Origin of the sequence: Nocardioides endophyticus (assembly GCF_039543845.1) — a bacterium.
GTDB classification, from domain to species: Bacteria; Actinomycetota; Actinomycetes; order Propionibacteriales; family Nocardioidaceae; genus Nocardioides; species Nocardioides endophyticus.
In genome coordinates, this window is record NZ_BAABKN010000022.1 from 1 (window position 1) to 57671 (window position 57671).

The 57671-nt window shown below is 71.2% G+C and carries 48 protein-coding genes and 1 tRNA gene (1 of these 49 running past the window's edge); 31 read left to right on the forward strand and 18 right to left on the reverse strand.

The features are described 5' to 3' along the window. Positions 1-196: 196 nt before the first annotated feature. Positions 197-1831, reverse strand: coding sequence for a solute symporter family protein (locus ABEA33_RS16795; RefSeq protein ID WP_345528022.1), 1635 nt, complete (start codon positions 1829-1831; stop codon positions 197-199). Between the two features lies 1 nt (position 1832). After that, a complete protein-coding gene (locus tag ABEA33_RS16800; protein ID WP_345528023.1) occupies positions 1833-2198 on the reverse strand; it encodes a DUF485 domain-containing protein in 366 nt (121 codons plus the stop codon). A 320-nt stretch (positions 2199-2518) separates the two neighbouring features. On the opposite strand from ABEA33_RS16800, the gene ABEA33_RS16805 reads away from it, so the two are divergent. The 7 genes from ABEA33_RS16805 (at position 2519) to ABEA33_RS16835 (ending at position 12150) form a co-directional block, all read left to right on the forward strand. Then, complete coding sequence (locus ABEA33_RS16805) at positions 2519-4012, forward strand: MFS transporter (RefSeq protein WP_345528024.1); 1494 nt, start codon at positions 2519-2521, stop codon at positions 4010-4012. Beyond that, positions 4012-6057, forward strand: a complete 2046-nt coding sequence (locus tag ABEA33_RS16810; protein WP_345528025.1) for a molybdopterin oxidoreductase family protein — start codon at positions 4012-4014, stop codon at positions 6055-6057. The genes ABEA33_RS16805 and ABEA33_RS16810 overlap by 1 nt, the downstream gene beginning before the upstream one ends. Positions 6058-6163: 106 nt before the next feature. Beyond that, positions 6164-7564, forward strand: a complete 1401-nt coding sequence (locus tag ABEA33_RS16815) for an FAD-dependent oxidoreductase (protein WP_345528026.1) — start codon at positions 6164-6166, stop codon at positions 7562-7564. Beyond that, complete coding sequence (gene nirB / locus ABEA33_RS16820) at positions 7561-10077, forward strand: nitrite reductase large subunit NirB (protein ID WP_345528027.1); 2517 nt, start codon at positions 7561-7563, stop codon at positions 10075-10077. Before ABEA33_RS16815 ends, nirB begins: the two co-directional genes overlap by 4 nt. Further along, positions 10077-10406, forward strand: coding sequence for a nitrite reductase small subunit NirD (nirD, locus tag ABEA33_RS16825; protein WP_345528104.1), 330 nt, complete (start codon positions 10077-10079; stop codon positions 10404-10406). The genes nirB and nirD overlap by 1 nt, the downstream gene beginning before the upstream one ends. Further along, positions 10403-11521, forward strand: coding sequence for a uroporphyrinogen-III synthase (locus ABEA33_RS16830; RefSeq protein WP_345528028.1), 1119 nt, complete (start codon positions 10403-10405; stop codon positions 11519-11521). Before nirD ends, ABEA33_RS16830 begins: the two co-directional genes overlap by 4 nt. Beyond that, positions 11518-12150, forward strand: coding sequence for a sirohydrochlorin chelatase (locus tag ABEA33_RS16835; protein WP_345528030.1), 633 nt, complete (start codon positions 11518-11520; stop codon positions 12148-12150). The genes ABEA33_RS16830 and ABEA33_RS16835 overlap by 4 nt, the downstream gene beginning before the upstream one ends. A 10-nt stretch (positions 12151-12160) precedes the next feature. On the opposite strand, the gene ABEA33_RS16840 is transcribed toward ABEA33_RS16835, so the two are convergent. The 6 genes from ABEA33_RS16840 to ABEA33_RS16865 all read right to left on the reverse strand — a co-directional run bounded on the left by ABEA33_RS16840 (position 12161) and on the right by ABEA33_RS16865 (position 17469). After that, positions 12161-12811 (reverse strand): histidine phosphatase family protein, encoded by a 651-nt coding sequence (locus ABEA33_RS16840; protein WP_345528032.1) that lies wholly within the window; start codon positions 12809-12811, stop codon positions 12161-12163. A 118-nt stretch (positions 12812-12929) separates the two neighbouring features. Then, a complete protein-coding gene (locus tag ABEA33_RS16845; RefSeq protein ID WP_345528034.1) occupies positions 12930-14435 on the reverse strand; it encodes a sodium/solute symporter in 1506 nt (501 codons plus the stop codon). Beyond that, positions 14432-14806: a DUF485 domain-containing protein gene (locus ABEA33_RS16850; protein ID WP_345528036.1), complete on the reverse strand. Its 375-nt coding sequence runs from the start codon at positions 14804-14806 to the stop codon at positions 14432-14434. Before ABEA33_RS16850 ends, ABEA33_RS16845 begins: the two co-directional genes overlap by 4 nt. Continuing rightward, positions 14803-15537, reverse strand: a complete 735-nt coding sequence (locus ABEA33_RS16855) for a LytR/AlgR family response regulator transcription factor (protein WP_345528037.1) — start codon at positions 15535-15537, stop codon at positions 14803-14805. The genes ABEA33_RS16850 and ABEA33_RS16855 overlap by 4 nt, the downstream gene beginning before the upstream one ends. Beyond that, on the reverse strand, positions 15534-16649 hold the full coding sequence (locus tag ABEA33_RS16860; protein WP_345528039.1) for a sensor histidine kinase: 1116 nt from the start codon (positions 16647-16649) through the stop codon (positions 15534-15536). The genes ABEA33_RS16855 and ABEA33_RS16860 overlap by 4 nt, the downstream gene beginning before the upstream one ends. A gap of 16 nt (positions 16650-16665) precedes the next feature. Next, complete coding sequence (locus tag ABEA33_RS16865; protein WP_345528040.1) at positions 16666-17469, reverse strand: class I SAM-dependent methyltransferase; 804 nt, start codon at positions 17467-17469, stop codon at positions 16666-16668. Between the two features lie 35 nt (positions 17470-17504). On the opposite strand from ABEA33_RS16865, the gene ABEA33_RS16870 reads away from it, so the two are divergent. After that, positions 17505-18230, forward strand: coding sequence for a Fic family protein (locus ABEA33_RS16870; protein ID WP_345528041.1), 726 nt, complete (start codon positions 17505-17507; stop codon positions 18228-18230). Positions 18231-18507: 277 nt separating this feature from the next. Here ABEA33_RS16870 and ABEA33_RS16875 read toward each other — a convergent pair whose 3' ends face one another. Further along, the gene (locus ABEA33_RS16875; protein ID WP_345528043.1) at positions 18508-19302 is read right to left on the reverse strand and encodes an HAD family hydrolase; all 795 of its coding nucleotides are present in this window, start codon (positions 19300-19302) and stop codon (positions 18508-18510) included. A gap of 121 nt (positions 19303-19423) precedes the next feature. On the opposite strand from ABEA33_RS16875, the gene ssd reads away from it, so the two are divergent. The 7 genes from ssd (at position 19424) to ABEA33_RS16910 (ending at position 24362) form a co-directional block, all read left to right on the forward strand. After that, positions 19424-20473, forward strand: coding sequence for a septum site-determining protein Ssd (ssd, locus tag ABEA33_RS16880; RefSeq protein ID WP_345528045.1), 1050 nt, complete (start codon positions 19424-19426; stop codon positions 20471-20473). Further along, positions 20470-21630, forward strand: a complete 1161-nt coding sequence (locus tag ABEA33_RS16885; protein ID WP_345528046.1) for a TadA family conjugal transfer-associated ATPase — start codon at positions 20470-20472, stop codon at positions 21628-21630. The genes ssd and ABEA33_RS16885 overlap by 4 nt, the downstream gene beginning before the upstream one ends. Beyond that, a complete protein-coding gene (locus ABEA33_RS16890) occupies positions 21627-22406 on the forward strand; it encodes a type II secretion system F family protein (protein ID WP_345528047.1) in 780 nt (259 codons plus the stop codon). Before ABEA33_RS16885 ends, ABEA33_RS16890 begins: the two co-directional genes overlap by 4 nt. A 67-nt stretch (positions 22407-22473) precedes the next feature. Then, complete coding sequence (locus ABEA33_RS16895; RefSeq protein ID WP_345528048.1) at positions 22474-23199, forward strand: type II secretion system F family protein; 726 nt, start codon at positions 22474-22476, stop codon at positions 23197-23199. Positions 23200-23347: 148 nt separating this feature from the next. Continuing rightward, a complete protein-coding gene (locus ABEA33_RS16900) occupies positions 23348-23560 on the forward strand; it encodes a DUF4244 domain-containing protein (RefSeq protein ID WP_345528050.1) in 213 nt (70 codons plus the stop codon). Further along, a complete protein-coding gene (locus ABEA33_RS16905; protein WP_425577444.1) occupies positions 23560-23991 on the forward strand; it encodes a TadE family type IV pilus minor pilin in 432 nt (143 codons plus the stop codon). Before ABEA33_RS16900 ends, ABEA33_RS16905 begins: the two co-directional genes overlap by 1 nt. Further along, a complete protein-coding gene (locus ABEA33_RS16910) occupies positions 23988-24362 on the forward strand; it encodes an Rv3654c family TadE-like protein (protein WP_345528052.1) in 375 nt (124 codons plus the stop codon). Before ABEA33_RS16905 ends, ABEA33_RS16910 begins: the two co-directional genes overlap by 4 nt. Here ABEA33_RS16910 and ABEA33_RS16915 read toward each other — a convergent pair. Continuing rightward, on the reverse strand, positions 24356-24661 hold the full coding sequence (locus ABEA33_RS16915) for a hypothetical protein (protein WP_345528054.1): 306 nt from the start codon (positions 24659-24661) through the stop codon (positions 24356-24358). The two genes, ABEA33_RS16910 and ABEA33_RS16915, sit on opposite strands and share 7 nt — an antisense overlap. 9 nt (positions 24662-24670) lie before the next feature. Continuing rightward, a complete protein-coding gene (locus ABEA33_RS16920; protein ID WP_345528056.1) occupies positions 24671-26998 on the reverse strand; it encodes a DEAD/DEAH box helicase in 2328 nt (775 codons plus the stop codon). Between the two features lie 226 nt (positions 26999-27224). Here ABEA33_RS16920 and ABEA33_RS16925 point away from each other — a divergent pair, with 226 nt between their 5' ends. The 3 genes from ABEA33_RS16925 to ABEA33_RS16935 all read left to right on the forward strand — a co-directional run bounded on the left by ABEA33_RS16925 (position 27225) and on the right by ABEA33_RS16935 (position 31678). After that, positions 27225-27563 (forward strand): STAS domain-containing protein, encoded by a 339-nt coding sequence (locus ABEA33_RS16925; RefSeq protein ID WP_345528057.1) that lies wholly within the window; start codon positions 27225-27227, stop codon positions 27561-27563. 190 nt (positions 27564-27753) lie between these two features. Further along, on the forward strand, positions 27754-30141 hold the full coding sequence (locus tag ABEA33_RS16930; RefSeq protein WP_345528058.1) for a sodium-translocating pyrophosphatase: 2388 nt from the start codon (positions 27754-27756) through the stop codon (positions 30139-30141). 70 nt (positions 30142-30211) lie between these two features. Next, positions 30212-31678, forward strand: a complete 1467-nt coding sequence (locus tag ABEA33_RS16935) for a DUF7059 domain-containing protein (RefSeq protein ID WP_345528059.1) — start codon at positions 30212-30214, stop codon at positions 31676-31678. An 8-nt stretch (positions 31679-31686) separates the two neighbouring features. Here ABEA33_RS16935 and ABEA33_RS16940 read toward each other — a convergent pair whose 3' ends face one another. The 3 genes from ABEA33_RS16940 to ABEA33_RS16950 form a co-directional block, all read right to left on the reverse strand. Further along, entirely contained in the window at positions 31687-33285 is a 1599-nt protein-coding gene (locus tag ABEA33_RS16940; protein ID WP_345528060.1) for a carboxypeptidase-like regulatory domain-containing protein, read from the reverse strand. Between the two features lie 70 nt (positions 33286-33355). After that, positions 33356-34051, reverse strand: coding sequence for a hypothetical protein (locus tag ABEA33_RS16945; protein WP_345528061.1), 696 nt, complete (start codon positions 34049-34051; stop codon positions 33356-33358). A gap of 1 nt (position 34052) precedes the next feature. Then, positions 34053-34568 (reverse strand): sigma-70 family RNA polymerase sigma factor, encoded by a 516-nt coding sequence (locus ABEA33_RS16950; RefSeq protein WP_345528062.1) that lies wholly within the window; start codon positions 34566-34568, stop codon positions 34053-34055. 173 nt (positions 34569-34741) lie between these two features. Between ABEA33_RS16950 and topA the strand changes: the two genes are divergently transcribed. From topA to ABEA33_RS16970, 4 genes are all read left to right on the forward strand, one after another. Further along, entirely contained in the window at positions 34742-37444 is a 2703-nt protein-coding gene (gene topA, locus ABEA33_RS16955; protein ID WP_345528063.1) for a type I DNA topoisomerase, read from the forward strand. Positions 37445-37547: 103 nt separating this feature from the next. Further along, positions 37548-38201: a dTMP kinase gene (gene tmk / locus ABEA33_RS16960; protein ID WP_345528064.1), complete on the forward strand. Its 654-nt coding sequence runs from the start codon at positions 37548-37550 to the stop codon at positions 38199-38201. Then, positions 38198-39382 (forward strand): DNA polymerase III subunit delta', encoded by a 1185-nt coding sequence (locus tag ABEA33_RS16965; protein ID WP_345528065.1) that lies wholly within the window; start codon positions 38198-38200, stop codon positions 39380-39382. The genes tmk and ABEA33_RS16965 overlap by 4 nt, the downstream gene beginning before the upstream one ends. Then, positions 39379-40935, forward strand: coding sequence for an alpha/beta hydrolase (locus ABEA33_RS16970; protein WP_345528066.1), 1557 nt, complete (start codon positions 39379-39381; stop codon positions 40933-40935). Before ABEA33_RS16965 ends, ABEA33_RS16970 begins: the two co-directional genes overlap by 4 nt. Before the next feature lie 171 nt (positions 40936-41106). Here ABEA33_RS16970 and ABEA33_RS16975 read toward each other — a convergent pair whose 3' ends face one another. After that, on the reverse strand, positions 41107-42048 hold the full coding sequence (locus tag ABEA33_RS16975) for a TauD/TfdA dioxygenase family protein (protein ID WP_345528067.1): 942 nt from the start codon (positions 42046-42048) through the stop codon (positions 41107-41109). Positions 42049-42227: 179 nt separating this feature from the next. Between ABEA33_RS16975 and ABEA33_RS16980 the strand changes: the two genes are divergently transcribed. From ABEA33_RS16980 to ABEA33_RS17005, 6 genes are read left to right on the forward strand one after another with little or no spacing between them, the layout of a single operon-like run. After that, positions 42228-43409 carry an ROK family protein gene (locus ABEA33_RS16980; protein WP_345528068.1) on the forward strand — a complete coding sequence of 394 codons (1182 nt, stop codon included), beginning with the start codon at positions 42228-42230 and terminating at the stop codon, positions 43407-43409. A gap of 56 nt (positions 43410-43465) precedes the next feature. After that, positions 43466-45046 (forward strand): ABC transporter substrate-binding protein, encoded by a 1581-nt coding sequence (locus ABEA33_RS16985; protein ID WP_345528069.1) that lies wholly within the window; start codon positions 43466-43468, stop codon positions 45044-45046. A gap of 15 nt (positions 45047-45061) precedes the next feature. Continuing rightward, entirely contained in the window at positions 45062-46021 is a 960-nt protein-coding gene (locus ABEA33_RS16990; RefSeq protein WP_345528070.1) for an ABC transporter permease, read from the forward strand. Then, entirely contained in the window at positions 46018-46902 is an 885-nt protein-coding gene (locus ABEA33_RS16995) for an ABC transporter permease (protein WP_345528071.1), read from the forward strand. Before ABEA33_RS16990 ends, ABEA33_RS16995 begins: the two co-directional genes overlap by 4 nt. A gap of 14 nt (positions 46903-46916) precedes the next feature. Then, positions 46917-48593: a dipeptide ABC transporter ATP-binding protein gene (locus ABEA33_RS17000; protein WP_345528072.1), complete on the forward strand. Its 1677-nt coding sequence runs from the start codon at positions 46917-46919 to the stop codon at positions 48591-48593. Between the two features lie 10 nt (positions 48594-48603). Continuing rightward, positions 48604-50934 (forward strand): sulfatase-like hydrolase/transferase, encoded by a 2331-nt coding sequence (locus ABEA33_RS17005; RefSeq protein WP_345528073.1) that lies wholly within the window; start codon positions 48604-48606, stop codon positions 50932-50934. A 99-nt stretch (positions 50935-51033) separates the two neighbouring features. On the opposite strand, the gene ABEA33_RS17010 is transcribed toward ABEA33_RS17005, so the two are convergent. Further along, positions 51034-51951 (reverse strand): LysR family transcriptional regulator, encoded by a 918-nt coding sequence (locus ABEA33_RS17010; RefSeq protein WP_345528074.1) that lies wholly within the window; start codon positions 51949-51951, stop codon positions 51034-51036. A 130-nt stretch (positions 51952-52081) separates the two neighbouring features. On the opposite strand from ABEA33_RS17010, the gene ABEA33_RS17015 reads away from it, so the two are divergent. Together ABEA33_RS17015 and ABEA33_RS17020 are read left to right on the forward strand one after the other, a co-directional pair. Next, the gene (locus tag ABEA33_RS17015; protein ID WP_345528075.1) at positions 52082-52264 is read left to right on the forward strand and encodes a hypothetical protein; all 183 of its coding nucleotides are present in this window, start codon (positions 52082-52084) and stop codon (positions 52262-52264) included. A gap of 216 nt (positions 52265-52480) precedes the next feature. Then, positions 52481-52556: transfer RNA gene (locus ABEA33_RS17020), tRNA-Thr, on the forward strand. Positions 52557-52615: 59 nt separating this feature from the next. On the opposite strand, the gene ABEA33_RS17025 is transcribed toward ABEA33_RS17020, so the two are convergent. Both ABEA33_RS17025 and ABEA33_RS17030 read right to left on the reverse strand, forming a co-directional pair. Beyond that, complete coding sequence (locus ABEA33_RS17025; RefSeq protein ID WP_345528076.1) at positions 52616-53158, reverse strand: GNAT family N-acetyltransferase; 543 nt, start codon at positions 53156-53158, stop codon at positions 52616-52618. Positions 53159-53274: 116 nt separating this feature from the next. After that, a complete protein-coding gene (locus ABEA33_RS17030; RefSeq protein ID WP_345528077.1) occupies positions 53275-55068 on the reverse strand; it encodes a lamin tail domain-containing protein in 1794 nt (597 codons plus the stop codon). 500 nt (positions 55069-55568) lie between these two features. On the opposite strand from ABEA33_RS17030, the gene ABEA33_RS17035 reads away from it, so the two are divergent. Then, positions 55569-57671, forward strand: the beginning of a protein-coding gene (locus ABEA33_RS17035; RefSeq protein ID WP_345528078.1) for a leucine-rich repeat domain-containing protein. It continues 3453 nt past the right edge of the window; the window shows 2103 of its 5556 coding nt (coding positions 1-2103); it begins with the start codon at positions 55569-55571; the stop codon falls past the right edge of the window.

Genomic DNA, 57671 nt, shown 5'->3' on the forward strand with positions numbered 1-57671 from the left:
CCGCCCGCTCGTACGCCTCCTCCTTCAGGTTCGCGTGCTCAGCGATCACCGCCGGCGGCCCGAACCGCCGGTCCTCCTGCAACAGATTCGACAGGGTTTCTTCGCTCACGTCTCGCTCCTGGAGATCAGAACTAGTGGTACCCGCCACATTAGGACGTGGCGGGTACCGACGGGATGGGGGGTCAGCGCTCGGCCATCAGTGCACGACGGCCTTCTCGGACCCGGCGCCGCTGAGCGCGCGGACCTCGAGCTCGGTGTAGCGCTCCACGGCGTCCGGCTCCTTCGACGTCACCGAGCCCAGCCAGCCGAGGAAGAAGGCCAGCGGGATCGACACGATGCCGGGGTTCTCGAGCGGGAACCACGAGATGTCGATGCTGGTCGGCAGCAGGGACAGGTTCTTGCCGCTGACCGGGTCGACGCCCTTGCCCGACATGATCGGGGAGAAGATCACCAGCCCGACCGACGAGATCAGGCCGCCGTAGATGCTCCAGAGCGCGCCCCGCGTGTTGAAGCGCTTCCAGAACATGTTGTAGACGATCGACGGCAGGTTCGCCGAGGCCGCGACGGCGAATGCCAGAGCCACGAGGAAGGCGACGTTGAGCCGCTGCGCCGGGATGGCGAGCAGGATCGCGATCAGCCCGATGATGAGGGCTGCCCACCGCGCCACCTTGAGCTCTTGACCCTCCGATGCCTCGCCGCGACGCAGGACGCCGTTGTAGAGGTCGTGCGCGACGCTGACCGACGACGTCAGGGTGAGGCCAGCGACGACCGCGAGGATCGTGGCGAACGCGACCGCGGAGATCAGTGCCAGCAGTACGGCGCCTCCGGTCGATCCATCTCCGCCGCCGACGTTCTGGGCGAGGAGTGGTGAGGCGAGGTTGCCGCCGGAGGCGACGACCTTGGCCATGTCGCCCTTGTTGAGCAGCGCCGCGGCACCGAAGCCGAGCACCAGCGTGAAGAGGTAGAAGACGCCGATCAGGCCGATCGCCCACAGCACCGACTTCCGAGCGTCCCGCGAGGTCGGCACCGTGTAGAAGCGGATCAGGATGTGCGGCAGGCCCGCGGTGCCGAGCACCAGCGCGATGCCGAGCGACAGGAAGTCGATCTTGCTGGTGTCGCTCACGCCGTACTTCAGGCCGGGCTCGAGGAAGGCCTGGCCCTTGCCGCTGTTGGACGCCGCGGTGCCGAGCAGGTCGGAGAGGTTGAAGCCGAACTCGGCCAGCACCAGGACGACGATCAGCGCGGAGCCGGCCATCAGCAGCACGGCCTTCACGATCTGCACCCAGGTGGTGCCCTTCATGCCGCCGACGGTGACGTAGAAGATCATCAGCGCGCCGACCGCGAAGATCGTGATGTTCTTAGCGGTGTCGCTGCTGACGTCGAGCAGCAGCGCCACCAGTGCGCCGGCGCCGACCATCTGGGCCAGCAGGTAGAAGATCGAGACGACGACGGTCGAGGTGGCGGCCGCCGTGCGGACCGATCGCTGGCGCAACCGGAACGCGAGCTGGTCGGCCATCGTGTAGCGGCCGGCGTTGCGCAGCATCTCGGCGACCAGCAACAGCGCCACGAGCCAGGCGACGAGGAAGCCGATCGAGTAGAGGAAGCCGTCGTACCCGCTCAGGGCGATGGCGCCGGAGATGCCGAGGAACGACGCCGCCGACATGTAGTCGCCGCCGATCGCGAGGCCGTTCTGGACGCCGGAGAAGCCGCGTCCGCCGGCGTAGAAGTCGGTAGCACCGGCGGTCTGGCGGCTGGCCCAGAAGGTGATCCCGACCGTGATCGCGACGACGCCGAGGAACAGTGCGGTGGTGAGGAGCTGGTCGCCATCCATGTCAGCGCCTCCCCTCGAGCTCGGCGATGTACTGCTCGTCGAGCCGGCGCGCCAGCGGGTCGAGCCGACCGGTCGAGTAGCGGCTGTAGACCCACGCGAGCAGGAAGGTCGTGACGAACTGCAGCAGTCCGAACACCAGGGCGACGTTGATGTTGCCCCACAGCTGGTGGCTCATGAAGTCGTGGGCCCAGTTGCTCATCACTACGTAGAGCAGGTACCAGGACAGGAACGCGATCGTCGCCGGGAAGACGAAGGCGCGGTAGGCCCGGCGGAGTTCGACGAAGTCCGGCTCCTGGTGGAGCGTGTCGTAGATCGGGTCGTGGCGGGCCGCGCGTTCGTGCGGCTTCTGAGGATCGGTGTCGGTCACGGGTCGTACCTTCCGCTGGCCTGATGCTCTGCCGGATGTGATCGCCGTCACCATGCCCATCTGCGTGAGGGTCGTGCAGGGGTGCGAGCGAGATCCGCGACCAGTGGCGGTGTCGAAACGACGAGCGGCCCGTCTCGCACGACGAGCGGTTTGCGGTCGTACGGCGTCCGATCACGGTGCGACGAGCGCTGGTGAGGAGCCACGAAACCACCTGCACCGGCGCGTGAGGTTGTGCGGGGTGTGAGGTCGTGAGGACAAGTTGACGTTTCCGGTACGGCGACCTGAGCCGGGCGAAACGTCCGGCGCCGAGCGTGGGACGCATGACGACCACGGACTCCCGGCTCGACGCCCCGCCCGCCACTCGCGCCCGAGCAGGTCGCTGGATCGACGACTGGCGGCCCGAGGACCCCGAGTTCTGGGAGGGCGGTGGCAGGCAGGTCGCCCGGCGCAACCTGATCTGGTCGATCTTCGCCGAGCACCTCGGCTTCTCGGTCTGGCTGATCTGGAGCGTGAGCTCGGCGTTCCTGCTGCAGATGGGCTTCTCGTTCACCCCGCAGCAGCTCTTCGTGCTGGTCGCGCTGCCCAACCTGGTCGGGTCGCTGCTGCGGTTGCCGTACACCTTCGCCGTGCCGAAGTTCGGCGGCCGCAACTGGACGATGATCAGCGCCGCGCTGCTGCTGATCCCGACGCTGCTCTTCGCGATCGCGGTGCAGGACTCCAGCACGCCGTACTGGGTCTTCTGCGTGATCGCCGCGACCGCGGGCTTCGGCGGCGGCAACTTCGCCAGCTCGATGGCGAACATCAACTTCTTCTACCCCGCCGCCAGGAAGGGCGCCGCGCTCGGCCTCAACGCCGCGGGCGGCAACGCGGGCGTCGCGGTCATCCAGCTGCTGCTGCCGGTCATCATCGGCGGCGCCGGTATCTTCGGGCTGGTCAAGGCCAGCGAGGGCGGGCTCCACCTCCAGACCGCCGGCTTCGTGTACGCCGGGCTGGCCGTCCTCGCGACGATCGCGGCGTACCTCTGGATGGACAACCTGACCGGCGCGACGTCCAAGCCGCGCGAGCAGCTGCGGGTCGTGCGCAAGCCGCACACCTGGATCATGGCGTTCCTCTACATCGGCACGTTCGGCTCGTTCATCGGCTACTCCGCCGCGATGCCGCTGCTGATCAAGCTCAACTTCTGGGTGCCCGAGCCGGCGCCGCTGGGCACCGGCATCTACTTCGCCTACTTCGCGTTCCTGGGCGCGGCCATCGGCTCGGTCACCCGGCCGTTCGGCGGCTGGCTCGCCGACAAGTACGGCGGCGCGAAGGTCACCCTCGGCGCCTTCACCGGCATGGTCGTGTTCACGCTCGCGGTGCTCGTGACGCTGATGCAGCTGACCCCGAACCCGACCGCCGACCCGGCCATCGCCAGCGACAACCAGTCGCTCTTCCCTTGGTTCCTCGCGTTCTTCCTCTTCATCTTCGCCTCCACCGGCATCGGCAACGGCTCGACGTACAAGATGATCCCGGCGATCTGGCGGCGCGAGGCCGAGACCACGACCGAGGCAGGGACGCCCGAGCGGGCGGCCGCGATCACGTCGTCGACGAAGCAGGCGAGCGCGGCGCTCGGCGTGATCGGTGCGATCGGCGCGATGGGTGGCTTCCTGATCCCGATCGCGTTCAGCTCGCCGTGGGTCGACAACCCGCTGTCGGCGACCAAGGGCGCGTTCATGGTCTTCACGGCCTACTACGTCGTCTGTGCCCTGGTGACCTACGCGGTCTACCTGCGCCGTCCCGCCGCCGCCGCGAAGCTCGCGATGGCCGGGGTCTGATGACGCAGACCCACTGTCCCTACTGCTCCCTGCAGTGCGGCATGTCCCTCGAGCGGACCGGTCGCACGCTGGAGGTCCAGCCGTGGGCGGAGTTCCCCGTCAACGAGGGGGCCCTGTGCCGCAAGGGCTGGACCGCCACCGGGCTCCGCGGCCACCGCGAGCGGCTGACCACGCCACTGGTGCGCGACCGCTCGACGGGTGAGCTGCGTGCCGCCGGCTGGGACGAGGCGCTCGACCTGGTCGCGGGTCGGCTCCGCGACCTGCGGGCGTCGTACGGCGCGGACGCGGTGGCGGTCTTCGGGGGCGGCGGGCTGACCAACGAGAAGGCCTACCAGCTCGGCAAGTTCGCCCGGGTCGCGCTCGGCACCAGCCAGGTCGACTACAACGGCCGATGGTGCATGTCGTCGGCGGCGTCGGCGGCCAACCGAGCGTTCGGAATCGACCGCGGCCTGCCGTTCCCGCTGGCCGACATCGAGCACACCGAGGTGCTCGTGCTGATCGGCTCCAACCTCGCCGAGACCATGCCGCCCGCCGCGCGCCACCTCGACCGCCTGCGCGACAACGGCGGTCACGTCGTCGTCATCGACCCGCGTCGTACGCCGACCGCCGACCGCGCCGACACGTTCCTCCAGCCGGTGCCCGGCACCGACCTCCCGTTGGCCCTCGGGCTGTTGCACCTGCTCGACGCGATGGGCGCGGTCGACGACTCCTACGTCGCCAGCAGGACGACCGGCTGGGACGACGTACGGCGCTCCGTGGCCGCGTGGTGGCCCGAGCGGGTCGAGCGCGTGACCGGCGTACCTGCGTCATCCCTGCGTGCGCTGGCGACGCTGCTCGCCGAGGCCGACCGCGCCATGGTGCTGACCGCCCGCGGTGCGGAGCAGCACGCGCAGGGCACCGACACGGTGCTCGCGTGGATCGACGTGGCGCTCGCGTTGGGGATGCCCGGCAAGGAGTACGCCGGCTACGGATGCCTGACGGGCCAGGGCAACGGCCAGGGCGGCCGCGAGCACGGGCAGAAGGCCGACCAGCTGCCGGGCTACCGGATGATCGACGACCCGGCGGCACGTGAGCACGTCGCCAGGGTCTGGGGCGTCCCCACCGAGTCGTTGCCGGGCAAGGGGCGCTCGGCGTACGAGCTGCTCGACGCCCTCGGCACCCACGGCGGACCGAAGGCGTTGCTCGTCTTCGGCAGCAACATCGTCGTGTCGGCGCCCAACGCCAACCACGTCGCCTCGCGGCTCGCCGACCTCGACCTGCTCGTCGTCGCCGACATCGTGATGAGCGAGACGGCGGCGCTTGCCGACATCGTCCTGCCGGTCACGCAGTGGGCCGAGGAGAGCGGCACCATGACCAACCTGGAGGGGCGCGTGATCCTGCGGCAGCAGGCCGTGTCGCCGCCCGAGGGAGTGCGCTCCGACCTCGACGTGATCGCGGGTCTGGCCGCGCGGGTCGGCTCTCCGGTTGTCTTCGAGACCGACCCCGAGGAGATCTTCGCCGAGCTGGGCCGGGCGTCCTCGGGTGGCCGCGCCGACTACGCCGGGATCACCTACTCGCGCATCCGGGAGGAGCACGGTGTCTTCTGGCCCTGCCCGGATGCCGATCACCCCGGTACGCCGCGGCTCTTCGAGTCGTCCTTCGCGCACGACGACGGGCTCGCGCGGTTCGTCGCCGTCGAACACCGCGGCCCGGCCGAGCCGGTCGACGCGGCGTACCCCCTCCACCTGACGACGGGCCGGGTGCTCGCGCAGTACCAATCCGGCGCCCAGACCCGGCGGGTGCGCTCGCTCCCGGATGACGGGCCGTTCGTCGAGATGCACCCGATGCTCGCCCGGCGGATCGGTGCGTACGACGGCGAGCCGGTCGTCATCACCACCCGTCGCGGCGAGCTCAAGGCGCCGGCGCGGGTCGTCGACACGATCCGGCCGGACACGGTGTTCGTGCCGTTCCACTGGGTCGGCGCCAACCGGCTGACCAACGACGCCCTCGACCCGGCCAGCCGGATGCCGGAGTTCAAGGTGTGCGCCTGCGCGGTGACCGCATGAGCGACCTGGGCAGCGGTGCGTCAGCAACCGTTCGCGGTCGTCTGGTCGGCGGGAACGGTTGCCTGCTCACCGCAGCCCGGAGCCGCGCCGTAGCCGGGGTCATCCGATGAGCCGGATCGTCATCGTCGGGGCCGGGATGGCGGCGACCCGACTGGCCGAACTGCTCGGGTCGTCCGCCTCACGGGCACCTATAGCTAGCGGAGAGGCGGACGACCCGAACATCACCCTGCTCGGGGACGAGCCGCACCCGCCGTACAACCGGATCCTGCTGTCGGCGGTGCTGGAGGGCAGCCACAGCCCGGATGCGCTGGCGATGCCGGTCCCGGCGTACGCCGACCTGCGACTCGGCACCCGCGTCGTCGAGATCCACCGCGAGGAGCGCGAGGTCGAGCTGGCCGATCGCAGCCGGGTGCCCTACGACCACCTGGTGCTCGCCACCGGCAGCATCCCGACGCTGCCACCGATCCGCGGGCTGGTGCGCGTCGACGGACGACTGCACGAGAAGGTGCACGCCTTCCGGACCCTCGACGACTGCCAGCGACTGGACGCCGCGATCCCGCAGGCCCGCAACGCGGTGGTCGTCGGCGGCGGGCTGCTCGGCCTCCAGGTCGCCCGGGCGCTGAGCGTCCGCGGGCTCGCGACCGAGGTCGTCGAGGGCGGTGAGCACCTGTTGCGCAGCCAGGTCGGCGAGCGAGCCGGTGCGATCCTGGCCCGCGACCTGAAGCGGCTCGGCACGACGGTCTACACCGGCGCCCGCGCCGTACGCCTCGACGACCGCGGTCTCACGCTCGACAACGGCTACACCCTCGACACCGACCTCGTCGTGCTCACCGCCGGCGGCCGCCCGTCCACGGCGCTCGCTCGCCGCGCCGGCCTCGACGTACGGCGGGGCATCGTGGTCGACCACCACCTGCGCACCAGCGACGAGCACATCCACGCGATCGGCGACTGCGCCCAGCACGGTGGCCAGGTCACCGGGTTCGTGCCGCCGGCCTGGGAGCAGGCGGGGCTGCTCGCCCGCCACCTCCGCGGCGAGGACGTGTCGTACGACGGCGCCCGCACCGTCGCCCGGCTGCGCGCCACCGACCTCGACGTCGCGGTCCTCGGCGACCCGGAGAAGGCAGAGGGGCAGGTCGTCGAGGTCTCCAACCCGATCGCCGGCAGCCACCGCAAGCTCGTCGTCCGCGACGGCGTCATCGTCGCCGCCACCCTCGTCGGCGACCTGTCCCGGATCGGGCTGATCACCCAGCACTACGACCGCGCGACGGTCCTCGGCCCGCGGGAGCCCGGCGACCTGCTCATGCCGGAGCGGACGGCACCGCCGCTGGCGCTCCCCGACGACGCCGAGGTCTGCGCCTGCGCCGGAGTCTCCGCCGGCCGGATCCGCGCCTGCTCCTCGCTCGAGGACGTCACGACCTCCACCCGTGCGACCACCGGCTGCGGCGGCTGCGCCGACGCCGTCCGGTCGCTGCTCGCTGCTCGCCCACTGGAAGGAACCCATCGATGAGCCCCCACCTCCGCCGCACGATCGTCGTCGTCGGCCACGGCATGGTCGGTCACCGGTTCGTGCAGGCCGCCGTCGAACGCGGCCTCACCGAGACCCACGACATCGTGGTGATCGGCGAGGAGCCGCGGCCGGCGTACGACCGCGTGGCCCTCACCTCCTTCTTCGAGGTCGGCGCCGAGGCGCTCTCGCTGCTGCCCGAGGGTGAGTACGACGACCCGCGGGTGCGGCTCGTTCTCGGCACCTCTGTCGAGGCGTTCGACCCCGAGACCCGCGCGGTGCTGCTGGAGGGTGGCGAGGTGATCCAGTACGACGAGCTCGTGCTCGCCACCGGCGCGGCTCCGTTCGTGCCGCCGGTGCCCGGGCACGACCTGCCGGGCTGCTTCGTCTACCGCACCATCGAGGACCTCGAGGCGATCCGAGAGGCGGCGCAGGCCGCGAAGGTCGGCGCGGTGATCGGCGGTGGGCTGCTCGGGCTCGAGGCCGCCAACGCGCTGAGCCAGCTGGGCCTGGAGACCCACGTCGTCGAGATGGCGCCCCGGCTGATGGCGGTGCAGATCGACGACGCCGGCGGTGCGACGCTGACCCGGCACATCGAGCAGCTCGGCCTGAGCGTCCATACCGGGGCGACGACCGAGCGGGTGCTGGGCGAGGACCGAGCAACCGGGTTGGCGCTGAAGGGTCGCGACGCGATCGAGGCCGAGATCGTGGTGTTCTCCGCCGGCATCCGCCCGCGCGACGCCCTCGCGCGCGCGGCCGGCCTGGATCTCGCCGACCGCGGCGGCGTGCTGGTCGACGAGCAGTGCCGCTCTTCGGACGGCCACGTCTGGGCGATCGGCGAGTGCGCGGCTCCGGCCGGCCGGATGTACGGCCTGGTCGCGCCCGGCTACGCGATGGCCGAGGTCGTCGTCGATGCACTGCTCGGCGGCGCCGGGAGCTTCACCGGGGCCGACATGTCCACGAAGCTCAAGCTGATGGGCGTCGACGTGGCGAGCTTCGGCGACGCGTTCGCGACGGCCGAGGGCGCCCTCGAGCTCGTCTACTCCGACGCGGTGGCGGGCGTCTACAAGAAGCTCGTCGTCAGCGAGGACGGCAAGCAGCTGCTCGGCGGGGTCCTGGTCGGCGACGCGTCGGCGTACGGCGTGCTCCGGCCGATGGTCGCCTCCGGCATCGAGCTGCCCGAGAACCCGGAGGACCTGATCCTCCCCGCCGGTCGTGGCGTACCCGAGATCGGGCTGCCCGACGCCGCCCAGGTCTGCTCCTGCAACGACGTGTCGAAGGCCGACATCATCGAGGCGGCCGCCTGCGACGAGACGACGCGCGCCGGCTCGACCTGCGGCTCCTGCAAGTCGCTGGTGAAGCGGATCGTCGAGGACTACTTCACCAGTCAGGGCAAGGTCGTCGACAGGAGTCTCTGCGAGCACTTCCCGCTCACCCGGCAGGAGCTCTTCGACGCGGTGGCGGTGCACGGCCACCGGAGCTTCGACCAGATCGTCGAGGCCCACGGCACCGGTCGGGGCTGCGACATCTGCAAGCCGGTGGTGGCCTCGATCCTGGCCAGCCAGCTCAACGGCCACGTCCTCGAGGGCGGCAACCGGACCCTCCAGGACACCAACGACGCCTACCTCGCCAACATCCAGCGCAACGGCACCTACTCCGTCGTGCCACGTATCCCCGGCGGCGAGATCACGCCCGCCAAGCTGATCGTGATCGGCGAGGTCGCCCGGGACTTCGACCTCTACACGAAGATCACCGGCGGCCAGCGGATCGACCTCTTCGGTGCCCGGATGGAGCAGCTGCCCGAGATCTGGCGGCGCCTGGTCGACGCCGGATTCGAGTCCGGTCACGCCTATGGCAAGTCGCTGCGCACGGTGAAGTCCTGCGTCGGCTCGACGTGGTGCCGGTACGGCGTACAGGACTCCGTCCAGCTCGCGATCGACCTCGAGCTGCGCTACCGGGGGCTGCGGTCACCGCACAAGCTCAAGGGCGGCGTCAGCGGTTGCGCCCGCGAGTGCGCCGAGGCGAGGGGCAAGGACTTCGGGGTGATCGCGACCGAGAAGGGCTGGAACCTGTACGTCGGCGGCAACGGCGGAGCCACCCCGGCCCACGCGCAGCTGCTCGCGGGCGACCTCGACCGTGAGACGCTGATCCGCTACCTCGACCGCTACCTCATGTACTACATCCGCACGGCCGACCGGCTGCAGCGCACGGCGCCGTGGATCGAAGCGCTCGAGGGCGGCCTCGACCGGGTGCGGGAGGTCGTCGTCGACGACGCGCTCGGGCTCGGGTCCGAGCTGGAGGCCGCGATGGCGCGGCACGTGGACACCTACTTCGACGAGTGGCAGGCGACCCTCGACGACCCGGACAAGCTGGCCCGGTTCGTCTCCTTCGTCAACGCGCCGGACGTCCCGGACCCGCACATCACGTTCCGCGCCGAGCGCGACCAGGTGGCGCCGGCGGACTCGGCCGGCCCGGTGTCGCTGGGCGCGACCATCCCGGTGGGGGTGCCGCAGTGATGACTCCCGTCTGCCGACTCGACCAGATCGAGGTCGAGGGAGGGGTGGCCGCACTGGTGGATGGCGCCGCAGTCGCAATCTTCCGGACACATGATGGCAACGTGTACGCGATGTCCAACTACGACCCTTGTGCTAGGGCATCGGTGCTGGCTCGGGGCATCGTCGGAACGCGCGGCGACATCCCGTTCGTCGCCTCACCGATGCACAAGCAGGCCTTCGACCTGCGCACCGGGCAGTGCCTCGACGACGCGGCGGTCCGGGTCCCGACGTACGACGTCCGGGTCGACGACGGTCTCGTGCTCATCGGTCCACAGCAGGAGAGTCCATGACCGCATCCCTTCCGTTGAGCGGCTTTCGCGTGGGCGTGACCGCCGCCCGGAAGGTCGACGAGCAGATCAGCCTGCTCGAGCGACGCGGCGCCGAGGTCGAGTGGGCGCCGGCCCTGTCGCTGGACCCCAACCAGATCGACGACGCGCAGCTGCGGGCTTCGACCGAGGAGGTGCTGAGCCGGCCCGTCGACATGTTCTTGGCCACGACCGGCATCGGCATGAAGTCGTGGTTCCGCGCGTCGGAGCGCTGGGGCCTGCTGCCCGATCTGCTGTCGTCGCTGGGCTCGGCCGAGATCCTGGCCCGGGGCCCGAAGAGCGTCGGTGCGCTGCGCCGGCAGGGCCTGCGGGAGCTCTGGGCGCCGGAGTCGGAGTGCTTCGAGGACGTGCTGGAGCACCTGCGCGGGCGGTCGCTCGAGGGCCTGCGCATCGTCGTGCAGGAGCACGGGCAGTCGCTGTCGATGGTGGCGCATGCGCTGCGCCGGCAGGGCGCCGACGTCACGACCGTGACCGTCTACCGGGTGGAGGCGGCCTCCGACCTCGAGCCGATGTTCAAGCTGATCGACCTGGTCGCCGACCGCGCGCTCGATGCGGTCACCTTCACCTCGGCCCCGGCAGTGGCGGCGCTGATGGACGCCGCCGGCCCGACCGGTCGGCGCGAGGAGCTGGTCGGCGCCTTCCAGGCCGACGTCGTGGCGTCCTGCGTCGGGCCGGTGACCGCTGCGGCGTTCGAGATGTGGGGCGTGCCGACGATCTATCCGGACCGGTCCCGGCTCACCGCGATGGTCAAGCAGCTCGAGCTCGAACTCCCGTCGCGGCGCTCGGGGCTGACGCTCGAGCTGGTCGGCGGGCACCAGCTGTTGCTGCACGGCGACGACGTACTGCTCGACGGGCACGAGGTCCGTCTGTCGCCGGCGCCGGCGGCGGTGTTGCACGCGCTCGTCGCCAACCCCGGCAACGTCGTCGCGCGTCCCGCCCTGCTCGCGATGCTGCCGTCGGGCACCGCCGGATCGGAGCACGCGGTCGAGATGGCGGTCGCCCGGCTGCGCGCGGCGCTCGGGACGCGGGCGGTGCAGACCGTGGTCAAGCGCGGCTACCGGCTGGCGGTCGCGCAGTGACCCGTCTCGTCACCGTCGCGCACGGCACCCGGGCGCCTGAGGGCAACGCCGTCGCCCGTGCCCTGACCGGCGCCGCCGGGACCCGCCTCGGGATGCCGTGGGTGGCGTCGTACGTCGAGCTCGCGTCGCCCTTGTTTGCCTCCGTGATGGCGTCGGGGGTGCCGTCGGTGGTCGTGCCGCTGCTGCTGTCGGCGGGCCATCACGTGCGGCACGACATCGGATCGGGGCGTCCCCTCGGGCCTGACCCACTGCTTGCGGTCGCGCAGGTCGCGCGGCTTGTCGCGGCCGGTGCCTCTCCGGGCTCGCCCGTCGTCATGGTCGCCGCCGGCTCCCGCGATCCGCTCGCCACCCGCGACCAGATGCTCGCCGCGGCGTACCTCTCGGAGCAGTGGCGCGGCCCGGTCCGGCTCGCGACGCTGTCCGGCGTCGGCCGCCGGCCGGTCGACGTGGTCACGCCGCACGACGTCGTGTCGCCGTACCTGCTGGCGCCGGGGCACTTCGCCGACCGCTGTCGCGCGGAGTCGTCTGCCGCGGCCGTCGTCGCCGACGTGATCGGTGCGCACTCCGCCGTCGTCGACCTGGTGGTGTCGCGGGCCGTTGAGGAGCTGGCTGGTCGGCGCTCGGCCTGAGACTGCCTCGTCAGGCCGGGTCCGGGTCCCCGGTGACGTCGTGGGCGAGCGGATCGGCGAGGTGGGCGCCACCGAGGGGGTCGCGGGACCAGCGGGTGACGACCCAGCCGCGGTACGGCGAGCCCTCGAGGACGACTGCGCCCGTGTTGAGCAGCCGGGCCTCGGAGGGACCGCCGTGGCGGGCGGCGAAGGTGCGGATCGCGGCGCCGTGGCTGAACGCCACGACCGTGGCGTCGTCGGCATGGTCGCTGGTGATCGCGCCGACAGCGGCGGCGTACCGCTCGAAGAACCCGTGCCCGTCCGAGCCGCCCGGCATCGAGGCCGACAGGTCGCCCGCGATCCAAGCGGCGACGGTGTGGGCGTACGTCGCGACGGAAGCGTGGTCGGTCTTCATCTCCAGCTGGCCGGCGGCGATCTCCTCGAGCCCGTCGCTCACGACCACGTCGAGGCCCCGCGCCGCCGCGAGCGGAGCGGCGGTGAGCTGGGTGCGGATCAGAGGTGAGGCATAGACGGCGGTGATCGGCTCCACGGTCAGCACCGGCGGGATCGCGGCCGCCTGTCGGTGACCGAGCGGCGTCAGCGGCGCGCCGGGGACGGCGGTGTCGAGCGCGCCCGCCACGTTGGACGGGGTCTCGCCGTGGCGGATGAGGATGAGGCGCACGTCGTGAGCCTACGGGCGGGTCCGCACGCAGCTTGTAACGCGGTGTCGTGGGGTCTGGTGACCCTGTTCCAACGGGCTCATAGATCCCACAACACCGCGTTGCATGGGTTGGCGGCCCTCACCCCCGGTCCAGCTCCACCGTCTCCGGCGTGTGCAGCCGCACCAGGAACCGGTCGGTGTGGTCGGGGACCCGCGAGCGGGTCACCAGCGAGACGACGACCATCGTGGCAAGGGCGAGCGGCACGGTCCACGCCGCAGGCTGGCCCATCAGCGCGTCCACCCACCCGGACGGGATGGAGACGTTGACCGTCCACGCGATCGCGACGGCGGAGCTCAACCCACCCACGGCCAGTCCGGCGATGGCGCCGGCGGGGGTGAGCCGCCGCCACCAGATGCCCAGCAACAGCAGCGGGCAGAACGTCGCGGCCGCCATCGCGAAGGCCAGGCCGACCGCGCGGGCGACACCGAGGTTGGGCACCAGCAGCGCGACGACGCAGGGCACGGTCACGGCCACGACCGCCGCCAGGCGGAACGCCGCGACCCCGCCCAGCCGGGACCGCGCGGTGACGTCCTGGCTCAGCACCCCTGCGACGGCGATCGACAGTCCCGACGAGGTCGACAGGAAGGCCGCGAAGGCGCCCGCCGTCACCATCCCGGTCAGCACCTCGCCGAGCAGGCCGTCGACCATGATCCGCGGCAGCTCGAGCACCAGCGCGTCCGAGCTCCCCGAGGTCGCCAGCTCCGGCGCGTAGATCCGGCCGAGCGCGCCGTAGATCGGCGGCAGCAGGTAGAAGAGGCCGAGCAGCACCAACACCACGAGCGTCGTACGGCGGGCCGCTCGCCCGTCGGGGTTGGTGTAGAAGCGCACGACCACGTGCGGCAGGCCCATGGTGCCCAGGAACGTCGCGATGATCAGGGAGTAGGTGACGTAGAGGCCGGACGCACCGCCCGACGCCAACGGCACCGACCAGCCGCCGGCACCGGGCGGGTGGGGCGACGAGTCGCCGGCCCACACCACCAGCAGCACCGCGGCGGGGACGAGCAGGGCGGTCAGCTTGAGCCAGTACTGGAAGGCCTGCACGAAGGTGATGCTGCGCATCCCGCCGGACGTCACGTTGGCGAGCACGACGACGCCGACGATCACCGGGCCGACCCAGGTCGGCGCCCCGACCGCAGAGCGCAGGGTCAGGCCGGCACCCTGGAACTGCGGCAGCAGGTAGAGCCAGCCGATCGCGACGACGAGCACCGAGCAGACGGCCCGTACGCCGCGCGAGCCCAGCCGGGCCTCGGCGAAGTCCGGCAGCGTGTAGGCGCCGGACCGTCGCAGCGGGGCGGCGACGAGCACGAGCAGCACGACGTAGCCGGCGGTCCACCCGACGGGGTACCAGAGCATGTCGGCGCCGTTGAGCAGCACCAGCCCGGCGACGCCGAGGAACGACGCGGCCGACAGGTACTCGCCACCGATCGCGCTCGCGTTGAGCCGCGGGTGCACCGACCGCGAGGCGACGAAGAAGTCACTCGTGGTCCGCGAGAATCTCAGCCCCCACGTGCCGATCGCCAGGGTCGCGATCGTGACCAGGGTGATCGCGACGATCCCGGGGGCCGCGTCGAGGCCGGGATTCACCTGTCGACCTCCGAGAGGAGCTCGGCGAAGTCGCGCTCGTTGCGCTCGGCCCGTCGTACGTAGACCCAGCCGAGCGACACGAGCGCCGGATAGACCGCGACACCGAGCAGCAGCCAGCCGAGCGGCATCCCGAGCAGGCGTACGTCGGACAGGCCCGGCGCCAGGTAGAACGCGAGTGGCAGCAGGCCGATCGACAGCGCCATCACGGTGAGTACGCCGAGGGCGAGCCGCAGCTGTTCGCGCAGCAGTGACCGCATGTAGACGCCTCCGAGCCGGGTGCCGGCGTCGATGTCGGAGGTGCGTCCGGCGGGCGGCCGTCGGCGCGGTGGGCCGGTGACCCGGACCCGCTCCGACGGCACCCCTTCGGTCACGGCCCGACGGTCCGCGAGGCGAGCAACAGCTCGCGCAGCTCGCGGGTGTGCCGGCGGCTCACGACGAGCTCCTCGCCGCGAGGCCCGACGACCACCGTGCAGCGACCCCCGTCCATCCGCACCTCGGTGACGTGGGTGAGCGAGACCAGGAGGGAGCGATGGATCCGGACGAACCCGGCGCTCGCCCACTCCTCCTCGAGCGTGGTCAGCGGACTGCGCAGCAGGTGGGACTCGGCCGCCGTGTGCAGCCGCGCGTAGTCGCCCTGCGCCTCGACGTGGGTGATGTCGCAGCGGTTGATGAAGCGGGTCACGCCGCCGCGCTCGACGGCGACCTGCGCCTCGTCTCGGGCAGGCGCGGACTCGGTCGCGCCGTCGAGGGTGCTGGCGACGCGGCGTACCGCCTCCGCGAGCCGGCTCGCCCCGACCGGCTTGAGCACGTAGTCGACCGCGCGCAGGTCGAAGGCCTCGACCGCGTGCTGCTCGTGTGCAGTGACGAAGACGACCGGCGGTGGGTTCCGGAAGCGGCGGAGCACCTGCGCCAGCTCCAGCCCTGTCAGGCCCGGCATCTGGATGTCGAGGAAGACCGCGTCGACCTCGCCCTCCTGCAGGATCCGCAGCGCCTCGGTCGCCGACGAGCTGGTGACGACGTCGGTGACCCGAGGCTCGGCCGCGAGCAGGTAGGCGAGCTCGTCGAGGGCAGGCTTCTCGTCGTCCACCACCAAGACCCTCATATGTGGACTCCTGGCGCGAACTTCGGCACTCGCACGGTCACCTTGGTGCCGGCGCCCGGTGCGGTCTCCACGACCAGACCGTAGTCGTCGCCGAAGGAGCTGCGCAGCCGGCCGTCCACGTTGCCGAGCCCCACGGAGTCCAGGGTCGCGTCGCCGGCGAGCGCACGCCGTACGACGTCGGGGTCCTCGCCCACTCCGTCGTCCTCCACCTCGATCACGCACTCCTGGTCCTGGTCTCGGGCGATGATGCTGATGGAGCCGCCGTCCTCGGCCGACTCGAGGCCGTGGCGTACGGCGTTCTCGACCAACGGCTGGATGCAGAGGAAGGGTACGGCGACGGGCAGGACCTCCGGCGCGATCCGCAGCGTCACCCGGAGCCGGTCGCCGAACCGCGCCTGCTCCAGCAGCAGGTAGCGCTCGACGGACCGGAGCTCCTCGGCGAGCGTCGTGTACTCCCCGTGGCGCCGGAAGGAGTAGCGGGTGAAGTCGGCGAACTCCGTCAGCAGGTCGCGCGCCCGGTCGGGGTCGGTGCGCACGAAGCTGGCGATCGCGCCGAGGGAGTTGTAGATGAAGTGCGGGCTGATCTGGGCCCGCATGGCGCGCACCTCGGCCTCCATCAACCGGGTGCGCGAGGCGTCGAGCTCGGCGAGCTCGAGCTGCGCGCCCACCCACTGCGCGACCTCGTCGGCGGCCCGGGCGAGCCCCGCGGTCGGCTCGGTGGCGAACACCTGGAGCGTGCCGACGACGCGCTCCTCGGTGACCAGCGGGCTCACCACCGCCGCCCGGATCTCGCAGCCCGCTGTCGTACAGGGGAGGTCGCCACGGTCGAAGACCCGGGTACGCCCGACCTCGACCGTCGTCGCGGCGAGCCGCGCGCACTGCTCCTCGTGGTGCTGGCCGGAGCCGTGCCAGGCGAGCAGGCCCGCGGTGTCGGTCAGTGCCAGGGCCGGGCTGCCGAGCAGGTCGTGCAGATGCCGGATGCTGCGCTCCGCGCTCTCGCCGGTGAGCCCGGCTCGCAGTGGCGGTGCCGCGAGCGAGGCGTTGTGGAGGGTGCGGAAGGTGGCGCGGTCGGCCTCGGTCCCCAGGTGCCGGCGGCGCCACGGGCGAGGCATCGTCGGCGGTCCGCGCTCAGCTGAAGTCGATGAGGAGGACGTCGTCGGCTTCGGCCGGCTTGCCCGACGGCTCCGTCATCGTCGATTCAGGCCGCGCTGCCACCGTCGCGCGGAAGCACGAGGCGACGTACGGCAGCTGCATGCCGTCCATGCCGCGGCCGTAGTCGTCGTACAACGCAAGCACCTCGGCGACCTTGGCCTGTCGTGCGTCGTCGTCGAGCACCGCCACGTTGGACCGTGAGACGACCAGGTCCTGGACCGAGGTCCGGTCGATCGTCTGCCAGTGCCGGAACGACGCGTCCTCGACGTCGTCGAAGTACGCCGAGGCCTGCAGCGGCGCCACGCTCTCCTGCCGGTCCGGGTTGCCGATGATCCGGCCGAGCTTGCGGACCCAGGGGATCTGCTCGTCGCGCTTGTTCCACACCAGTGCGAGCTGGCCGCCGGGCCGCAGCACGCGGGCGATCTCCGGTAGGGCGACGTCGTGGTCGAACCAGTGGAACGCCTGCCCGGCCACCACGACGTCGTACGACGCGTCGGCGGCTGGGAGCTGCTCGGCGGAGGCGACGGAGGTGGGCACGTCGGGGAGCCGGGCCCGGAGCCGCGCGAGCATGGCGTCGTCGGGGTCGGTGGCGTGCACGTCGTGGCCGAGCGCGACGAGCGCCTCGGTCAGCTTGCCGGTGCCGGCGCCGATCTCGAGCACGGTGATCGGCTCGTCGCCGACCAGCCAGGCCGCGGCCTCCGCGGGGTAGCCAGGCCGGCCACGGTCGTAGGCATCGGCGACGGAGCCGAAGGCACGGGCGGGGGAGGGCTGGTCACTCATCGGGCTCACCGTACCCGCTCGGTAGCCTTCACCGAGTGAGTCAAGACCCGTTGTCGCAGCTGGTCTCCCTGGAGGGAGTCCCGTCCGCGTACGCCGCCGCCCGCGACGGCATCGACGTGATGCTGCGCGACCGTGGCCTGCGGCGTACCTCTCCCGAGACGACCGGGGAGAGCCTGCTGCGGGGCGCCCACGCCAGCGCGGTGCTGGAGGGCTCGACCGCGACGCTGCCCGAGGTGCGCGCCGGGACGGGTGACGAGATCTCGGCCGACGCGGTCCGGGTCTCGACCGAGCTGCTCGGACTGGCGCCGGCCCTCACCCGGGCGCCCCTGCAGGCGCTGGCGCGCATCCACGCGCTGGCCGCCGCCGGGCTCCCGGCCGAGAGCCGGGGGCGGCCCCGCGACGGCGCCGCGGCAGAGACGCTCCGCGGCGTCGGCCAGCTGCTGACCGCGCCGACCGAGGCGCCGGCCCTGCTGGTCGCGGCGATCGCGCACGCGACGCTCGCGACGGCTGCCCCGTTCGCGTCGCACAACGGCCTCGTGGCCCGGGCCGCCGAGCGGCTGGTGCTGGTCGCGCGCGGCGTCGACGAGAAGTCGCTGGTCGTGCCGGAGGCCGGGCACCTGGCGCTGCGTGCGGCGTACGAGTCCAACCTGCGCGGCTACCGCGACGGTGGCGTCGCGGGCGTGCACTCCTGGCTGCTCTACGCGGCCGAGGCGTACTCGGCGGGCGCCGAGGCGAGCCCGCTGCGGCGGGCGGCCGACTAGGCGTCGTCCGTCGCCTCACCGTTTGGAGACGCAAACGGCACCCGGTTCTCGAGTGGTGGGCCGGGTGCCGTCGCTGACACGTGAGACCGTTGGCTACCAAGCGTGCTTCTTCTAACTGCGGCCCCGGGTGTATCCCGGCTCGGCCAGCGCCCTGATGAAGGGTAGATCGCCGCGTGGGTACCAGGTTCACGTGCAGGATATGGAGTTCTGTCTTCATGTGTACGCCGGTCCCGAGCAGTCCGCAAGGGTTGACATGATCGGCCATGTGTGGGGCGGCTCAGGCCCCTAGACGACGGCGTCGGGCGCTGGCCCAGAGCACCCCACCGACCGCGACGACCCCGCCCACGGCGAGTGCCGCCAGCGTCGGCTTCGCGGGTGGGAACGGCATCCGGGCGCGGAGGGCGACCGGCTTGGTGAAGACCAGGATCGGCCACTCGTGGGCGGCGGCGGCCTTGCGCAGCTCCCTGTCCGGATTCACGGCGTACGAGTGCCCGACGGCCTCGAGCATCGGCACGTCGGTGACCGAGTCGCTGTAGGCGTAGCTGCGCTCGAGGTCGTAGCCGACCTCGTCGGCGAGCTCCTGGATGGCGCGGGCCTTCTCCTCGGCGTACGCGTAGTACTCGATCTCGCCGCTGTAGCGGCCGTCGACGATCTCCATGCGGGTCGCGATCACGCGGTCGGCGCCCAGCATCGCCGCGATCGGCTCGACCACCTCGGCACCGGAGGCGGACACGATCACGACGTCGCGGCCGGCCAACCGGTGCTCCTCGATGAGTGACACGGCCTCGTCGTACACGAGGGGCTCGACGACGTTGTAGAGCGTGTCCGCGACGATCTCACGGACGGTCGCCACGTCCCAGCCGGTGCAGAGCTGCGACATGAACTGCCGCAGCTTCTCCATCTGGTCGTGGTCCGCGCCGCCGACGAGGTAGACGAACTGCGCGTACGCCGAGCGCAGGACCGCGCGCCGGGAGATCAGACCGCCTGCCTGGAAGGGCTTGCTGAACGCAAGAGTGCTCGACTTGGCGATGATCGTCTTGTCGAGGTCGAAGAAGGCCGCGGTGAGCGCCATGACCTCATCGTAGGTGGCGATCGGCCGGGTTCCGTCCACAGGGAGGGTGTCGAACGCCCTTCTCCACAAGGGAAATCGGCGCGGTCGCCGCCGAGCGACGGTTCCAGGAAGCATCGCCGGCATGACTGCTCCGCTCTTCGTCACCCGTGACCACTCCCTCCTCGACCAGCTGCTGCGACTGGCTGCGGCGGCCGGCATCACCCCCGACGTCGCACCCGACACCGGTGCCGCGCTGCGCCTGTGGCCGATGGCGCCGCTGGTCCTGGTCGGTGCCGATGCCGCCGCCGAGCTGGCGGCGATCTCGCCCGCCCGCAGACCCGGGGTTCACGTGGTCGCCTGGGGTCCGGTCCCCGACGAGATGTTCCGGGCCACGGTCGCCCTGGGTGGCGAGAGCGTCGCCCAGCTGCCGTCCTCGGAGGCCTGGTTGGTCGAAGCGCTCACCGACCTCGGCGACCCCCAGCGATCGGCCGGCACGGTGATCGGGGTGACCGGCGGCAGTGGTGGGGCGGGCGCGACGACCTTCGCCTGCGCGCTCGGGCAGCTGGCCTCGCGACGCGGGCGCGCCGTCGTCATCGACGCCGACCCGCTCGGCCCCGGTGTCGACCGGGTGCTCGGCCTCGAGGACCGCGATGGGGTGCGCTGGGACGGGCTGTGCCACACGACCGGCCGGCTCAGCGCCCGGTCGCTGCGTGAGGCGATGCCGCGCCGCGACGATCTCGCGGCGCTCACCTGGCGGGCCGGCGCGACCGGCACGCTGCAGGCGTTCGCCGTACGAGAGGTCCTGTCGGCGGCGCAGCGCGGTCACGACTTCGTCGTGGTCGACCTACCTCGGTCGAGCGACCCACTGGTCGACGAGCTCGCCGCCCGGTGCGACCGGCTGCTCGTGGTGGTCGTCCCGACGGTTGCCGGCGTCGCGTCCGCGGTCCGGATCTGTGCCCGGCACCCCGACCCGAGCCGGGTGCGCCTGGTCGTGCGGGGCGGCGGTGTCGAGTCGCCGGCGATCGCCCGGGCGACGCGGGTCCCGGTGCTCGCCACGATGTCCGACCAGCGCGGCCTCGCCGAGTCCATCGACCTCGGCCTGGGGCCGGTGCGCTCCCGGCGCGGAGCTCTCGGCCGGGCCGCCGACGACGTCCTCGACCAGCTTGCGCTCCTGCACCCGGCCGCGGCATGAACGTGACTGCCTCGCCCGACCTCGAGGCGGTGCGCGACCGGCTGGCGCGCACGCCCGGTGAGCTGACCCCGCACCGGGTAGCCGAGGCGTTGCGCCAGGCCGGCCGGCCCGTCGGCGACGCCGAGGTGCTCGCGGTCTACGAGACGCTCCGGCGTGACGTGGTCGGCGCCGGTCCGCTCGAGCCGCTGCTACGGACGTCGGGCGTGACCGACGTACTCGTCAACGGAGCGGAGCGGGTCTACCTCGACCGCGGGGGCGGCCTCGAGCTCACGAGCGTCCGCTTCCCTGACGAGGAGTCGGTCCGCCGGCTCGCGCAGCGGCTGGCCGCGCTGGGCGGGCGCCGGCTCGACGACGCGACGCCGTACGTCGACCTCCGGCTCCCCGACGGCACCCGCTTCCACGCCGTCCTGGCGCCGCTCGCCCGTCCGGGGACGGTGATCTCGCTGCGCGTCCCGCGGCGGCAGGGCTTCACCCTCGACGAGCTGGTCCAGCACGGCACGCTCGACGGCACCACCGCGGAGCTGCTCGAGGCGATCGTGGCCGCGCGTCTTGCATTCCTCGTCAGCGGCGGCACCGGATCGGGCAAGACGACCCTGCTCGCCGCCCTGCTCGCGCGGGTCGGCGCCGACGAGCGCCTGGTCGTCGTCGAGGACGCCAGTGAGCTGCGCCCCGACCATCCGCACGTCGTCGCTCTGGAGGGGCGTCCGGCCAACCTCGAGGGCGCCGGCGCGGTCGAGGTGCGCACCCTGGTGCGGCAGGCGCTGCGGATGCGACCGGACCGGCTGGTGGTCGGTGAGGTCCGCGGGGCCGAGATCGTGGACCTGCTGGCCGCCCTCAACACCGGTCACGAGGGCGGGTGCGGCACCTTGCACGCCAACTCCGCGATCGATGTGCCCGCGCGGGTGGAGGCGCTCGCGCTCGCCGCCGGACTCGGTCGCGAAGCGGCCCACAGCCAGCTCGCCTCGGCCGTCGACGTGGTCCTGCACCTGGCTCGCGACGCCGACGGCGTACGCCGGCTCCGGCAGGTCGCCGTGCCCGCCCGGGCAACCGACGGTCTGGTGTCGATGGTGTCGGCACTCGAGGTGTCCCGTGACGGTCGGCCCCGGCCGGGCCCGGCTGCCGGGATCCTCGCGGACCGGATCAGAGCGGCGACATGAGCGCCGCGGCGATCGCAGCAGGCTGCTCGGCGCTGGCGGCCGCCCTGCTGGTCCGGCCGCCGCCTCGACTGACCCGAGGCGTCCCGACGGCTTCGCGCGGGTGGGTGCTCCCGGCGGTGCTGGGGGCAGGGGTGCTGGCCGCCGTTGTGGCACCCCGCGCCGGTGCACTGCTCCTCGTGGTGGCGGGCGCCGCGTCGGCTGGCGTCGCGTTGGTCCGACGGCAACGGCGGCGCAAGGCGGCCGAGCAGGTCTCGGCGCGGGTGCTGGAGACGTGCGAGGCGATGGCGAGCGAGCTCGCGTCCGGGCAGGCGCCGGGGGAGTGCCTGGACCGGGCGGCCGCGGCCTGGTCACCGCTGGCGCCGGTCGCGGCCGCGTTCCGGGTCGGCGCCGACGTGCCTGCGGCGATGCGCGCCCTGGCCGCCGAGCTCGACGGCGCCGCCGACCTGCGGGTCGTCGCCGCGGCGTGGCAGGTCGCGCACCGCACAGGCGAAGGACTGGCGACGACGATCGACCGGGTCGCCGAGTCCCTGCGCGCCGCCGCCGGCACTCGCCGGGTCGTCGCAGGTGAGCTCGCCTCGGCACGGGCCACGGCGCGTCTGGTGGCCGGGCTCCCGGTGCTGGCGCTCGCGATGGGTTCGGGCGCGGGGGGTGATCCCTGGGGCTTCCTGCTCGGCACCGCTCCGGGCCTGGGGTGCCTGGCGCTCGGGCTGGCGTTCGGGCTTGCCGGGCTCTGGTGGATCGAGGCCATCGCCCGCAGTGCGGAGGAGGTCGCATGAGTTGCCCACGAAACCGCGGACTTCCTCCGCTCCGCTCCTCCAGCCCACGCTTTCGCAGGGACGCCGCGTGACGTGGCTGGCGGCCGTCGCGGCGGCAGCAGCGGTGGCGCTCCTGGTGCGGTCGCGCCCGACGCTGCCCGTCATGCCCTCCGCGTCGGCGACTGCGGCAACGAGCCCGGGCGCCGACGCGGGGTGGCTGCGCCGCCACCGGCTGCTGTGGTCGGCCCTCGCGGGGATCGCGGCGGTGGTGTTCGTCTCCGGCCCCGCCGGGGTGCCTGCCGGCGCAGCGGCTGCCGTGTCGACCTGGGTCGTGATCGGCCGTGCGGAGCCGGCGAGGGTGCGCGTACGACGACGGGCGGTGGCCCGAGACCTGCCGCACGTCGTCGCTCTCTTCGCCGCCGCCCTGCGCTCCGGCGCGGCGCCCGCAGACGCGATCGACCAGGTCTGTCGGGCACTGCCCGGTCCGGCCTCCGACCGGCTGTCCGGGGTGGCCGCCCGGCTCTCGGTCGGGCTCGACCCCGAGCAGGTGTGGTCCTCCCTCGCCGACGACCCACCGCTCGTCAGCCTCGGTCGCACCCTGGCCCGGGCGCACGCCACCGGGGCGCCCGTCGTCGCCGCGGTCGAACGGCTCGCCGACGAGCTCTCCCGGACCGGTCGGTCCGAGGCCGAGGAGCGGGCCAGGGCGGTCGGGGTCCAGGCCGCGGTGCCGCTCGGCCTCTGTCTGCTGCCGGCGTTCGTGCTGATCGGCATCGTGCCGTTGGCGGTCGCCCTGCTGACCGGGCTCGACCTGTGAGACGCCACGAATCGTCCACCGGCGACGTGCCGACCGCGTTCTCCACAGCTGACCCGATGGCCCCAGCAGCGCGGCCGCCGATCCCGGATCGTCGACGTCGTCCGGCCACATCGGGTGGCCCGGATCACCAGTAGAACAAGGAGAAACCATGTCGTTGCCCCCTCGCCCATTCGCCCGCCGCCCTCGCCGTGAAGCCGCGGTCCGAGACCAGCGCGGCATCACCACAGCGGAGTACGCCGTCGGCACCGCCGCCGGTGCCGGCCTTGCCGGACTGCTCTACAAGCTGCTGACCGGTGGCTTCGGTGACCAGTTGCTCAAGACGCTGTTCGACCACGTCCTCGGGCTGCTGGGGATCGGGTAGTGCGACCGCGACCCGCTCACGCGTGCCACCCAGGTCGGAGCGCCTGCTGCGCGGGGCTGACGTGGGAGACACGCCCTCGCCGCGACGAGCGCGGCGCCGCGACCGCCGAGCTGGCGATGACCCTGCCGTTGCTGATGGCGGTGACGATCGGCCTGGTCTGGCTGCTCGCGGTGGGCACGGCGCAGGTGCGCGCCGTCGACGCCGCCCGGGAGACGGCCCGTGCCGTCGCTCGGGGCGACGCGACGGACGTGGCCGTGGCGCGTGGCGAGCGGGTCGCTCCACCCGGCAGTGCGGTCACCGTCCGCGACAACGGTGGCGAGGTCACCGCCGTCGTCGTCGGGCGGGTGTCCGGACCTGGCGGGCTCTTCGACCTGCCGTTCGCCCGGGTCTCCGCCCAGGCCGTCGCGGCGACCGAGGAGGCGTCGCGGTGAGGGCCGGCGAACGCGGTTCGGCGACGCCGTTCGCCATCGCCTGTCTCGGCCTGTTGGTCCTCCTGGCGGGAGCTCTCGGCGTCGTGGCCGCGATGGTCCACGCACATCGTCGCGCGCAGTCCGCCGCTGACCTGGGTGCGCTGGCCGCCGCGCAGGCCCTGGCCGCCGGCGCCGACGGCTGTGCTGCCGGTGGGCGCATCATCGGGGCCAACGGTGCCGCCCTCACGTCCTGCCAGGTGACGGGTCGGGAGGTGCGGCTCCGGGTCGAGGTCACGGGGCCGCACTGGCTGGGTCAGACCGCCGACCTCACCGCCGAGGCACGGGCAGGGCCGACAGGTTCAAGCCAAGCGGCGCAACCGGCGACTCAGTAGCTGCGGTCGTTGCTGTTGCCGTCCTGGTCGGTACGACGGTCGGCGTCGTGCTTGTCCAGCTTCTCCGAGAGCTCGCTCAGCTGCTTGGCCTCGCGGCGCTGCCGCAGGCTCCGCTTGGTGCCCCACTTGCTGATCGTGAAGCCCCAGAGGATGGCGAGGCCGCTGCCGAGCCCGATGAGGTACAGGCCAAGCGCGGTGACGTCGAGGCCGAGGATCTCGACGTTGGTGCCGTCGGCCGTGAATACGGCGGCCACGACCGCGAGCGCGCCGACCAGGAGGACCAACAGACCGAAGACCATGCGCGGAGGCTATGGCACATCGAGCAGTAGGTCGAGGAGGGCGGCCGCAGCGGTCTTGTCGAGCGGGTTGTTCTGGTTGCCGCACTTGGGGGACTGGATGCACGACGGACAGCCGTCGTCGCAGGTGCAGGAGGTGATCGCGTCACGGGTGGCGCTCAGCCAGGCGCGCGCCGTACGGAAGCCGCGCTCTGCGAAGCCGGCGCCGCCCGGGTGTCCGTCGTAGACGAAGACCGTCAGCTGTCCGGTGTCGGCGTGCAGAGCCGTCGAGACGCCGCCGATGTCCCAGCGGTCGCAGGTGGCGAACAACGGCAGCAGCCCGATCGAGCAGTGCTCCGCGGCGTGCGCGGCGCCAGGCAGGTCGGCGGGAGCGAGGCCCGACTCGGCCAGGGCGTGCTCGGGCACGGTCCACCAGACTGCGGCGGTGCGCAGGGATCGTTCGGGCAGGTCGAGCGGCTCCTCGCCGAGCACCTCACCGCCGGGCTGGCGGCGCCGCAGGAACGCGACTACCTGATGGGTCACGTCCACCACCCCGAAGGACAGCCGGCAGGACCCCCACCGCGCATGCTCGCGCTCCTCGACGATCGAGATGTCGGTGACCTCGCGCGCCGTCGTCGAGTAGTCGGGCTCGGCGCGGCCGATGACGGCCACGTGCTCCTCGAGGTCGAGCGAGCGGACCAGCCAGGTCTCTCCGCGGTGCACGTAGACCGCGCCGGGATGGGCGGTGCCATGCGAGCTCGAGGCGTCGACGGTGCCGATGACCCGTCCGGTCTCCTCCTCGACCAGCTGGACCGGAGCGCCACCCGCGGAGCGGATGTCGGCGAGGTCGCTGGCCCGGCGCCGGTCCGTCCAGTACCAACCGCGCGGGCGGCGCCTCAACAGGCCGCCGTCGGTGAGCGCGTCGACGACCTCGCGCGTCGTCGGGCCGAAGAGCGCCAGATCGTCCTCGGTCAGGGGCAGCTCCTGGGCGGCGGCGCAGAGTTGCGGCCCGAGGACGTAGGGATTGGCCGGGTCGAAGACGGTCGCCTCGACGGGCCGGCCGAGGAGCGCCTCCGGATGGTTGACCAGGTAGGTGTCGAGCGGGTCGTCGCGGGCGATGAGGATCCCGAGCGCGTCCCGGGCGCCGCGACCGGCCCGGCCGATCTGCTGCCACAGGGCGGCGCGGGTGCCGGGGAAGCCGGCCATCAGCACGGCGTCGAGCCCGCTGACGTCGATCCCCAGCTCGAGGGCGTTGGTGGCGGCGAGCCCGATCAGCTCCCCGCTCCGCAGCGCCTCCTCGAGGGCGCGGCGCTCCTCGGGGAGGTAGCCGCCGCGGTAGGCCGCCACCCGGCCCGGCAGCGAGGCGTCGACATCCGCGAGCAGTTCGGCCGCGGTCATCGCCACCTGCTCCGCGCCCCGACGCGAACGCACGAACGCGAGCGTGCGGACGTCTGACGACACCAGGTCGGCCAGCAGGTCCGCGGTCTCCGACGAGGCGGCGCGTCGCACGGGTGCGCCGTTCTCGCCCGTGTGGGTGGTGAACGGCGGCTCCCACAGCGCGAGCGAGACCCGACCCCGCGGCGAGGCGTCGTCGGTGACCGCCATGACGTCCAGACCGGTCAGTAGCGCCGCGGCCAGGTCCGGCTGCGCCACCGTCGCGGAGGCCAGGACGAAGGTCGGGGCCGCGCCGTACGACGCGCATATCCGCCGCAGCCGCCGCAGGATCTGGGCGACGTGAGCGCCGAACACGCCCCGGTAGTGATGGCACTCGTCGACCACGACGTAGTGGAGCGAGCCGAGGAAAGGCGCCCACCGCTGGTGTCCGGGCAGGAGCGATCGGTGCAGCATGTCGGGATTGGTGAGGATGTACTCCCCGTGGTCGCGGGCCCAGTCGCGCTGTTCGCGGCTGCTGTCGCCGTCGTGAGTGGTGGCGCGTACGTCGAGCCCCAGGGTCATGACGCTGGCCAGCTGGTCCTGCGCGAGCGCCTTGGTCGGTGCCAGGTAGAGCACGGTGGCGCCGCGTTGCCCGCGCGGTCCCCGGGCCTCGCGGATCGCGGTCAGCGCCGGCAGCTGGTAGCCGAGGCTCTTGCCCGAGGCGGTGCCCGTGGACAGCACCACGTGCTGCCCCTGGCGGGCAGCGTCGGCGGCGATCGCCTGGTGCTGCCACAGCCGGTCCACGCCGCGGGCTCGGAACGCGACCGCCACGTCCGGGTCCACCCAGTCCGGCCACGCCGCCTCACGTGCGGCGCGGGGAGGGAGCACCTCCAGGTGCCGCAACCGGTCCTCCCGCCCCGGCACGGACGCCAGCCGGTCGACCAGGTCTCCCAGGTCGACCGACGGGGAGCGCGGGGTCGTGGACATCGGTCCATTCTGACCGAGAGCGCCGACACCAGGTGACTGCGGAGGTGACCAGGAAGCCGCAGAAAGGCGCCGTACGTCGTACTCTGCCTCGCGAGGTTCGTCTCGGGCTTGTTGGCTACTTTGTGCGCGGGACGGCATCAGCGTGGTTTCATTGACCAGGCCGGACGCCGGGGGCAAGCGCCGCCGCGGACCGGTCGACCGAACGAATTGCACCGGGAGACTAGTGGTGGACCTGACCCTGACGACGCGCGACGCCGGTGGGAAGACCATCGTTGCGGTCGGTGGCGAGATCGACGTCTACACGGCCCCGAAGCTGCGAGACAAGATCACCGAGTTGGTCGCCGCCGGGGCCTACGACATCGTGGTCGACATGGAGGAGGTCGAGTTCCTCGACTCCACCGGACTCGGCGTCCTGGTCGGCGGCCTGAAGAAGGTCCGGGCCCACGACGGCACGCTCGAGCTGGTCTGCAACCAGGACCGCCTGCTCAAGATCTTCCGGATCACCGGCCTCGCGAAGGTGTTCGTGATCCACGACTCCGCCGAGGCGGCCCTCGCGGGCAGCTGATCACCCTCGTCGTACCGACCCCCGCTCCGCCGTCCTCGGACGCCGGGGCGGCTGCCATTTGCGGCGTGTTCGCGACACGCCATATGTTCCACGTCACATCCCGGTGCTCTCTGGGGCGTGACCCTGCGTAGACTCCGGCCCGTCCGTATGAGATCTGCATCACTCCAGCAGCACACTCAGGAGGAACCGCATGACGGGGATCAGTCCCGCTGTCGTGGAGCTCTCCGGGGGCAATCTCGTCCTGGTCATCGTTGTCGCACTCATCGCGCTGGGCGCGCTTGCGATGGCAGCGATGTTCCGCCAGGAGGTCCTTGCCGCCGGTGAAGGCACCGACAACATGAAGAACATCGCCCAAGCGGTCCAAGAGGGCGCGAACGCCTACCTGACCCGGCAGTTCCGGACGCTCGCCATCTTTGCGGCGATCGCGTTCTTCGGGTTGTTGGCGTTACCGGCCGATGACGCCGGCGTCCGCATCTTCCGCTCCGTCTTCTTCCTGGTCGGCGCCGGGTTCTCCGCCACGGTCGGGTACCTCGGCATGAACCTCGCCGTGCGGGCCAACCTGCGCGTCGCGGCCGCGGCCAACACCGAGGGCCGCGAACCCGCCATGCGGATCGGCCTCCGGACCGGAGCCATGGTCGGCATGCTGACCGTGGGTCTCGGACTCCTCGGCGCGAGCCTCGTCGTCCTGTTCTTCCAGGACGAGGCGCCGGACGTGCTCGAGGGCTTCGGCTTCGGGGCCGCCCTGCTCGCCATGTTCATGCGTGTCGGCGGCGGCATCTTCACCAAGGCGGCCGACGTCGGTGCCGACCTCGTGGGCAAGGTCGAGAACAACATCCCCGAGGACGACCCGCGCAACGCGGCGACGATCGCCGACAATGTGGGCGACAACGTCGGCGACTGCGCGGGCATGGCCGCCGACCTCTTCGAGTCGTACGCCGTCACCCTCGTCGCCGCCTTGATCCTCGGCTCTCAGGCGTTCGGGGACAAGGGGCTGGTGTTCCCGCTGCTGATCCCCGCCATCGGGGCGCTGACGGCCGTCGCGGGTGTCTACCTCACCCGGCCGCAGGCCGGCGTCAACGGGCTGACGACCATCAACCGGTCGTTCTACCTGTCCTCGGGCATCGCCGCCGTGGCCAGCGTGATCCTTGCCTACGTCTACCTGCCGGGCAGCTTCAGCGAGTTCAACAACATCGCCGGCGGCCTGTCCACCGCCGACGGCGACCCGCGGTTCATCGCGGCGTCGGCGGTCGTGATCGGCATCGTGATGTCGGCCGGGATCCTGGCCCTCACCGGCTACTACACCGGCACGGAGCACCGCCCGGTCAAGGACGTCGGCAAGACCTCGCTCACCGGCGCGGCCACCGTGATCCTGTCCGGGCTCTCGGTGGGCTTCGAGTCCGCGGTCTACACGACGCTCGTGATCGGCGCCGCCGTGTTCGGCGCCTACCTGCTCGGCGGCGCCGCCCTCACGGTGTCGCTGTTCGCGGTGGCGCTCGCCGGCTGCGGGCTGCTGACCACCGTCGGCGTGATCGTCGCGATGGACACGTTCGGCCCGGTCTCCGACAACGCGCAGGGCATCGCGGAGATGTCGGGTGACGTCAGCGAGCACGGCGCGCAGATCCTCACCGACCTCGACGCGGTCGGCAACACGACCAAGGCGATCACCAAGGGCATTGCGATCGCGACGGCGGTCCTCGCGGCCACGGCGCTCTTCGGGTCGTACGCGACGTCCGTGTTCGAGGCGCTCAACGAGGCCAACGTGGGGCCGGACGAGGCCTACCTGCTCGACTTCTCGGTCTTCAACCCCGCCGTGATCGTGGGCGTGCTCCTCGGTGCGGCCGTGGTCTTCCTGTTCTCCGGATTGGCGATCAACGCCGTCGCCCGGGCTGCGGGCGCGGTCGTCTACGAGGTCCGTCGCCAGTTCCGGGAGATCCCCGGGATCATGGAGGGCACCGGCCGTCCGGAGTACGGCAAGGTCGTCGACATCGTCACCAAGGACTCCCTGCGCGAGCTGACCACGCCGGGCATCCTCGCGGTGCTGGCGCCGGTCGCGGTCGGCTTCGGCCTCGGGGCGACCGCCCTGGCCGGCTTCCTCGCCGGTGCCATCGGCACCGGCACCCTGATGGCGGTCTTCCTGGCCAACTCGGGCGGTGCCTGGGACAACGCCAAGAAGCTGGTCGAGGACGGCAACCACGGCGGCAAGGGCTCCGAGGCCCACGCGGCCACGGTCATCGGCGACACCGTCGGCGACCCGTTCAAGGACACCGCCGGCCCGGCGATCAACCCGCTGATCAAGGTGATGAACCTGGTCTCGCTGCTGATCGCCAGTGCCGTGGTCTCGTTGAGCGTCGGCGACGACCAGAACGACGCGGCCCGGATCGTGATCGCCGTGGTGGCGGTGGCGATCATCGCCGGGGCGGTCTACGTGTCCAAGCAGCGCGAGGTCACCATCGGTGACGACGCGCCGGGTGCGACGGCCCCGCCGCCGCCTCCGCCGCCCCCGCCGACCGAGCCGCCCCCGCCGCCGCCGAGCGATCCGGCTCCGACCCAGCAGTTCCAGGCGCCCCACCAGCACTAGTAATCGGCGTTGACCCGTCCACGACCTGTGGGCGGGTCAACGTTCATTTGCGGGCCTCTAGGCTCTTGCCGTGACTGACGACGTGGCCGCACCGCTCCCGCACCGTCTGCGTGATGCCCTGGTGGCCGCGGACTTCAGTTACGACCGGGTGGCCGAGCTGCTCGGTCCCGCCGCGCACGACGCGCTGGCGCGCAACGAGACGACGCCCGCACTGCGCCGTACGACGGGCAGCGGGCCCCTCGAGACGCTGACCCGGCTCTTCCTCCTCCAGGCCGTCGTCGACCTCGAGTCGGCCGAGCGGGCACTCCCGGGACTGGTCGACCGCCTCGCCGCCGAAGGGTTCCTCGAGCGCTCGGTCGGCGAGGTCGCGGCCCGCCTCGACGTGCGCCCGTACGCCGCGGACGGGGACAGCCTGTGGGTGGTCAGCGACCTCACTCCGGGGCTCGACGGCGGCCCCAACCGGGTGGGGCCCGACCACGTCCTGGGCATCAGCTCCGCGTCGACGTCGCTGGCCCAGCTCACCATCCGCGAGCAGGTCGCCCGCTCGCTCGACCTCGGGACCGGCTGCGGAGTCCAGGCGCTGCACCTGGCCGGCCACAGCGGCGCCGTGGTGGCGACCGACGTCAACGAACGGGCGCTGCGGCTGACTCGGTTCAACGTCGCCCTCAACGACGTCCGCACGCCGGTCGACGTCCGCGCCGGCTCCTTCTTCGAGGCGGTGGCGAGCGAGCGGTTCGACCTGATCGCCACCAACCCGCCGTTCGTGATCTCGCCGGCGACCGGCGAGCGCCTGGTCTACCGCGACTCCGGCCTACCGGGTGACCGCGTGGTCGAGCACATCGTGCGCACGGCCCCCGACCACCTGACGGAGGGCGGCTGGTGCCAGGTCCTGGCCAACTGGGTGATCCCGACAGGCCAGGACTGGGAGGACCGGTTGGCGTCCTGGGTCGACGACGAGTGCGACGCCTACGTCGTCCAGCGCGAGGTCATCGACCCGGCGTCGTACGTCGAGCTCTGGCTCAAGGACGCCGGCCAGCACGGTGGTCCCGACTACGCGACCCGCTACGACACCTGGGTGTCGTGGTTCGAGCAGCAGGGCATCGAGGCAGTCGGGTTCGGCTGGATCAACCTGCGCCGTTCCGGTGCCGCGCAGCCGGTCCGCGACCTCCTCGAGTGGCCGTACGACGTGGAGCAGCCGATCGCGCCCGCGCTGCACTCGTGGGCGAGCGCGGGTGACGTCGTCGTCGACCTGGACTCCCGGCTCGTCGTCCGCCCGGACATCCAGCAGGAGACCGTCGGTGCGCCCGGCGCCGCCGACCCCGAGGTGGTCGTGCTGCGTCAGCAGCGGGGGCTGCGCCGGGCCCGTCAGGCCGACACCGTCGAGGCCGCGCTCGTCGGCGCCTGCGACGGCGAGCTCAGCGTCGGACAGATCCTGGACGCCCTCGCCGAGCTGCTCGACCTCGACCCCGCGCAGACGCGCGCGACGTACCTCCCGACCGTGCAGGAACTGGTCGCGGAGGGCTTCCTGGAGGCCTGACTCCTACCTCAGCTCTTGAACTTCACCGTCGCCTTGGCGGCCTTGATCGTCTTGCTCCCGGCGTAGACCAGGGTGAGCTTGTGCTTGCCGGGCTTGAGCTTGGTCAGCTTCACGACGGCCTTGCCCTTGCTCTTGGCCTTCAGCTTGACCGTCACGAGCGTCTTCTTGCCGTCCTTGACGAGGAAGCTGCCGGTCGGCTTGGGCAGGCCCGCCACGGTGAGGGTGACCAGGAGCTTGCCCTTCTTGAACGCGCCCTTGATGCGCGCAGCGGCCTTCGGCACGACACCGGTCGAACCCGCGTAGACCGAGGACGCGTGGGCACCCTCCGGGTCGTCGACCGTGATCTTGAAGCCGATCTTCTTGCCGACCGCGGCAACGGGTACGTCGAACTTCTGGGACCACGCGCCGGCGGAGTAGTCGTCGGCCGGCGTGCCGTCGATGAACCACTCGACGAGGACGTAGTCGGAGTCGACCTCGATGCCCTGCCAGGTGCCGGGGCTCAGGGTCAGGGTCTGGCCGGCGACTGCTGCACCCGTGAGCTTGGGAGCCTTCACGACCGCGGCCGGAGGCAGCAGCAGCGTGACGTCCGGCAGCGATCCGTCGGCGTTCAGCTCGACTTCGGCGGCCGACACGGTGCCGGTTGGGCTGACCGTCACGGTCACCGGACCCTCGTCGACCCCGTTCTCGAGGTACGTCGACTGGTAGCCCGCCTTCTCGAACCGCAGCCAGTACTTCCCGGGCCGCACCCCGATCTGGAACGCGCCGAGATCGCCACCGATGGCCCGGCTGGTGTCCGATGCCACGGCGGCGCTACCGCCCTCCGTGAGCACGGTGACCGCGACGCCGGTCAGCGGCTCGCCGTTCCAGTTGGAGATCGTGCCCTTGAGGTCGAACTTGGTGCTGCCGTCGTCGATCGTCATGGCTTGCGCGGCGAGCGTGGGGGCCGCACCCTGACCGACCACGAGCTCGCCACCAGGCGTGTTCACGTAGGTGTGGTTGCCGACGACCGCACCGAGGTAGGTCAGCGTGTAGGTCTCGATCGGGAGCGGGAGGGTGAACCCGCCGCCGGTCGTGCTCTGCGTGAGGATCGGGGGGCCGTCCTGGGGGGTGGCCTGGACCGTGATGCCGGGCAGGCCGGCGTTGCCCGCGCCCAGCACCTGGCCGATCACGGCCACCGGCGTGCTCTGCAGCGTCATCGATGGGAGGGACCCGTCCTCGGCTTCCTCACCATCGACCGTGACCGAGGGGTCAGCGCTCGTGTCGACCTCGATCCTGGCGATCCCACCCTCGTCGTTCCGGTAGTCAGCGCTCGCGAACCCGTCCTTCGAGGCCGCCACCTGGTAGGAGCCGGTCGCGAGCGGGAAGTCCACTGTCCCGTCCTCCTGGGTTCGGCCAGACTCCACCTCCGGCCCGGCGAAGGTCGAGACATCGACTTCGGCGTCATCGATCGCTTCGCCGTTGGCGTCGACGACGGTCACGGTCACCGCTGTCTGCGGCACCGCATGGGCCGGCGCCGCCAGCGACACGATCGGGAGGACGAGCGACAGTCCGAGCACGGCAGCAAGGAGCTGGGGCCTGCGGCGAGCAGGTCCGGAGAGGGAGCGCATGCTCAGATCCTCGGCACTCACTGTCGCGGGTGTAGGTGAATCCCGACATCCACAGTCTGGTCTAGACCGGTCAGGGCAGGGTTCCGACCAGGTCGACGGGCGGCCGTTCGCCCTTGCCGTCGAGAGACAGGGAGACCTCGAGGTGCAGCTCGGGCACCGGGTCACAGGACGCGGACACGACCCTGACGGTGCCCGTGGCGTCGCCGGGCGCGATGCGCAGGTCGTCGCCGCTGTCCCCCAACCAGAGCAGGACCGGGAGCTCGGCGAGCGACCGCACCTCGCCCTGGGGAAAGGTGAACGTCCGATCGCCCTCGATCTTCTCCAGCACCCCGAGGAAGGCGAAGATCGGCTCGACGGGCTGTCCGTCGGCGAGCACGCGGGGACTGGTCGCCCTGATCCGTAGCGACTGATCGAGCTCCTCCGCGCGGTTGCGTGGTGCGGCGCCGTCGCGAAGAGGCACGCAGGAAACCCGGACTTCGTCGAAGACGTGGGTCGAGCCGTCTGCCCGGATGAGCGTCAGCGTGCTGACCGGGCCACCGCTCGGATCTGCCGCGACGCCAGTCCCGGAGCGGTCGTCGCCGCCCAGTGAGGAACCCACGATCCCCGCGGCGGCCAGCACCCCGAAGGCGCAGCCCCCCGCGACCGCCGTGCGGCGGTGCCGGCGGCGTGCCGCGACCCGGCGATCCACCCGCTCCTCGGCGTCGAGGGGCGGTGCGAGCGCGCCGTTCAGCCGGTCGTAGCCGTCCTTGATCTGCTCTTCGGTCATCTCAGTCTCCTGTGCTCGTGCCGGCTGTGCCGGTGCGCAGCGGGCCGTGCTCGCGCGCGTGCTCTCGGAGCCGCTCCGTCCCACGGGACAGCTGGCTCTTGACGGTGCCTTCCGAGCAGCCCATCCGCTCGGCGATGGCGCGGACGTCGAGGTCCTCGACGTACCGCAGGGCCAGCGCGGTGCGCTGTCGAGGTGAGAGGGTCACGAGGGCCTCGACCAGCCAGGCGTCGGTCTCGCCGACCAGCTCGACCGGCGCCTGGTCGCGGGGGCCGCCGAGGAGCGGGAGTTCGCGGCGCAGCCGGCGGATCCGGTCGATGTTGAGTCGCACCATCACTGTCCGGGCGTACGCCGCGGGCTCGTCGAACCGGGACCGTCCCCACCGCTCGCCCATCCTGGCGAGCGTCTCCTGGGTCAGGTCCCAGGCGTCGTGCGAGTCGGCAGTCAGGGCGTGCGCGAAGCCGAGCAGCGGTCGGGTCTGCACCGCCGCGAACTCCGCGAAGTCCTGCACCTTGTCCATGTTCACGCCGCCTCCGAGGCTGTGTTCAGGTCTCTCACCTACTCTTCCTTGACGGCAGCACGCGGCGGAACGTTGAGGGCACGCGAGAACGGGCTCGGCGACGTTCGCGCTACCGTGTCCAGCCGAAGGACCCGGAGAGCGACCGGGACACCACCGAAGGAGACAAAAACCCCGTGGCTCACAAGTTGGTGATCGTCGAGTCCCCGGCGAAGGCTCGCAAGATCGGCGAGTACCTCGGCCAGGGCTATGTCGTCGAGTCCTCCATCGGCCACATCCGCGACCTCCCCCAGAGCGCCGCCGACACCCCCGCCAAGATCAAGGACAAGTCGTGGGGCCGTCTCGCCGTGGACGTCGAGAACGGGTTCGAGCCCTACTACGTCGTGCCCCGCGACAAGAAGTCGCACATCACCAAGCTCAAGGGTTTGCTGAAGGACGCCGACGAGCTCTACCTCGCCACCGATGAGGACCGCGAGGGAGAGGCGATCGCCTGGCACCTCCTCGACGAGCTGAAGCCGAAGGACAACATCCCGGTCAAGCGGATGGTCTTCCATGAGATCACCAAGCAGGCGATCCTCGACGCGGCCGACAACCCCCGCGAGCTCGACATGGACCTCGTCGAGGCCCAGGAGGCGCGGCGCATCCTCGACCGCCTCTACGGCTACGAGGTCAGCCCGGTGCTGTGGAAGAAGGTCATGTCCGGCCTCTCCGCCGGCCGGGTCCAGTCCGTGGCCACCCGCCTGGTGGTCGCCAAGGAGCGCGACCGGATGGCCTTCCGGGTCGCGTCGTACTGGGACCTCGAGGGCACCTTCGACGCCGGCGCCTCCAAGGACCCCCGGATGTTCCCGGCGAAGCTCCACTCGATCGACGGCGGACGCGTCGCCGGTGGCTCCGACTTCGGCTCCGACGGACTGCTCAAGACCAAGAAGGACGAGCGGGTCCACCTCGACCGCACCGCCGCGGAGGCGCTGGTCGCCGCACTCGGCGACACCACGTTCGACGTCCGCTCGGTGGAGGCCAAGCCCTACCGGCGCTCGCCGTACGCGCCCTTCCGCACGACCACGCTCCAGCAGGAGGCCAGCCGCAAGCTCGGCATGAGCCCGTCGGTGGCCATGTCGGTCGCCCAGCGCCTGTACGAGAACGGCTTCATCACCTACATGCGTACGGACTCGACCACGCTGTCCGGTGGCGCCGTCAACGCGGCCAGGACGCAGGTGCGAGAGCTGTACGGCGCGGAGTACCTGCCCGACGCGCCGCGCACCTACGCCAGCAAGGTCAAGAACGCCCAGGAGGCGCACGAGGCGATCCGCCCAGCGGGCGAGAGCTTCCAGACCCCGGCGCAGACCGGGCTGACCGGGGACCAGTTCCGGCTCTACGAGCTGATCTGGATGCGCACCGTCGCGTCGCAGATGAAGGACGCGGTCGGCCAGTCGGTCTCGGTGCGCATCGGCGGCGCCGCCTCCGACGGTCGCGACGTCGTCTTCGGTGCGTCCGGCCGGGTCATCACGTTCCACGGCTTCCTCAAGGCGTACGTCGAGGGCACCGAGGGTGGCAAGCGCAGCGACGACGACCAGGTGCCGCTGCCGGACCTCCACGAGGGCGACTCCGTGTCGGCCGCCTCGCTGAGCGCCAACGGCCACGAGACCAAGCCGCCGGCCCGCTACACGGAGGCCTCGCTCATCAAGGAGCTCGAGGACCGGGAGATCGGCCGACCCTCGACGTACGCCTCGATCATCGGCACGATCATCAACCGCGGCTACGTCTACAAGAAGGGCACGGCGCTGGTGCCGGCCTGGCTGGCGTTCTCGGTCATCCGGCTGCTGGAGGAGCACTTCCCGCGCCAGGTGTCCTACGAGTTCACCGCTGGCATGGAGGACATCCTCGACGAGATCGCGGGTGGCCGTAAGGACCGCAACACCGAGCTGTCGGAGTTCTACTACGGCTCCGACGCGGTCACCGGCCTCAAGCCGCTGGTCGATGGGCTCGGTGACATCGACGCGCGCGAGCTGGCGACCTTCCCGGTGGGTGGCCCGGACAGCGGGATCAACCTCCGGGTCGGCCGCTACGGCCCCTACCTGGAGGGCCCCGACGACGAGGGCACGCCGTACGCCGTCCGCGCGAACGTGCCCGACGACCTGCCGCCCGACGAGCTCACCCTGGAGAAGGCCAAGGAGCTCCTGGCCAACCCCGCCGGCGAGGAGATCGAGCTGGGCGTCCACCCGGAGACGGGGCTGCACGTCGTGGCCAAGAACGGCCGCTTCGGGCCCTACGTCACCGAGGTGCTGCCCGAGGACGCGAAGAAGAGCGCCAAGCCGCGCACGGGCTCGCTCTTCAAGTCGATGTCCCTCGACACGGTCACCCTCGACGACGCGGTCAAGCTGCTCTCGCTGCCGCGCGTGGTCGGCGCCGACCCCGAGTCGGGCGACGAGATCACCGCGCAGAACGGTCGTTACGGCCCGTACCTCAAGAAGGGCACCGACTCGCGGTCGCTGACCTCCGAGGACCAGCTGCTCAGCATCACCCTCGACGAGGCGCTGCGGATCTACGCCCAGCCCAAGCAGCGCGGCCGCGCCGCCGCTGCCGCTCCGCTCAAGGAGCTCGGCAACGACCCGGTCTCGGGCCAGCCCGTCGTCGTCAAGGCGGGCCGCTTCGGCGAGTACGTCACCGACGGCGAGTACAACGCCACCCTCCGCAAGGACGACAGCGTCGAGGCGGTGACGCTCGAGCGGGCCGCCGAGCTGCTCGCCGAGCGCCGCGCCAAGGGCCCCGCCACCAAGAAGGCGGCCAAGAAGGGCGCGAAGAAGGCCCCGGCCAAGAAGGCGGCGAAGAAGACCACCGCCAAGAAGACGACCAAGAAGGCCGCGGCCAAGAAGTCGTAGGCGCCGCGGGACGTCATCCGAATCGAGGTCCAGGGGCCACGATTCGGATGACGTCCCGAGACTCATCGCCATCGCGTCGGAGCCGCCACCTAAGGTGTACGACGTGAGCGGGTGGCCGGGGTCCTACGTCGACACCGGCGTCTTCGTGTGCTTCGAGGGCGGCGAGGGGTCGGGCAAGTCGACCCAGTCGGGGCTGCTGCGTGACTGGCTGCAGGAGCAGGGGTACGCCGTGCTCCTGACCTTCGAGCCCGGCGACACGATCGTCGGGCGCGAGCTGCGCCGGATCGTGCTCAGTCCCGAGACCGGGCAGCTCTCCGACCGCACGGAGACACTGCTCTACGCCGCGGACAAGTCCGAGCACGTCGACACCGTCGTACTCCCCGCGCTCGGACGGGGCGAGGTCGTGATCACCGACCGCTACGTCGACTCGACGCTGGCCTACCAGGGGGCCGGCCGGTCTCTGGTGGTCGAGGAGGTCGAGCACGTCGCCCGCTGGGCCACGCACGACCTGCGCCCGCACCTCACCGTCGTGCTCGACCTGGACCCTCGTCACGGACTGAGCAGGTTTGCGGGCCGAGACCGGATCGAGGGCGAGTCCGTGGAGTTCCACGAGCGGGTCCGCGAGGCGTTCGTGGCGATGGCGAAGGCCGAGCCCGAGCACTACCTGGTGCTGGACGCTCGCTCCGACGTCGACGAGATCGCCGCACAGATCCAGGCAGCCGTCACGCCCCTGCTCACCCAGGCGGTACGCCGATGAGCGTGTGGGACCAGCTGGTCGGGCAGCGCAAGGCCGTCGAGGCGCTCCAGGCCGCGGCGAGCGGCCACGGGATGAGCCACTCCTTCCTCTTCACCGGCCCGCCCGGATCGGGCCGGTCCAACGCCGCGATCGCGTTCGCTGCGGCCCTGCAGTGTGAGCGGGGACGCGACAGCGGACCCGCTGATGGGAAGGAGCCGCCCGGGTGCGGCACCTGCCACTCGTGCCACACCGTGCTGGCCGGGTCGCACGCCGATGTCTCCGTCATCCGCACCGAACGGCTCTCGATCGGCATCAACGAGGTGCGCGACCTGGTGCGCCGCTCCGCCTTGAGCCCGGTCGGTCCCCGCTGGCAGATCGTCATCATCGAGGACGCCGACCGGCTCACCGAGGGTGCGTGCAACGCACTTCTCAAGGCCATCGAGGAGCCTGCGCCGCGGACCGTCTGGATGCTGTGCACCCCGACCGTGGAGGACGTGCTCCCGACGATCCGCTCGCGCTGCCGCCTGATCACCCTGACCACCCCGACCGCGGACGCCGTCGCCGACTTCCTGCGTCGCACGGAGGGCGTCAACGAAGCGCTCGCGTCGTACGCCGCCCGGGCCAGCCAGGGCCACATCGGCCGGGCCCGCGCGCTGGCACGCGACGAGGACACCCGCAACCGGCGCCGCGAGGTGGTCGCGATCCCCGCCCAGCTCGTCTCGCTGGGTGCCTGCATGAGCCGGGCGTCCGCGCTCAACGAGGTCGCCAAGCAAGAGGCCGAGGCGATCACCACCGAGCTCGACGCTCGCGACAAGGCCGACCTCGACTCGGCGTACGGCGTGGTCGAACGCGGCCGTCGGCCTCGCGAGTACGCCCCGGCCCTGCGCGACCTGGAGAAGGACCAGAAGACCCGTGCCAAGCGCCGCCACCTCGACGTCGTCGACCGTGGCCTGATGGACCTGGTCTCGGTCTACCGAGACGCGATCGCGGTGTCGGCGGGTGCCTCCGGAGCCCTGGTCAACGAGGAGATCCGCGGTGACGTCGAGCGCCTGGCGCGGACCGGTTCGCCCGAGGTCCAGCTGCGCCGGATCGCCGCGATCTTCGAGGCCCGCGAGCAGATGCTGGAGTTCAACGTGCAGCCCGCGCTGGCGCTCGAGTCCATGATGCTCGCCCTGGTCGCGCCCGAGGTGCGCACCGGGTGAAGCGGGCCGTCGCGCTCCTCCTCGTCATCGCGCTCGTCCTCACCGGGGTCGGCATCGCTGCCTTGACGGTGATCGGCCGCGGCGACACCCCGACGGACCCGCGCTCCGTGCCCACCACGACCCCACAGCCCGGGGCGAACGACGCACCGAGGCCAGCTCTGGCGCGTTTCTACTCCCAGACCCTGAGCTGGGACTGGTGCCGCGGCGGCCGGCTGTGCTCGACCCTCGAGGTCCCGCTCGACTACCGCAGGCCGCACGGCGAGACGATCGAGCTCGCGGTCCTCAAGGTGCCGGCCGCCGAACCCGGCAGCAGGATCGGCTCGCTGGTGGTCGACCCCGGTGGTCCGGGTGCGCCCGCCACCGACTACGCCGACAGTGCGGCGACGCCAGGTGCCGTCTTCCGCGCGCCGGTCCTCGATGCCTACGACGTCGTCGGCATGGACCCCCGCGGCACCGGCGCGAGCGCACCGGTCGACTGCCTCTCCGACGACGAGCTCGACGCGTACATCGCGCAGGACCCCGACCCGGACACGGCGGCCGAGGTCGACACCTTCACGGGCTTCGTCGACGAGATCGGCCGCGGTTGCGCCGAGCTCTCCGGCGACCTGGCCGCCCACGTGACCACCGTCGAGGCCGCCCGCGACATGGACGTGCTCCGCTCGACGCTCGGCGAATCGACGCTGACCTACTACGGAGCGTCCTACGGCACCGAGCTCGGTGCGACGTACGCCGATCTCTTCCCCGACCGTGTCGGGAGGCTGGTCCTCGACGGGGCGGTCGACGTGGCACTGAGCTCGCGGGAGCAGACGCTCCAGCAGGCGGCCGGCTTCGAGACGGCGCTGCGGGCCTACGTCCAGGACTGCGTCGACGACGGTGACTGCGTTCTGGGGGACAGCCTCGAGGCCGGTCTGGCGCGAGTGAAGCAGCTGCTCGACGACACCGATGCGGAGCCGCTCCCGACCAGTGGCGACCGCGATCTCGCCGTGGGCAACGCGTTCTACGGCATCGTGCTGCCGCTCTACAGCGCGGACTACTGGCCGGCCCTGACGGCGGGGCTGAAGCAGGCGCTCGGCGGCGACGGGACCCTGCTGCTGCGGTTCTCCGACCTCTACGCCTCGCGGGGCGACGACGGCTACCCCGACAACAGCTCCGAGGCCTTCTACGCGATCAGCTGCCTGGACGACCCGTGGTCGATCCCTGCCTCGGAGGTGCCGGCCAACCTGGGCGACTTCGAGGAGGCCTCGCCGACCTTCGGCGACGTGTTCGCGTGGGGCCTGACCTCATGCGGCGGCATCCAGGCGGAGTCGAGCGAGCCGACCCGCGACATCACGGCAGCCGGAGCGGCACCGATCGTGGTGATCGGTACGACGCGCGACCCGGCCACGCCGTACGCCTGGGCGCAGAGCCTGGCCGACCAACTCGAGTCGGGCGTCCTGATCAGCCGTGACGGCGACGGCCACACCGGCTACACCGAGGGAAGCGACTGCGTCGACGAGGCGGTCGACGGGTTCTTCCTCGACGGCACTGTGCCGGAGGACGGGCTCTCGTGTTGATCTGATCCAGACATGACGAAGCCCCGGGGAGGGTGCGTCCCCGGGGCTTCGGATCGTGGGCTGATGTCGTAGCGTCGACCTACTGGGTCTCGACACGCTCCGTCGGGTCCGCTGGCGCGTCCCCGGTCGCTGCTCGACCACCGACGATCGCGCCCGCTGGCGCGGTCGCGATCAGGAAATCAGCTCGTCCAGCCTGGAGAACGCCGAGGCGTCGCCTTGGATGACCCGGCTTTGCTCGCCGTCGATGCTGACCGGCACGTCGCCGGCGACGGTGATCCGGCGGACCTCGCGGTACTGCTCGTCGAAGTCCGCGACCGCGTAGTGCTGGGTGGCGCGGTTGTCCCACACCGCCACGTCGCCCTCGGCCCAGGTCCAGCGGACGGTGTTCTCGAGCTTGGTGACCCGGTTCTGCAGCAGCTGGAAGAGCGCGTGCGACTCGGCGGTGTTGAGGCCGACGAAGTTCTTCACGAAGTGGCCGAGCACGAGCGCGCGCTCGCCGGTCTCCGGGTGCACGCGGACGACCGGGTGCTCGGTCTTGAACTGGATCCGGGTGAACTCCTGGCGCCGGAAGACGTTGTCCTTGTCGTAGTTGACCTCGTCGCCCTTCTCCGCCGTCGCCGCGTAGTCGTAGTCGTTCGTGTGCACGGCCCAGAGGTTGTCGACCAGCGCCTTCAGCGGCGCCGGCAGCGAGTCGTACGCCGTGACGGTGTTGGCCCAGTTGGTCGTCCCGCCGTACGCCGGGATGGCGACGCCGCGCAGCACGCTGATCGCCGGCACCCGGTCCACGAACGTCACGTCGGTGTGCCAGCTGTTGGCGGCCATGCCCTTGTTGGCGGCGAGGCTGAGCACCCTCGCGCTGCCGGTGTTGACCGTCGGGTGCGCGGTCGTGAGCTGACCGAGCTGCTCGGCGAAGGCGATCTGACCTTCGTCGTCGAGGTGGTTCTGGCCGCGGAAGAAGATGACCTTGTGCTCGAGGAGCGCGGTCCGGATCGCGGCCACGGTCTCCTCTCCGAGGTCGGCGCCGAGACGGACGCCGTCGATGCGAGCACCGATGCGCCCACCGAGCTTGGTGACGGTGACCTGTGCGGTCTCCCGGTCGAGGCTGATGGTCATGAGGGTCCTTTCAGAGGTTGGTCTGTCGCCACTGTCCGGAGGTGGGCCGCCCAGGCCAAGGGTTTCTCTCACGCTGACTCGAACCCCGTGGCGGAGTTTGAGACCCCGTCTCATCTCCGCTAATAATCCTTATAGTCAATCAGGTAACTCGACTTTCAAGTCCTCGGAGGGAGTGCAGGGTGCAGCGGTCGCCGATGGTCGTCGTCTCGCGGGGCAAGCTCGCCTCGGCGGCGACGCGTGTCCTCGAGGAGCTCCGTGGAGCCGGCCCGCTCGCCCGCGACCAGCTGGCCCGGGCCACCGACCTCAGCAACGCGACGATCGCCCGGGCCGTCACGTCCCTCACCGACGTCGGCCTGGTGCGCGAACGCCGCGACCTGATCCCGACCGGCGCCGTCGGCCGGCCGGGGACCCCGGTCGAGATCGACCCCACGACGTACGTCGCCGTGGGCGTGCACCAGGGCGTGCAGGAGACGACGGTCGCCCTCTGCGACGTGTCCGGCCGAGTCGTCGCCAGCGAGTCCCGACCGCACCGCCTCGGCGCTCCGGTGGACCTGCAGCTGATCTCGCAGCTCGCGGCCGGGCTGCTGGCCGCTGCTCCCGACCGGGTCCCGCTCGGCGCCGGGCTGGTCGCGCCGTGGCGTGACCTCGACCTGGAGCCGACGGCGACCGGTGCCGCGCTCCAGGAGGTCCTCGGTCTGGACGTCACGACCGCCGACCACATCGCCGCCGTCGCCGCAGCCGAGTTCATCCACCGCCGGCACGGCACCGGCGGCGTCACCACCTACCTCTACGCCCGCAACTCCGCGGGCTTCGTGATGGCCGTCGACCGGGGCCTGCAGACCGAGGTGTCGCGGGTCGGGAGCCTCACCCACTTCCCCGCGGGCACCGACGTGGTCTGCCCGTGCGGCCACGCCGGCTGCTTCTCCGCCAGCGCCGGCGACCAGGCGATCGCCCAGGAGGCGTACGCCGCGGGCCTGGTCGAGCAGGCGCAGATCGAGGACGTCTATCTCGCCGCGACCGCCGGCTCCGATCTGGCGATGGGTCTGCTCCGTCGACGGGCCCGCCTGCTCGGCCGACTGTCGGCGACGGTGCGCGACATGGTCAACCCGGACCGGCTGATCCTCGTCGGCCAGGCGTTCACCGGCTACCCGCCACTGCTCGACGAGGTGGTCTCCTCGTTCGCCGAGACCACCCGGCTACCGGCACTCACACCGACCTTCACCCGCTTCGGCGCCGGCATCCAGGCCGTCGCCGCCGGGACCATTGCGCTCGGTCCGGTGTACGACGACCCGCTCGCCGCCGTACCCCGGCTCGCGTCGACGTCCCGGCGATGTCAGTCGCCTGCGCACCTGACCGCCTGACCCCTCTCACCCGGCTCCGTCTCCCGAGATGCACCACCCTTCGAAAGGACGCCCCCGTGCGTAGATCCCACCGACCCCTCAGCCTCCGAGCCCTGGCCCTCGCGCTGGTCGGCCTGCTGGTCCTCAGCGTGCTGTCCGCGTGCTCGTCGGCGGTCGACGAGGCCAACGGCAGCAGCGGCAGCGACTCCGGCCCCAGCGACGGCGGCACCCTGCGCATCGGCTCGACGTCCGACATCGTGCCGGCGACGATCTTCACCAACTCCTCCGACGCGACCAACACCCTGATCGGCGCGGTCTACGACAGCCTGATCGACTACCCGCTCGACAGCCTCGAGCCGCAGCCGCGGCTGGCGAAGTCGTGGCAGGTCGCGGACGACGGCCTCTCGATCACGCTGCAGCTGCGCGACGACGTCACGTTCCACACCGGCCGGGACTTCACCTCGAAGGACGTGGAGTTCAGCGTCAAGACCTGGGCCGACCCCACCTGGACCGTCCAGCTCCAGCGCACCGCGGCCGCGATCACCGGCTTCGACACCACGGACCCGCACGCGATCACGCTGAAGTTCGACCACAAGCTCAGCAACATCTTCGACCTGCTCGACATGCTCCCGATCATCGACAGCGAGACCTTCGACGACCTCAAGGCGGGCAAGACGTACGTCGGCACCGGTCCGTTCGAGTTCGAGTCGTGGACGCCGAGCTCCAAGGTCGTGTTCAAGAAGAACGACGACTACTGGGGCGAGGAGCCGCACCTCGACGGCATCCAGGTCAACATCGTCTCCGACCCGCAGGCGCAGGTCTCCCAGCTCCGCTCCGGCCAGCTCGACCTGGTCACCGGCGCCTCGAACCGTGACCTCGAGACCCTCGGCAAGGACAGCAAGTTCGCGGTGAGCGGCTTCGACGGCGCCGTTCAGCAGATCTACGTCGGCGCCGACCTGGCCAACCCGGACCTGCAGGACGTCAGGCTCCGTCAGGCCATCGCCTTCGCGATCGACCGTCAGCGCATCGTCGACGAGGTCTTCCGCGGCAAGGGCACGCCGATCAACCTGCCGTGGCCTGACTACTCGCCGGCGCACGACGCGAAGGCCAACGAGACCTACACCTACGACCCCGCGAAGGCGAAGGCCCTCGTCGCCGAGCTGGGCAGCAGCCCGACCATCCCCCTGGCCTACCCGGCCGGCAACGCCAACTACGAGGCCGTCGCCCAGATCGTGCAGGCCAACCTCGAGGCCGTCGGGATCAAGACCGAGCTGCAGCCGGCGGAGTACAGCCAGTTCATCAAGCAGCTGATCGGCGGCACCTTCGGCGGTCTGTGGATCCTGCAGCACGGCTACGCGCACTACACGCCGTCGACGCTGGCGGTCAGCGCCTACCCGTTCAACGCGGACAAGAACGCCTCGCACTTCGAGTCGTCGGCCTACAAGGAGCACGCGGACAGCGCGTGGAACCAGGACAGCGGCTCGTCGCCGGAGGCCGTCGAGGACTACAAGTTGCTCAACAAGGACCTCCTCGACAACCTGTTCCTGATCGAGATGGCGCTGCTGCACTTCCAGACGGCCGAGACCAAGGACGTCCACGACCTGGGCATGTCCAAGCGCGGCGAGCTCGACCTCCGCTCGACGTACCTCTCGGACTGAGGACAGCAGACAGACATGGGTGCCTACCTGCTCCGCCGCCTGCCGTCGGCGCTGGTCGTGCTGGCCATCGCGTCGTTCGGGATCTTCGCCATGGTGCGGATGGTCCCGGGCGACCCGGTGTCCACCCTGGCCGGGCCGGACGCGAGCCCCGAGGCGCGGGCCGCGATCCGGGCCGACCTCGGGCTCGACCAGCCGCTGGTGACGCAGTACGTCACCTGGCTGGGCCAGCTGTTCCGCGGCGACTTCGGTACGTCGTACCGGATCGGCGGCTCGGTCAAGGACCTGGTCGCCGACGGGGCGGTCAACACGATCGTCCTGACGGTGACCGCCCTGCTGCTCGCCATGGCCGTGGCCCTGGTGTGCAGCGTGCTCGCGGTCGTCCTCGACAACCGGTGGGTCAACGCCACGCTGTCCTTCGGCAACACCCTCGCGATCGCACTGCCGACCTTCGTCACCGGGCTGGTGCTGATCCTGCTGTTCGCGGTGGTGTTCCCGGTGTTGCCTGCGGGTGGTACGCCGCCCGACGGGTTCCTCGCCAGGCCCGACCTCTCGGTGCAGTACCTCCTGCTCCCGGCGGTCTGCCTGGCGCTCGGGGCCGGGGCGGCGCTCACGCGCTTCCTCACGGAGTCGCTGCGCACCGAGCTGCGCCAGCCGTACGTCACCACCGCCCGGGCGCTCGGCATCTCGCGGCGCCGGATCGTGCTGACCCAGGCGCTGCGCAACGCACTTCCGTCGGCCGTCACGGTGCTCGGCATCCAGTTCGGCACGCTGCTCGGCGGCGCGGTCCTGGTGGAGGCGATCTTCACGTGGCCCGGCCTCGGCGGCCTGATCGAGGAGGCGATCTCCGGGCGGGACTACCCGCTCGTGCAGGTGCTGCTGCTGCTCTCGGTCGGGGTCTTCGTCGTCATCCAGCTGGTCACCGACGTCATCCACGCGTGGCTCGACCCGCGCATTCGCATCGGAGCACAAGCATGAGCGAGTCCCTCATCGACATCGCGGCGCCGGAGGCCACGTCGCCGGACGACCAGTTCGACCAGCGTCGCCGACCAGGCATCTGGACCGCCCTGCGGCGCGGCAAGGGGCTCGCCGGGCTGGTCCTGATCGGTGTCGTGGTCGCCCTCGGGCTGCTGGCGCCGGTGCTGGCACCGCACAGCGCGACCGAGCAGATCCCCGGCGCCAACCTGGTCGGACCGTCGGGCGCGCACTGGTTCGGCACCGACGAGGTCAACCGCGACATCTTCTCCCGCACGCTCTACGGCATCCGGACCGACCTGATCGTGGTCTTCCTCGCGGTGCCGATCGGGGCGGCGATCGGCATCTTTGTGGGCCTGATCTCGAGCTGGTGGACCTTCACCGACGTCGTCGCACAGCGGGTCTTCGACCTGGTGCTGGCGTTCCCGACGCTGATCCTGGCGATCGCCCTCACAGCCTTCGTCGGCCCCGGGTTGCGGACGGTCTTCTTCGTGATCGTGGCCGTGGAGCTGCCGGTCTTCGGCCGACTCACCCGGACCTCGGTGCGCTCCGTCCGGGAGATGCCGTACGTCGAGGCCGCACACGTGGTGGGCGCCGGATCGCTCTGGCAGCTGCGGCGACACGTGCTGCCCAACTCGATGGAGCCGCTGCTGGTGCAGCTCGCGGTCTCGATGTCGGTCGCCGTGTTCATCGAGGGCGCGATGAGCTTCCTCGGCCTCGGCGTACGCCCCCCGCAGCCGTCGCTCGGCTCACTCATCCGCGACGGCGTCCGCAACCTGTACGACGCGCCGTTCTTCGCCGTCGGACCGCTCGTCATCGTGGTGGCGCTGGTCCTCAGCCTGCTGCTCGTCTCCCAAGCGCTCGCGGAAGCCCGCAGGGCATGAGGAAGGAACCAACGATGTCCGAATCCCTGCTGGAAATCACCGACCTCGGTATCTCGTTCTCACACCCTCGTCCGGCCGTCCGGTCGGTCAGCGTGACCGTCGAGGAGGGGGAGGTCGTCGCCCTCGTCGGCGAGTCCGGGTCGGGCAAGTCGATGACCGCACGCGCGGTCATCGGCTTGCTCCCCGACGGAGCCATCGCGACCGGGTCCGTCCGGCTGCGTGGCCGGGAGGTGCTCGGGCTCCCCGAAGCGGAGCTCAACCAGGTCCGGGGCCGCCAGGTCGCGATGGTCTTCCAGGAGCCGCAGACGGCGCTCAACCCGGTCCGCACCGTGGGCTGGCAGATCGGCGAGGCGCTGCGTGCCCACGGCGGCGTCCGCGGCAAGGCGGCGAAGGACCGTGCCGTCGAGCTGCTGCGCGAGGTCGAGATCCCGGATCCCGAGGAGCGTCTGGGCTTCTACCCGCATCAGCTCTCCGGTGGCCAGAAGCAGCGGGTCGTGCTGGCGCTCGCGCTGGCCAACGAGCCCGAGCTGCTGCTCGCCGACGAGCCGACGACCGCGCTCGACGTGACGGTCCAGGCCGAGATCCTGGCGCTGCTGCGACGGATCCGGGACCGCACCGGCACCAGCATCCTGATCATCACCCACAACATGGGCGTGGTGGCGCACCTCGCTGACCGCGTGGTCGTGCTCCGTCAGGGCGAGGTGGTCGAGGAGGCCGGCACCCGCGAGCTGTTCGCGGCTCCTCGGCACTCCTACACCCGCCAGCTCCTCGACGCCGTCCCGCGGCTGCCCACTCCCGAGGAGCGGGTCCACGCCGTGACGGTCGACGACGCGCCGGCGGTGGCGACCGACGCCGTCGCCGCGCTGGAGTACGACGACGTCCGGGTCCACTACGGGTCGCGGATGCGCGGCCGGGTGCTGCCTGCCGTCGACGGCGTGACCCTCCGCCTCGAACGCGGCCAGGTGCTCGGCCTGGTCGGTGAGTCGGGCTCCGGCAAGACGACGCTCGGTCGACTCGCGGCCGGCCTCGTGCCGCTCGCGGGTGGCACGGTCAGAGTCGGTGGCGAGGACCTGGTCCGCGCCCGGGGCCGGCGGCGCGCCGATCTGCGCCGGGGGCTGGCCTTCGTGCACCAGGACCCCGAGGCGTCCCTGGATCCGCGGTTCTCGATCGCCGAGGCGATCCGCGAGCCGCTGGACGTCCACGGGATCGGCAGCCGCAAGGGGCGCGAGGCGCGGGTGACCGAGCTGCTCGACGCCGTACGACTGCCGCAGTCGTTCCTCCAGCGCCGCCCGCGTGAGCTCTCGGGTGGTCAGCGCCAGCGGGTCGCCCTCGCCCGCGCACTGACCCTCGACCCGCGGCTGCTCATCGCCGATGAGCCGACCAGTGCGCTCGACGTCTCCGTGCAGGCCGAGGTGCTGGAGCTGTTCGCGGATCTCCAGCAACGACTGGGGTTCGCGTGCGTCTTCATCAGCCACGACCTCGCCGTCGTCAACAAGGTCGCCGACCACGTCGCCGTCCTGCGGTCCGGCAAGGTCGTCGAGCTCGGCCCTGCTGCTCGCGTCTTCGGCGCCCCTTCGCACGACTACACCCGGCAGCTGCTGGCCGCCGTACCCGTGCCCGATCCCACGGTCCCAAACCTCGTGACCAGTGCCACCGGACCGGCGCTGCGTGAGCAGCACATCGCCTCCTGAGGAGATCACCATGGACCGCACCCACCTGCCGTTCGACGGCACCCGCCCGTCGTACGACGCCGCCGTCGACGTCCGCGACCAGGGCGAGGCGCTGCCCAGCAGGCCGCTGGCGAAGGCACCCGAGGGCGCGCCCAACGTGCTCGTGATCCTGCTCGACGACATGGGCTTCGGTGCCTCGTCCGCCTTCGGCGGGCCGTGCCGGATGCCCGTGGCGGAGCAGCTCGCCGACGGCGGGCTGCGCTACAGCCGCTTCCACACCACTGCGCTCTGCTCGCCGACGCGCGCCGCACTGATGACCGGGCGCAACCACCACGCGGTCGGCATGGGCACGGTCGTGGAGATCTCGACGGGTCGTCCCGGGTACGACGCCACCCGGCCGCTCAGCGCCGGCACTCTCGCGCAGACGCTGTCCTACAACGGCTACGCGACCGGTGCCTTCGGCAAGTGGCACCAGACGCCGTCGTGGGAGCAGACGGCCGCCGGGCCGTTCGACCGCTGGCCGACCCGCGAGGGCTTCGACCGCTTCTACGGCTTCCTCGGTGGTGAGGCGAGCCAGTTCGAGCCGACCCTCGTGGAGGGCACGACCTTCGTGGACCCGCCGAAGACGGCGGCCGAGGGCTACCACCTGTCCGAGGACCTGGTCGACCAGGCGCAGGGCTGGGTGCGCGACGTGCGCACCCATGCTCCGGACAAGCCGTGGTTCGCCTACCTGGCCTTCGGTGCGACGCACGCGCCGTTCCAGGTGCCCGAGGGCTGGGCCGACAAGTACGCCGGCGAGTTCGCGCACGGCTGGGACCGGCAGCGCGAGCTGACCCTCCAGCGGCAGCAGGAGCTCGGCGTCGTACCTGTCGATGCGGAGCTCGCGCCGTGGACGCCCGGCGTCCCGCACTGGGACGAGATCTCCGAGGCCGACCGCGAGGTCGCGCAGCGGCTGATGGAGGTGTACGCCGCGTTCGCCGAGCACACGGACGCGCAGGTCGGCCGTCTGGTCGAGTCGTTGCGGGCCACGGGGGAGCTGGACAACACCATCGTGCTCTACATCCTGGGCGACAACGGCGCCTCGGCGGAGGGTGGCATCGAGGGCACCCTCAACGAGACGCTGCGGCTCAACGGCATCGGCGACGACACCGCCCGGATCGCGAGCGAGATCGACAAGGTCGGCGGCCCGGAGAGCTACGCCCACTATCCGGTGGGCTGGGCGGTCGCCATGGACACGCCGTACCAGTGGACGAAGCAGGTCGCGTCCCACTACGGCGGCACCCGCAACGGCCTGGTGGTCCACTGGCCGGCCGGCATCGACGCGCGCGGCGAGGTGCGCCACCAGTGGCACCACGTCGTCGATGTGCTGCCGACGCTGCTCGAGGTCGCCGGCGTGCCGGTGCCCGAGGTCGTCAACGGCGTCGAGCAGCAGCCCCTGGACGGCGTGTCGTTCCGGTACTCCTTCAATGACGCAGGAGCGCCGGAACGCCACGTCACCCAGTACTTCGAGATGTTCGGCAACCGCGGGATCTACCACGAGGGCTGGACTGCCGTCGCCAAGCACAAGACGCCGTGGGAGACCGCGCGGACCAACACGCCGAGCCTGGCCGACGACCGGTGGGAGCTGTACGACACCCGCTCGGACTGGACCCAGGCGCGGGACCTGGCGGCGGACGAGCCGGTGCTGCTCGCCGAGCTGCAGGACCTCTTCCTGCGCGAGGCGCGGCGCAACCAGGTGCTGCCGATGGACGACCAGCTCTCCGGCCGCTTCGATGCCCGGACGGCAGGCCGCCCGGCTCCGCCGCGGTCGATCCGGCTGCTCCCGGGGGCGGGCCGGCTGCGCGAGGACGCCGTACCCAGCCTGAAGAACACGTCGTTCGCGATCCGCGCCTCGTTCTCGTCCGGCCCGGACGCCGAGGGCGTGCTGGTCGCGCAGGGCGGTGGCTTCGGCGGCTGGTCGCTCTACGTGAAGGACGGGTTGGTGACCTACGCCTACAACTTCGGCGCGGTGACCGTGACCCACGTGCGCGCCACGACGCCGTTGACCGACGGTGACCACGCGGCCGAGGTGCTCTTCTCGTACGACGGCGGGGGACTCGGTCGCGGCGGCGACGTGCGCCTGGTGGTCGACGGCGAGAAGGTCGGCGAAGGCCGGATCGAGCAGACGCTGCCGTTCTTCTACTCGATGGACCAGACCCTCGATGTCGGCCTCGACCGCGGCACCCCGGTGACGTCGGACTACGGCCCCGGCCGCGGCTTCGCCTTCACCGGCTCGATCCGGCAGGTCGTGCTCCAGACCGGCGACGACGCCCTCGTGCCCTCGGACGACCAGCTCCTCAAGGCCCACCTGGTCACTCATTAGGCCGAGTCGGCGCAAAGTGACCCTCGAGTCGGCGCAAAGTGACCCTCCCGGGGGTCACTTTGCGCCGACTCGCGGGTTCATCTGCGCCGACTCGGCGTTCTACAGGGGATCGGCGATGGCCTGGATCCGGGTCGTCGCGAGGTCGATCATCAGCTTGGCCGCGGGGGAGAGGGTGGCGCCGGCGCGGTGCACGATCGCGAAGGTGTCCCACTGGCGAGGGCGCAGCGAGACCCACCCGGCCTTCGGCGCGAGTCGCGGGATCAGCTGCACCGCCGCGCCCTTGGGGATCACGGAGTCGGCGTAGCCCATGCCGACCAGCTCGACCGCCGTCTCGACGTCCTCGACCTCGATCCGGGTCTGCGGGTTGCGACCGGTCTCGTGCAGCATCTGGCGCAGCACCTTGCGGGTCGAGTCGTCCGCGCGCCAGGTCGTCTCCGGCATCACCAGCGACGCGCGCGAGAGCCGGTGTGCGGTGATGGGTGTCTCGAGGTGAGTGGGGTCGGTGCTGATGTAGACGAGCTCGTCACGCGCGACCGGTGTGACCTCGAGACCCTCGCTGCTGACCGACGGTACGGCGATCATGGCGGCCTCGATCCGGCCGCGGCGCAGGTCCTCCTGCACGTCCATCGAGTTCTGGCCGATCAGCTCCACCCGCACACCGGGGTAGCGCGAGAGCACGTCGCCGACCAGGCTCGCGCCGGCGTACAGCCGGGCGGTGCCGAACATGCCGAACCGGATGGTGCCGGCCTCGAAGCTCTTGACCTGCTGCACCGACTGCTGGGCCTCGTCGACGGCGGCGAGCACCCGCTCGGCGTGCGGGCGCAGTGTGTCGGCGACGGTGGTCGGTACGACGCCGCGCCCGACCCTGCGGAAGAGCTGGACGCCGAGCGACCTCTCCAGCGTCCGGATCTGCTCGGACACCGACGGCTGCGCGTAGCCGAGCTCCTCGGCCGCCGCGGTCAACGAGCCGTGCTCGTAGGTCGCCAGGAAGCAGGTGAGCTGGTGCAGCGAGAGCATGGTCACATCCCTAGGTTTTACCTTTGCTTTCCGAAGGAAACTAAGGCTACCCCTATGTCTGCGACTGTCGGAGAATTGAGGCATCGACGGTGGCAGGAGCCCCGTCCCGGAACCGAGAGGGAGGTCCACCATGTTCGACCACCAGTGCACCGCGTGCGAGAAGCGCCAGCTCATCTTCCCGAGCATGGTGACCGCGATGACCAACACCGACCACGGCATCGTCCTCGCCTTCACGTGCTGGTGCGGCGCCGACCAGACCATGGTCACCGGCAAGAAGAGCGTGTCGACCTCGAAGGTCGCGCTCGCCGCCTGAGCTTCGCTCACCCGCACTTCCCGCCGTACGACGTAGTCGCGTTCGTCGCTCGGTCGGGGCCTGGATGCCCGGATCTGTGCGATCCGGGCATCGTGCATTTCTGGGGTGCGTTTCGCCGCCGGAAGTGGAGGGTGACGCCGGTTTCGCGCCCGAGGTCGGCCCTCCGTATACTTCCTCGGGTTGCCCGGAGACCGCATGCGGTGAGCCGGGCAGTACGCCGCCTTAGCTCAGTCGGTAGAGCATCTCACTCGTAATGAGAAGGTCGTCGGTTCGATTCCGACAGGCGGCTCCACAGAAGGCCCCACTCCGCAGTCATGCGGAGTGGGGCCTTCTCCGTTGCGCTCAGGCCGGCTACCACTCGCTCCTGAGCAGCCCGTAGACCCACGAGTCCGAGACCACCCCGTCCACGACGCAGTCCTGTCGGAGCGTCCCTTCGCGCACGAAGCCGAGCTTCTCCAGGACCCGGGCGGATGCCCCGTTGCGGGTGTCGGTCTCGGCCTGGACCCGGTTCAGGTCCAACGTGTCGAACGCCCACTGCAGTACGGCGCGCGCTGCCTCCGTCGCGTAGCCGTGCCCCCAGGCCGCCTCGCCGAGGCAGTATCCCATCGCGGCACTGCGATAGTCCGGGTTCCATCGGCTGATGCTGCACCAGCCGACGAACGCCCCGTCGGACGTGCGGTCGATGGCCAGCCGCGCCCCGCTGCCCTCCTCCGCCAGCTGCCGACAAGCGGCGATGAAGCGCTCCGCGCGCACAGGTTCGCTCCAGGGCGGTGCGTCCCAGTAGCGGAGCACGTAGGCATTGCTGTGCAATGCGAAGAGCACGTCCGAGTCCGCGTCGGTGAAGGGGCGCAGCCGCAGGCGAGCGGTGTGCAGCGTGGGGGTCGGCAAGGACATAGGCGCCATGGTGCCTCGCCATCAGCTCGATGGAGTCGTGTGTCCCAGCGAAAATGGCAGATGCCGCCGGGACCAGGTCCCGACAGCATCCGCTAGGTGAGGGTGCGGTCAGCTGTTCAGCAGGCGCTGGCCTTGGAGGGGTTGGCGACGGCCCACTCGCCCAGACCACCGGAGGTGCGGGTGTAGGTCTTGTCCACACCCGGGGCCAGCGGGTCCGCCGCGTGTGCGGTCCACTCGTGGTGGTCGAGCGGGATCGACGTGCCCACGGTGGCGCCGGCCCGGTAGAGCCGAATCGAGTCTTCACTGCCGAGGCCGAACCGGTTGACGCCGGTGACGGCGGCGTTGTCGACCTCGACGGTGCACTCGGCACCGGCAGCGAGTGTGGTGCTGGCGGGGATCGCGTAGGCGTGGGCGTTGTCGCTGTCGGACAGGATCAGGCCGCTGATGTCGATCGTGACACCCGAGGTGTTCTTCAGCTCGACGAAGTCCTGGCCGCTGGAGGCCACCGAGGAGTCGACCTCGTTGAGCACCACCCAGGAGACATCCGGGGCGAACGCCGAGGAGAAGTCGTTGGCGGTGCCGAAGGTGGGCAGCCGGGTCTCGATGAAGCTGCTGCCGTTCCAGCCCAGGCTGGTGCGCCCGTGCTGGGTCCAGGTGCGAGCGCTGACGGGCGTCGACACCAGCGGGTCGAGGTCGATGGTGTCGGAGGTGAACAGGCGGGCCGAGTCGGCGTCGCCCAGCCCGAAGTTGCCCGGCACGGTGGTGTCGTCGACGCGGAAGGCGGCGATGGCGCCCGCGGCCAGGGCCGGGGTGCCGGAGGGCAGCCGGAGGGCGTGGGCGTCGTTGTCGTCGGCGAGGATCGCGCCGGCGATGGTGCGGGAGCTTCCGGAGGTGTTGCGCAGCTCGATCCAGTCGCCGTTGACGTCGTCACCCGTGGTCTTGACCTCGTTGACGATCACGCCGGTGAGGTTCGACCCGGCGCCGGGGGTGAACTGGTCGTTCTCCGCGCCGTAGGTGTCGTCCGAGGTGGGCTTCCAGGTCCCGAGCCCGTTGATGTCCAGGTCGGTCCAGTCACGGCCGTAGGTCTCCACGGGGTGGACGCCCCACGAGAACGAGTCGACCGCGCCCTGCGAGAAGGTGATGTCGCCGGGCTGGAAGAGGTTGACCTCGTCGGCCGAGCCCAGGCCGAACCCGCCGACGCCGTCGACCTGGTAGGCGACGTAGCCGCCGGCCAGGAGAGTGGTGGACGCAGGCACGGTGAAGACATGGCCGGTGTCGCTGTCGGTGATGATGGCCTTGCTGATGTCGATGGCGCTACCGGTCGGGTTGTAGAGCTCGACCCAGTCTCCGTGGACCGCGTCGGCGTCGGTCTCGACCTCGTTGATCACGACACCGGTGATGTCACCGATCAGACCCGGCGGCACGTTGGCGGCCCCGCGGGTCGATGCGCCGGTGACGCCGAAGCTGCCGGACCCGTTGGGGAGTCGACCCCAGGTGGTCCCCGCGTGCGTGGTCCACGACGTGGAGTCGACGAGCGTGGCGGCGGTGCTGGCGCCGTCGAAGAGCCGAGCGGAGTCGGGAGCGCCGAGGCCGAAGTTGCCGGTGCCGACGCTGACGTCGAAGACGGCGTACCCGCCGGCGGCGATGGTGCCGCTGAGCGGGAAGGCGTGGGAGTTGTCGTTGTCGGCGAGGATCGAACCGGCCATGTTGATCGCCGAGCCGGTCGGGTTGTAGAGCTCGATCCAGTCCGTGGTGTCGCCGTTGGACTCGACCTCGTTGATCTTGAGGCCGGCGACCGAGGCCGAGGCTGGCGTGGCGAGGCCGACCGCGAGCATGCAGCCCGCGACCGAACCCATCGCGAGGGCGGCGAGGCCGGCCCGGCGCAGGCCCTGAGTGCGCTTGTGTAGCATTGATTGCTCCTTCGTCATTGATGTGTGTGAATCAGACGGAGGCGTCGCGTTGCACCGCAATTCCAGTGCGGTGCAGCGCGGCGGCCCTCCCGGCGATGACACTGGCAGTCAGAGGGTGTCTCCGACCCCCACTGACGAATGGCCGTTTGACAACCTTTTGACAACAGGCCGGTGTCCTTTCGGATATCGCAGTCACATGGCGCCGGTAATCAGGTGATGGCCGATATCACTGCCGGCTATTCCGCCTTCGTTCGCGCGTAGTTTCTTTGGGAAATGCGGCTTTTTCACCAGGCCCCGCTGGGCTGTGGACGTCGTGCGCGTGAGGCCACCTGGCTCGGGACTGGTACGGCGTTCGCGCCCCTGCCCAGTTCCCTCGTCATCGTCAGGAGCCCACTCCTATGCGGGTAGAACCCTCACGTCGGAGCCCGCGTTCGGGTCACGCCGGCCACGTCATCTCACTTGTTCTCGCCTTTCTGGTGGCCGTCGCCGGGTTGAGCGTCGTGTCGGCGGCAGCGCACGCGGCCGACCCTGGCGTCGTCGACATCCCCGATCCGGTCCTCAAGGCTGCGATCAATCGCACGCTGGCGGCCGTGACCTTCGAGCCCCACGACGACGCCCAGCCGGTCACCGTCGAGGAGGCGGCACTGGTGACCACCCTGGCCACTTCCAGGTTCACCGGCCCCGTCGCCGACCTGACCGGTGTGCAGGCGCTGACGAACCTCACCACGTTCCAGCTGCCGGCGAACCAGACCAACACGTTCACCGACCTCTCCCCCCTGACCGGCCTGGCCAAGCTCGCCACCGTGGGTCTCATCAACAGCCAGATCTCCGACCTGAGCCCACTGTCGGCCATGTCGTCGTTGAGATCGCTGACTCTCACCAACAACAAGATCTCCGACGTCTCGCCGCTGGCTGGGCTCACCGGCCTGACGACGCTGGGCCTGGGCGCCAACCAGATCGCCGACGTCGGGTCGCTGTCCGGCCTCGACGCTCTGACCGGCCTGACGCTGACGGACAACAAGCTCGCGGACCTCGCCGGATTCCCTGCGTTGCCCGCCCTGGTGTCCCTCTACCTCAACACCAACAAGATCGCCGACGTCACCCCGTTGGCCGACAAGTTCACCAAGACCGTGCTGGCCACCGTCAACCTGAGCGGCAACAAGCTCACCGACGCCTCGGCGCTTGCGCCGTACGGCAACGGAGGGGGCAAGCTGGGCGGCGCCACGGTGGCGACGACGGGCCTGCTGCTGGGCAACAACAAGATCAAGGACTTCTCGGCCTTCTCCGGTTGGAGCAAGCCGCCGGTCGGCGCCAAGGTGAGCGGCCAGCGCATCTATGTCGGGCCGTACACCGACGGCGGCGTGCACGTCTCGCTCAAGACCGCCGACAGCCCGCCGACACTCCAGCTGATCCCGGTCGAAGCCGGCTCCTACGATCGCGACGCCGGCCTGCTGACCCTCACCGACGCTCCCGTCGGGAGCGTTGGTGTGGCCGCCTCGACCCAGCCCGGCACCGCCATCTGGACCGTCTCCTTCTCGGTGGACCCGGAGGGTCCCCCGCAGGTCACCGCTCCCGGCGGCAAGGCCGCCGAGGTCGGCGCCGCCATCACACCGTTCACCGTGACCGCTGTCGGCGGGACCCCGCCGTACACCTGGGGCGCGACCGGCCTCCCGACCGGACTCTCCATCGACCCGGCGTCGGGCGAGGTGTCCGGCACCCCGACCGAGGCTGGTGCACCGACCGTCACCGTCACCGCCACCGACGCCAACTCTCAGCATGGTTCGGCGACCTTCACGTTCACCGTCACTGCTGCCCCCACGGCCCCGGAGGTCACCAACCCCGGGAACAAGAGCGTCCCGGTCGGTGCCGCGATCACCCCGTTCACGGTGGCCGCGACCGGCGGCGTCACGCCGTACTCCTGGGGCGCGATCGGGCTGCCGGTCGGGCTGTCGATCGACCCTGCCTCCGGGGTGGTCTCCGGTACGCCGACCGCCGTGGGCACCGCCACCGTCACGGCGACCGCCACCGACGCGGGCTCCCGCACGGGGTCTGCGACGTTCACGATCAGCGTCACCAACGCCCCGACCGCCGTCGCCATCCCCGACCCGAACCTGAAGGCCGCGATCAACGCGGCCCTGGCCCGACAGCTCGGCACGAGCCGGTCGGCCACCCAGGACGTGACTCCTGCGCTGGCCGCGCAGCTCGTCAACCTCGAGGAAGTCGACTTCCCCGTCGGGCCGATCGGCGACCTCACCGGTCTCGAGGCGTTCACCAACCTGAAGAACCTGTACTACTCGGCGTTCCAGCAGACGAACAACACCTTCAGTGACCTGACGCCGTTGAGCGGACTGACCAAGCTCACCTATGTGGGTCTGGTCAACGCCCAGGTCAGGGACGTGACGCCGCTGACGGGCCTGGACAAGCTGACGGGCCTCGCCCTCGGCAACAACGCGATCACCGACCCCTCGCCGCTCGCGAGCCTGACCGGGCTGACCAGCCTCAGCCTGGGCTCCAATGAGATCAGCGATGTCAGCAGGGTGCCGGCCCTGCCGAAGCTCGCGGCCATCGACCTCTCCGACAACGGCATCCGCGACCCGGCCCCG

What these genes read in the sequence shown, in the direction of transcription:
- ABEA33_RS16795 (WP_345528022.1), bottom strand. Translation starts at nt 1,831, where the DNA reads ATGGATGGCGACCAGCTCCTCACCACCGCACTGTTCCTCGGCGTCGTC.
- ABEA33_RS16805 (WP_345528024.1), top strand. Translation starts at nt 2,519, where the DNA reads ATGACGACCACGGACTCCCGGCTCGACGCCCCGCCCGCCACTCGCGCC.
- ABEA33_RS16810 (WP_345528025.1), top strand. Translation starts at nt 4,012, where the DNA reads ATGACGCAGACCCACTGTCCCTACTGCTCCCTGCAGTGCGGCATGTCC.
- ABEA33_RS16815 (WP_345528026.1), top strand. Translation starts at nt 6,164, where the DNA reads ATGAGCCGGATCGTCATCGTCGGGGCCGGGATGGCGGCGACCCGACTG.
- nirB (WP_345528027.1), top strand. Translation starts at nt 7,561, where the DNA reads ATGAGCCCCCACCTCCGCCGCACGATCGTCGTCGTCGGCCACGGCATG.
- nirD (WP_345528104.1), top strand. Translation starts at nt 10,077, where the DNA reads ATGACTCCCGTCTGCCGACTCGACCAGATCGAGGTCGAGGGAGGGGTG.
- ABEA33_RS16830 (WP_345528028.1), top strand. Translation starts at nt 10,403, where the DNA reads ATGACCGCATCCCTTCCGTTGAGCGGCTTTCGCGTGGGCGTGACCGCC.
- ABEA33_RS16855 (WP_345528037.1), bottom strand. Translation starts at nt 15,537, where the DNA reads ATGAGGGTCTTGGTGGTGGACGACGAGAAGCCTGCCCTCGACGAGCTC.
- ABEA33_RS16860 (WP_345528039.1), bottom strand. Translation starts at nt 16,649, where the DNA reads ATGCCTCGCCCGTGGCGCCGCCGGCACCTGGGGACCGAGGCCGACCGC.
- ABEA33_RS16865 (WP_345528040.1), bottom strand. Translation starts at nt 17,469, where the DNA reads ATGAGTGACCAGCCCTCCCCCGCCCGTGCCTTCGGCTCCGTCGCCGAT.
- ABEA33_RS16875 (WP_345528043.1), bottom strand. Translation starts at nt 19,302, where the DNA reads ATGGCGCTCACCGCGGCCTTCTTCGACCTCGACAAGACGATCATCGCC.
- ssd (WP_345528045.1), top strand. Translation starts at nt 19,424, where the DNA reads ATGACTGCTCCGCTCTTCGTCACCCGTGACCACTCCCTCCTCGACCAG.
- ABEA33_RS16885 (WP_345528046.1), top strand. Translation starts at nt 20,470, where the DNA reads ATGAACGTGACTGCCTCGCCCGACCTCGAGGCGGTGCGCGACCGGCTG.
- ABEA33_RS16890 (WP_345528047.1), top strand. Translation starts at nt 21,627, where the DNA reads ATGAGCGCCGCGGCGATCGCAGCAGGCTGCTCGGCGCTGGCGGCCGCC.
- ABEA33_RS16900 (WP_345528050.1), top strand. Translation starts at nt 23,348, where the DNA reads ATGTCGTTGCCCCCTCGCCCATTCGCCCGCCGCCCTCGCCGTGAAGCC.
- ABEA33_RS16915 (WP_345528054.1), bottom strand. Translation starts at nt 24,661, where the DNA reads ATGGTCTTCGGTCTGTTGGTCCTCCTGGTCGGCGCGCTCGCGGTCGTG.
- ABEA33_RS16920 (WP_345528056.1), bottom strand. Translation starts at nt 26,998, where the DNA reads ATGTCCACGACCCCGCGCTCCCCGTCGGTCGACCTGGGAGACCTGGTC.
- ABEA33_RS16930 (WP_345528058.1), top strand. Translation starts at nt 27,754, where the DNA reads ATGACGGGGATCAGTCCCGCTGTCGTGGAGCTCTCCGGGGGCAATCTC.
- ABEA33_RS16940 (WP_345528060.1), bottom strand. Translation starts at nt 33,285, where the DNA reads ATGCGCTCCCTCTCCGGACCTGCTCGCCGCAGGCCCCAGCTCCTTGCT.
- ABEA33_RS16945 (WP_345528061.1), bottom strand. Translation starts at nt 34,051, where the DNA reads ATGACCGAAGAGCAGATCAAGGACGGCTACGACCGGCTGAACGGCGCG.
- ABEA33_RS16950 (WP_345528062.1), bottom strand. Translation starts at nt 34,568, where the DNA reads ATGGACAAGGTGCAGGACTTCGCGGAGTTCGCGGCGGTGCAGACCCGA.
- ABEA33_RS16965 (WP_345528065.1), top strand. Translation starts at nt 38,198, where the DNA reads ATGAGCGTGTGGGACCAGCTGGTCGGGCAGCGCAAGGCCGTCGAGGCG.
- ABEA33_RS16975 (WP_345528067.1), bottom strand. Translation starts at nt 42,048, where the DNA reads ATGACCATCAGCCTCGACCGGGAGACCGCACAGGTCACCGTCACCAAG.
- ABEA33_RS16990 (WP_345528070.1), top strand. Translation starts at nt 45,062, where the DNA reads ATGGGTGCCTACCTGCTCCGCCGCCTGCCGTCGGCGCTGGTCGTGCTG.
- ABEA33_RS16995 (WP_345528071.1), top strand. Translation starts at nt 46,018, where the DNA reads ATGAGCGAGTCCCTCATCGACATCGCGGCGCCGGAGGCCACGTCGCCG.
- ABEA33_RS17000 (WP_345528072.1), top strand. Translation starts at nt 46,917, where the DNA reads ATGTCCGAATCCCTGCTGGAAATCACCGACCTCGGTATCTCGTTCTCA.
- ABEA33_RS17005 (WP_345528073.1), top strand. Translation starts at nt 48,604, where the DNA reads ATGGACCGCACCCACCTGCCGTTCGACGGCACCCGCCCGTCGTACGAC.
- ABEA33_RS17010 (WP_345528074.1), bottom strand. Translation starts at nt 51,951, where the DNA reads ATGCTCTCGCTGCACCAGCTCACCTGCTTCCTGGCGACCTACGAGCAC.
- ABEA33_RS17015 (WP_345528075.1), top strand. Translation starts at nt 52,082, where the DNA reads ATGTTCGACCACCAGTGCACCGCGTGCGAGAAGCGCCAGCTCATCTTC.
- ABEA33_RS17025 (WP_345528076.1), bottom strand. Translation starts at nt 53,158, where the DNA reads ATGTCCTTGCCGACCCCCACGCTGCACACCGCTCGCCTGCGGCTGCGC.
- ABEA33_RS17030 (WP_345528077.1), bottom strand. Translation starts at nt 55,068, where the DNA reads ATGCTACACAAGCGCACTCAGGGCCTGCGCCGGGCCGGCCTCGCCGCC.